General features: G+C 36.7%; 54 protein-coding genes and 1 pseudogene (2 of these 55 cut by a window edge). 19 read left to right on the forward strand and 36 right to left on the reverse strand.

The features are described 5' to 3' along the window. Positions 1–318 carry the end of a LytR/AlgR family response regulator transcription factor gene (locus tag Q360_RS0100495; RefSeq protein WP_027075338.1) on the forward strand. Its footprint begins 447 nt before the window's first position, so only the last 318 of its 765 coding nucleotides appear in the window; the start codon falls outside the window, past its left edge; the stop codon is at positions 316–318. A gap of 66 nt (positions 319–384) precedes the next feature. Here the strand turns inward: Q360_RS0100495 and Q360_RS0100500 are convergent, their stop codons facing one another. Beyond that, positions 385–1,584, reverse strand: a complete 1,200-nt coding sequence (locus tag Q360_RS0100500) for an LETM1-related biofilm-associated protein (protein ID WP_027075339.1) — start codon at positions 1,582–1,584, stop codon at positions 385–387. 193 nt (positions 1,585–1,777) lie between these two features. Between Q360_RS0100500 and Q360_RS0100505 the strand changes: the two genes are divergently transcribed. From Q360_RS0100505 to Q360_RS0100515, 3 genes are all read left to right on the forward strand, one after another. Beyond that, a complete protein-coding gene (locus tag Q360_RS0100505; RefSeq protein ID WP_027075340.1) occupies positions 1,778–2,488 on the forward strand; it encodes a DUF4331 family protein in 711 nt (236 codons plus the stop codon). A gap of 22 nt (positions 2,489–2,510) precedes the next feature. Then, positions 2,511–3,305, forward strand: a complete 795-nt coding sequence (locus Q360_RS0100510; RefSeq protein ID WP_027075341.1) for a DUF4331 family protein — start codon at positions 2,511–2,513, stop codon at positions 3,303–3,305. Between the two features lie 101 nt (positions 3,306–3,406). Next, positions 3,407–4,684, forward strand: coding sequence for a tetratricopeptide repeat protein (locus Q360_RS0100515; protein ID WP_027075342.1), 1,278 nt, complete (start codon positions 3,407–3,409; stop codon positions 4,682–4,684). Positions 4,685–5,041: 357 nt separating this feature from the next. Here Q360_RS0100515 and Q360_RS0100525 read toward each other — a convergent pair whose 3' ends face one another. Next, on the reverse strand, positions 5,042–7,282 hold the full coding sequence (locus Q360_RS0100525) for an efflux RND transporter permease subunit (protein WP_027075343.1): 2,241 nt from the start codon (positions 7,280–7,282) through the stop codon (positions 5,042–5,044). 115 nt (positions 7,283–7,397) lie between these two features. On the opposite strand from Q360_RS0100525, the gene Q360_RS0100530 reads away from it, so the two are divergent. Next, entirely contained in the window at positions 7,398–8,495 is a 1,098-nt protein-coding gene (locus tag Q360_RS0100530) for a BamA/TamA family outer membrane protein (RefSeq protein ID WP_084273325.1), read from the forward strand. Between the two features lie 7 nt (positions 8,496–8,502). On the opposite strand, the gene Q360_RS0100535 is transcribed toward Q360_RS0100530, so the two are convergent. Further along, positions 8,503–9,291 carry a DUF547 domain-containing protein gene (locus Q360_RS0100535; RefSeq protein WP_027075345.1) on the reverse strand — a complete coding sequence of 263 codons (789 nt, stop codon included), beginning with the start codon at positions 9,289–9,291 and terminating at the stop codon, positions 8,503–8,505. Positions 9,292–9,502: 211 nt separating this feature from the next. On the opposite strand from Q360_RS0100535, the gene Q360_RS0100540 reads away from it, so the two are divergent. Both Q360_RS0100540 and Q360_RS0100545 read left to right on the forward strand, forming a co-directional pair. Next, entirely contained in the window at positions 9,503–10,195 is a 693-nt protein-coding gene (locus Q360_RS0100540) for a glycosyltransferase (RefSeq protein WP_027075346.1), read from the forward strand. A 1-nt stretch (position 10,196) separates the two neighbouring features. Beyond that, positions 10,197–11,258: a VOC family protein gene (locus tag Q360_RS0100545; protein WP_027075347.1), complete on the forward strand. Its 1,062-nt coding sequence runs from the start codon at positions 10,197–10,199 to the stop codon at positions 11,256–11,258. Between the two features lie 9 nt (positions 11,259–11,267). Here Q360_RS0100545 and Q360_RS0100550 read toward each other — a convergent pair whose 3' ends face one another. The 17 genes from Q360_RS0100550 to Q360_RS0100650 all read right to left on the reverse strand — a co-directional run bounded on the left by Q360_RS0100550 (position 11,268) and on the right by Q360_RS0100650 (position 30,801). Then, on the reverse strand, positions 11,268–12,071 hold the full coding sequence (locus Q360_RS0100550; protein ID WP_316931484.1) for an anti-sigma factor: 804 nt from the start codon (positions 12,069–12,071) through the stop codon (positions 11,268–11,270). Next, positions 12,068–12,601 carry an RNA polymerase sigma factor gene (locus Q360_RS0100555; RefSeq protein ID WP_027075349.1) on the reverse strand — a complete coding sequence of 178 codons (534 nt, stop codon included), beginning with the start codon at positions 12,599–12,601 and terminating at the stop codon, positions 12,068–12,070. Before Q360_RS0100555 ends, Q360_RS0100550 begins: the two co-directional genes overlap by 4 nt. A gap of 75 nt (positions 12,602–12,676) precedes the next feature. Then, positions 12,677–13,267, reverse strand: coding sequence for a superoxide dismutase family protein (locus tag Q360_RS0100560; RefSeq protein WP_027075350.1), 591 nt, complete (start codon positions 13,265–13,267; stop codon positions 12,677–12,679). A gap of 529 nt (positions 13,268–13,796) precedes the next feature. Continuing rightward, positions 13,797–15,011: a bifunctional alpha/beta hydrolase/OsmC family protein gene (locus tag Q360_RS0100565; RefSeq protein WP_027075351.1), complete on the reverse strand. Its 1,215-nt coding sequence runs from the start codon at positions 15,009–15,011 to the stop codon at positions 13,797–13,799. 549 nt (positions 15,012–15,560) lie between these two features. After that, positions 15,561–17,015, reverse strand: a complete 1,455-nt coding sequence (gene cls, locus Q360_RS0100570; RefSeq protein WP_027075352.1) for a cardiolipin synthase — start codon at positions 17,013–17,015, stop codon at positions 15,561–15,563. A gap of 81 nt (positions 17,016–17,096) precedes the next feature. Continuing rightward, positions 17,097–19,313, reverse strand: a complete 2,217-nt coding sequence (locus Q360_RS0100575) for a S9 family peptidase (protein WP_051554499.1) — start codon at positions 19,311–19,313, stop codon at positions 17,097–17,099. 855 nt (positions 19,314–20,168) lie between these two features. Continuing rightward, positions 20,169–21,611 (reverse strand): sulfatase family protein, encoded by a 1,443-nt coding sequence (locus Q360_RS0100580; RefSeq protein ID WP_036194694.1) that lies wholly within the window; start codon positions 21,609–21,611, stop codon positions 20,169–20,171. 915 nt (positions 21,612–22,526) lie between these two features. After that, positions 22,527–23,126 carry a GNAT family N-acetyltransferase gene (locus Q360_RS0100595; protein ID WP_027075356.1) on the reverse strand — a complete coding sequence of 200 codons (600 nt, stop codon included), beginning with the start codon at positions 23,124–23,126 and terminating at the stop codon, positions 22,527–22,529. A gap of 836 nt (positions 23,127–23,962) precedes the next feature. Beyond that, entirely contained in the window at positions 23,963–24,241 is a 279-nt protein-coding gene (locus Q360_RS0100605) for a hypothetical protein (RefSeq protein WP_027075357.1), read from the reverse strand. Positions 24,242–24,432: 191 nt separating this feature from the next. Continuing rightward, positions 24,433–25,473 (reverse strand): N-acyl-D-amino-acid deacylase family protein, encoded by a 1,041-nt coding sequence (locus Q360_RS21885; RefSeq protein WP_169734613.1) that lies wholly within the window; start codon positions 25,471–25,473, stop codon positions 24,433–24,435. Between the two features lie 105 nt (positions 25,474–25,578). Then, positions 25,579–25,848, reverse strand: a complete 270-nt coding sequence (locus Q360_RS24290) for a hypothetical protein (protein WP_156949963.1) — start codon at positions 25,846–25,848, stop codon at positions 25,579–25,581. Positions 25,849–26,024: 176 nt separating this feature from the next. After that, a complete protein-coding gene (locus Q360_RS0100615) occupies positions 26,025–26,480 on the reverse strand; it encodes a GNAT family N-acetyltransferase (protein WP_027075358.1) in 456 nt (151 codons plus the stop codon). Between the two features lie 678 nt (positions 26,481–27,158). Continuing rightward, on the reverse strand, positions 27,159–27,341 hold the full coding sequence (locus tag Q360_RS27315; protein WP_027075359.1) for a DUF6090 family protein: 183 nt from the start codon (positions 27,339–27,341) through the stop codon (positions 27,159–27,161). A gap of 477 nt (positions 27,342–27,818) precedes the next feature. Next, positions 27,819–29,039 (reverse strand): M24 family metallopeptidase, encoded by a 1,221-nt coding sequence (locus Q360_RS0100630; RefSeq protein ID WP_211251555.1) that lies wholly within the window; start codon positions 29,037–29,039, stop codon positions 27,819–27,821. Between the two features lie 219 nt (positions 29,040–29,258). After that, positions 29,259–29,678: a hypothetical protein gene (locus Q360_RS0100640; protein ID WP_211251556.1), complete on the reverse strand. Its 420-nt coding sequence runs from the start codon at positions 29,676–29,678 to the stop codon at positions 29,259–29,261. A 36-nt stretch (positions 29,679–29,714) separates the two neighbouring features. Continuing rightward, positions 29,715–30,005, reverse strand: a complete 291-nt coding sequence (locus Q360_RS0100645) for a DUF6090 family protein (RefSeq protein ID WP_027075362.1) — start codon at positions 30,003–30,005, stop codon at positions 29,715–29,717. Between the two features lie 103 nt (positions 30,006–30,108). Then, positions 30,109–30,801, reverse strand: coding sequence for a hypothetical protein (locus tag Q360_RS0100650; protein ID WP_027075363.1), 693 nt, complete (start codon positions 30,799–30,801; stop codon positions 30,109–30,111). A 449-nt stretch (positions 30,802–31,250) separates the two neighbouring features. Between Q360_RS0100650 and Q360_RS26405 the strand changes: the two genes are divergently transcribed. Together Q360_RS26405 and Q360_RS21895 are read left to right on the forward strand one after the other, a co-directional pair. Further along, complete coding sequence (locus tag Q360_RS26405) at positions 31,251–31,775, forward strand: tyrosine-type recombinase/integrase (RefSeq protein ID WP_245603110.1); 525 nt, start codon at positions 31,251–31,253, stop codon at positions 31,773–31,775. Positions 31,776–32,022: 247 nt separating this feature from the next. Next, the gene (locus tag Q360_RS21895) at positions 32,023–32,484 is read left to right on the forward strand and encodes a hypothetical protein (RefSeq protein ID WP_156949965.1); all 462 of its coding nucleotides are present in this window, start codon (positions 32,023–32,025) and stop codon (positions 32,482–32,484) included. Here the strand turns inward: Q360_RS21895 and Q360_RS0100665 are convergent. The 6 genes from Q360_RS0100665 to Q360_RS0100690 form a co-directional block, all read right to left on the reverse strand. Continuing rightward, positions 32,479–33,810 (reverse strand): DUF58 domain-containing protein, encoded by a 1,332-nt coding sequence (locus Q360_RS0100665; RefSeq protein ID WP_027075364.1) that lies wholly within the window; start codon positions 33,808–33,810, stop codon positions 32,479–32,481. The genes Q360_RS21895 and Q360_RS0100665 overlap by 6 nt on opposite strands. Further along, positions 33,811–34,809, reverse strand: coding sequence for an AAA family ATPase (locus tag Q360_RS0100670; RefSeq protein ID WP_027075365.1), 999 nt, complete (start codon positions 34,807–34,809; stop codon positions 33,811–33,813). Then, on the reverse strand, positions 34,799–36,010 hold the full coding sequence (locus Q360_RS0100675; protein WP_027075366.1) for a DUF4350 domain-containing protein: 1,212 nt from the start codon (positions 36,008–36,010) through the stop codon (positions 34,799–34,801). Before Q360_RS0100675 ends, Q360_RS0100670 begins: the two co-directional genes overlap by 11 nt. Next, positions 36,003–36,668 carry a DUF4129 domain-containing protein gene (locus Q360_RS0100680; protein WP_245603117.1) on the reverse strand — a complete coding sequence of 222 codons (666 nt, stop codon included), beginning with the start codon at positions 36,666–36,668 and terminating at the stop codon, positions 36,003–36,005. The genes Q360_RS0100675 and Q360_RS0100680 overlap by 8 nt, the downstream gene beginning before the upstream one ends. A gap of 74 nt (positions 36,669–36,742) precedes the next feature. Next, positions 36,743–37,627 (reverse strand): hypothetical protein, encoded by an 885-nt coding sequence (locus Q360_RS0100685; RefSeq protein ID WP_027075368.1) that lies wholly within the window; start codon positions 37,625–37,627, stop codon positions 36,743–36,745. Continuing rightward, complete coding sequence (locus tag Q360_RS0100690; protein ID WP_027075369.1) at positions 37,624–38,586, reverse strand: stage II sporulation protein M; 963 nt, start codon at positions 38,584–38,586, stop codon at positions 37,624–37,626. The genes Q360_RS0100685 and Q360_RS0100690 overlap by 4 nt, the downstream gene beginning before the upstream one ends. Before the next feature lie 33 nt (positions 38,587–38,619). On the opposite strand from Q360_RS0100690, the gene Q360_RS0100695 reads away from it, so the two are divergent. Both Q360_RS0100695 and Q360_RS0100700 read left to right on the forward strand, forming a co-directional pair. Then, positions 38,620–39,336, forward strand: coding sequence for an RDD family protein (locus Q360_RS0100695; protein WP_027075370.1), 717 nt, complete (start codon positions 38,620–38,622; stop codon positions 39,334–39,336). Positions 39,337–39,339: 3 nt separating this feature from the next. Next, a complete protein-coding gene (locus Q360_RS0100700) occupies positions 39,340–39,945 on the forward strand; it encodes a trimeric intracellular cation channel family protein (RefSeq protein ID WP_027075371.1) in 606 nt (201 codons plus the stop codon). A 48-nt stretch (positions 39,946–39,993) separates the two neighbouring features. Here Q360_RS0100700 and Q360_RS0100705 read toward each other — a convergent pair whose 3' ends face one another. Next, a complete protein-coding gene (locus Q360_RS0100705) occupies positions 39,994–40,710 on the reverse strand; it encodes a peptidylprolyl isomerase (RefSeq protein WP_027075372.1) in 717 nt (238 codons plus the stop codon). Between Q360_RS0100705 and Q360_RS0100710 the strand changes: the two genes are divergently transcribed. Together Q360_RS0100710 and Q360_RS0100715 are read left to right on the forward strand one after the other, a co-directional pair. After that, on the forward strand, positions 40,709–41,350 hold the full coding sequence (locus Q360_RS0100710) for an NUDIX hydrolase (protein ID WP_027075373.1): 642 nt from the start codon (positions 40,709–40,711) through the stop codon (positions 41,348–41,350). The genes Q360_RS0100705 and Q360_RS0100710 overlap by 2 nt on opposite strands. Before the next feature lie 24 nt (positions 41,351–41,374). Beyond that, positions 41,375–42,190 carry a lysophospholipid acyltransferase family protein gene (locus Q360_RS0100715; RefSeq protein ID WP_027075374.1) on the forward strand — a complete coding sequence of 272 codons (816 nt, stop codon included), beginning with the start codon at positions 41,375–41,377 and terminating at the stop codon, positions 42,188–42,190. Here Q360_RS0100715 and Q360_RS0100720 read toward each other — a convergent pair. From Q360_RS0100720 to Q360_RS0100730, 3 genes are all read right to left on the reverse strand, one after another. Continuing rightward, positions 42,187–42,834: a hypothetical protein gene (locus Q360_RS0100720; RefSeq protein ID WP_027075375.1), complete on the reverse strand. Its 648-nt coding sequence runs from the start codon at positions 42,832–42,834 to the stop codon at positions 42,187–42,189. The genes Q360_RS0100715 and Q360_RS0100720 overlap by 4 nt on opposite strands. Before the next feature lie 6 nt (positions 42,835–42,840). After that, positions 42,841–43,335, reverse strand: coding sequence for an RNA polymerase sigma factor (locus Q360_RS0100725; RefSeq protein ID WP_027075376.1), 495 nt, complete (start codon positions 43,333–43,335; stop codon positions 42,841–42,843). 154 nt (positions 43,336–43,489) lie between these two features. Continuing rightward, a complete protein-coding gene (locus Q360_RS0100730; protein WP_027075377.1) occupies positions 43,490–44,917 on the reverse strand; it encodes an amidohydrolase in 1,428 nt (475 codons plus the stop codon). A gap of 100 nt (positions 44,918–45,017) precedes the next feature. Here Q360_RS0100730 and Q360_RS21900 point away from each other — a divergent pair. Next, positions 45,018–46,298, forward strand: a pseudogene (locus tag Q360_RS21900) (NAD(P)/FAD-dependent oxidoreductase). A 45-nt stretch (positions 46,299–46,343) separates the two neighbouring features. Here Q360_RS21900 and xerD read toward each other — a convergent pair. Beyond that, positions 46,344–47,240, reverse strand: coding sequence for a site-specific tyrosine recombinase XerD (gene xerD, locus Q360_RS0100740; RefSeq protein ID WP_027075378.1), 897 nt, complete (start codon positions 47,238–47,240; stop codon positions 46,344–46,346). 264 nt (positions 47,241–47,504) lie between these two features. Between xerD and Q360_RS21905 the strand changes: the two genes are divergently transcribed. Both Q360_RS21905 and aroQ read left to right on the forward strand, forming a co-directional pair. After that, the gene (locus Q360_RS21905; protein ID WP_036194700.1) at positions 47,505–48,023 is read left to right on the forward strand and encodes a hypothetical protein; all 519 of its coding nucleotides are present in this window, start codon (positions 47,505–47,507) and stop codon (positions 48,021–48,023) included. A 114-nt stretch (positions 48,024–48,137) separates the two neighbouring features. Next, on the forward strand, positions 48,138–48,551 hold the full coding sequence (gene aroQ / locus Q360_RS0100750; protein ID WP_027075379.1) for a type II 3-dehydroquinate dehydratase: 414 nt from the start codon (positions 48,138–48,140) through the stop codon (positions 48,549–48,551). Between the two features lie 27 nt (positions 48,552–48,578). On the opposite strand, the gene Q360_RS0100755 is transcribed toward aroQ, so the two are convergent. From Q360_RS0100755 to Q360_RS0100775, 5 genes are all read right to left on the reverse strand, one after another. After that, positions 48,579–48,863 (reverse strand): DUF3817 domain-containing protein, encoded by a 285-nt coding sequence (locus Q360_RS0100755; protein ID WP_027075380.1) that lies wholly within the window; start codon positions 48,861–48,863, stop codon positions 48,579–48,581. Between the two features lie 157 nt (positions 48,864–49,020). Further along, a complete protein-coding gene (lpdA, locus tag Q360_RS0100760; RefSeq protein WP_036194701.1) occupies positions 49,021–50,412 on the reverse strand; it encodes a dihydrolipoyl dehydrogenase in 1,392 nt (463 codons plus the stop codon). A 118-nt stretch (positions 50,413–50,530) separates the two neighbouring features. After that, positions 50,531–51,067 (reverse strand): DUF1572 family protein, encoded by a 537-nt coding sequence (locus Q360_RS0100765; RefSeq protein ID WP_027075382.1) that lies wholly within the window; start codon positions 51,065–51,067, stop codon positions 50,531–50,533. 17 nt (positions 51,068–51,084) lie between these two features. Further along, positions 51,085–51,582, reverse strand: a complete 498-nt coding sequence (gene msrB, locus Q360_RS0100770) for a peptide-methionine (R)-S-oxide reductase MsrB (protein ID WP_027075383.1) — start codon at positions 51,580–51,582, stop codon at positions 51,085–51,087. Between the two features lie 158 nt (positions 51,583–51,740). Continuing rightward, entirely contained in the window at positions 51,741–52,322 is a 582-nt protein-coding gene (locus Q360_RS0100775) for a hypothetical protein (RefSeq protein ID WP_036194705.1), read from the reverse strand. 180 nt (positions 52,323–52,502) lie between these two features. Here Q360_RS0100775 and glgB point away from each other — a divergent pair, with 180 nt between their 5' ends. The 3 genes from glgB to Q360_RS0100790 all read left to right on the forward strand — a co-directional run. Next, positions 52,503–54,398: a 1,4-alpha-glucan branching protein GlgB gene (gene glgB / locus Q360_RS0100780; RefSeq protein ID WP_027075385.1), complete on the forward strand. Its 1,896-nt coding sequence runs from the start codon at positions 52,503–52,505 to the stop codon at positions 54,396–54,398. A 101-nt stretch (positions 54,399–54,499) separates the two neighbouring features. Continuing rightward, positions 54,500–56,899 (forward strand): glycoside hydrolase family 31 protein, encoded by a 2,400-nt coding sequence (locus Q360_RS0100785; RefSeq protein WP_027075386.1) that lies wholly within the window; start codon positions 54,500–54,502, stop codon positions 56,897–56,899. A 36-nt stretch (positions 56,900–56,935) separates the two neighbouring features. Beyond that, positions 56,936–57,671, forward strand: partial view of a M48 family metallopeptidase gene (locus Q360_RS0100790; RefSeq protein ID WP_027075387.1) — the 5' portion only. The gene runs 74 nt beyond the window's last position; only the first 736 of its 810 coding nucleotides appear in the window; the start codon lies at positions 56,936–56,938; its stop codon lies beyond the right edge, outside the window.

Below are 57,671 nucleotides of genomic sequence, written 5' to 3' on the forward strand. Positions count from 1 at the left end.
GCTAGGGTAGGGCAGCATCTTAAAATAATAAATGCGGATGAGGTGGAGTGTTTTTATAGTGAAAACAAAGGTACCTATGCCGCAACATTAGATGGTAGGAATTACCTGCTAGATACTACCTTGGAAAATTTAGAAAATGAGTTAGAACCAAAACTTTTCTTTCGCACCAGTCGAAAATTTTATGTGAATATCAACCACATAAAAGATATCGTATCCTACACAAATTCAAGACTTCAAATTAAGCTAAATAAGTTTTCGGAGCAAGAAATAATCGTAAGTAGGGAGCGCGTAAAAGACTTTAAGTTATGGTTGGAATAAATTATTATAAAATACTGATTATTATATAATTATATATATAGATAGATTTTATCTATGACTATTAAATCATTTTTTTTCTTCGTTTTTTTCTACGCGGTTTTCATCAAAGGAAGAGGGTAATAACTTAGGTATAAGTTTAATAAAAATAGGTAGTAAGACAGCACCGCCTGGTAGAATAAAAATAGCTAAAGATGGGATGCTTTTAAAAATATCTATAAGTTGATTCTGTACTTTTTTCTTCTCTTCTTTTGTTAAATCACGTAGCGTAGATTTGGTTAAAAGAGCTACGAGTTCCGCACTCTCCGATAGTTCTTTTTGAAGCCGTTTGCTGTTTCGTAAAATAAGTTTGTTGACCACCTTACTCATGCTGTCGTAGAACTGTATTGCAAGATTATTATCTTTTAGAAAAGGAACTATCTTGGCATTTTTTTTAAAAAATTCGGCAACATCCTCTAACGACGTGGCGATTGTTTCAACGCTACAATCCATATCCTTTCCGATACCAAAAATGAATCCCGACTCTTTATAATCCAAGGAATGGTCTTCCCAAACAGTAAGGCAAGCCATGTCTAATAAATAGGCATTTTCGCAATTTGGACGTTTTTTTAATAATTGTTCCCTGTAGGAGCCATCAAAGGATTGCGTGTCTGGATTAATGAACGAAAGGCTTGAACCAAAAAGCTCAGCTAGTTTTTCGTCCTTTTTATTTTTTTCTTTTGAGTTTAACGCATGATAGGTAACATGTATAGCTAAATATTCTAGGTTGTAGGCATAGGTTTTAATACCAACGGAATCACTCAAATAACGTTTGAAAAGTAAAATATCAATAAATAAAAGAGAATTGGTAATAATGCTATTAAAAGTTTTGCTAATTACATTATCCTCCAAATACACACGAGAATCAATAAGTTTTTCCAATTTTGATGTGGTTGTTTTTCCACTCAGGAGCTTCCCTAGAAATGAGAGATGGGCTACCCGTAAATTATCGTAGAAGGTAAAAAGATTTTCCAGAAAACTTTCAAAATTATTATCTCGTTCTAATCGGTAGGTGTAATAAAGCGCTGTGAACAAATTTATCTTGGCTTTCTCATCTTCGGATAAAGTATGTTCCGAAACGATAAATGGCAGCACTTCTGTGTTTATGCCGTACACAAAACCCGTTCGTTTCAAATCGAAATACAGCAAGGGAAAGTCGGTATACCTATCCTCATGTTTTTCAATGACCGATTCAAATTTTGGTATCCAACCGCCAGCCGATGGATTCATGTTACCTATTCTTTTTAATCATAGTGCAAAATTACTCTAAAATGAGCATATACCATAGGTTGGTTTGTAAAGCTTTACGCTTATGAGCGTAGTTACGGTCTCGTGTACTTTAACTTTTGTTTAACATTAGAGATTGAACCTCATTATTTTAGTGTCGTAGGTAAGGGTGATTCTAATCTTAAAATAAAGGATAATGAAAAAATCAAAATTACTTATGGGCCTTGGGGCTATTGCAATTGTAGCTACCGTTTTGGTCGCTGCCGATCATATAGATGCGCCGGGTTCTATGGGCACTTCTGCGGACATTGCAGACTTTTATGCTTTTGAACCTACTACAGGTTCCGATAATACCGTATTTGCGGTGGACCTACAATCTAATGTTTTACCGGATTTGGCATACGGTACGTTTGATGAAAATGTACTTACCGAAATCAACATTGATGTTAACGATGATCTTGTAGAGGATTTGGTCATACAGGCCATAGCTAGAAACGGGAAAATGTATTTCTTTGGTCCAGTCGCTCCAAGTACTACTGGTACTAGCGGTTCGATTATGGTAAATGCACCATTAGGTTCCGTGGATATTTCTGGAGCTACCGCTACCGTTGAAACTACAGAAAATGGCGTTTCCCTCTTTGCAGGGCCTAGACAAGACGCTTTTTATTTTGATTTTTTCCAGTTCAATGCTGTTATTGGCGGAATGGCTCCAGAAGGATTTAAACCTGCCGGTGACCCTAACTCAACTTCAGACGACGACACAACAGCAGTAGATACTTTTGACGGAGCTAACACCATGTCTATAGTAATAGAAATTCCAAACAGTCTTTTAGGAGAAACTAGCGCAGTAAACGTATTAGGGCTTCCCGTTTATAAAACTTGGGTAACTACAAACGTAAAACAATAATAACTTTAAAAATTAAGAGAATATGAAAGTATATACAATTAAATATGTGTTTGCGCTTTGCGCACTGTTGGTTTTCGCCGCGTGTAGCGATGATGATGATCAAATGATAGTAATTATAGAACCTACTTGTACAGACGGTATAATGAACGGTGCTGAAACAGGTGTAGATTGTGGGGGTTCTTGCGGTCCATGTGAAACTACGGTAACACCGCCGGAATTGCCAGAATTCTCTGGTATATATGCACAAGCAGATTTTTTGGGAAGACCTGGTATCAATACGGTATTAAGTGCTGATGGAAGTACTAAGGACATGCATAATATGGCTATTCCCTCCGAGATGGGAGCTATGTTTCAGGCTACATTTGAAGCACGGTTAGAGCAATATCATGATGTTTACGCAGGCTTATTGGGAGCTGATCCTATGGCAGTGAATTTTGAACCGAATATTTTAGGTGATATTTTAAACGGTCCTGAGAATGACGGGTTTACAAATAATCCGGTTTCTGCAACAGTTCTAACAACTGTCCTTGCATCAGATGTGTTGGAGGTTGCACCAAATCTACCAACCACATATTTCAATGGAGGCTCTGGTGCCCCTAATTATGAAGGTGCGATAGGATTGACTGGAAGAACCCCGCAAGATGATGTTATTGATGTTTCCTTGATACTTTTTTTCGGTGGTGGCGACGGTGCCCGTTTTAGCGGTCAAGATACGGATATGGACGGTACTTCAGATTTACCAAGATTAACATCGGATGGTGTAGCTCTCACAGCTGCGATATCAACAACGTTCCCTTACTTGGGAGCTCCTGAATAAGGCTATGAAAGTCCATAATGGACATTTAATTAAAAGAACAAAGGAGTGTGGTGCTCACATTCCTTTGTTTTTAATTCAGATTTCAATAAAAAACAAAAACAATGAAAACCGTAACGCTAGTATTTTTCCTTGTACTTCTTCTTTCCTGCTCTTCAAAACCTGAGGATTATGTTGGAAATCAAGAAGATTACAACGTCTTTTTAACTGTTGAACCACCAAAACCAAGTTCAAAATATTTTGAGCTTTGGAACACAAAAATAAGACCGGATAGTATACAGCTTACCAGTTTTGCAATCGTGGGTGGAGAATATACTAGGTATTTTAAAGAAACAGGTGATATCGCCTACTTGAAAAAGGCAGAACAAAGTTTGAAGAAAGCAGTAGCTATTGCCGCTATTGGTAAAGAAACGTATTTACGTGCTTTAGCTAGGAATTATATTTCTCAGCATCGATTTAAAGAGGCATTGCTGCTTGCAAATGAAGCAAAGGCGCTAGGTGGAGGAGTAAATGACTCTAATAGCTTATTGTTTGATGTGCACATGGAGTTAGGTAATTATCAACTTGCCGAAACATATTTAGACAGTATTAAAAATCTATCGGATTTTGGGTATTTGATTCGTTTGTCAAAATGGAACGATTATAAAGGTGATTTAGATACAACTATTGTATTTATGGAGAAGGCAAAAGCAAAAGCGATTGCGTCAAAACATAAGGAATTAATACTATGGAGTTATACCAATTTGGCCGATTATTATGGTCACGCTGGACGAATTGAAGAATCTTATCAATATTTTTTAAGCGCCCTACAGCTAGACCCTAATAATGCGTACGCCAAAAAGGGCATTGCTTGGATTATTTTTTCCCATGATAAAAATCCTAAAGAGGCGCTGCGTATTTTGGATTCGGTCACAGCTACGTACAAAGCACCTGATTATTATCTTTTGAAGGCTAAAATTGCTGATTATATGGGTGATGAACGTACCAGATTGAACAATCTTGATACGTATTTTGCTTCGGTAAAAAACGCATTCTATGGTGATATGTATAATGGGTATAATGTATCCTTATTTTTAGAGGAAACCGAACAATATGAAAAAGCCATACAACTTTCGTTGAGGGAAGTTGCGAATAGACCTACACCTGAGTCTTACAGCTGGTTGGGGTATAGTTATTTTAAGAATGGTGAAAAAGAAAAAGCAAAGAACATTATGGATGCACATGTTTATGGTAAAACCTTTGAACCGGTTCTATGCTATCAGGCTGCAGCCGTCTACAGCGCTAATGGTGAATTAGAAAAAGTTCAAAAACTTAAAAGGGATTTAGTGGATGCGATCTATGAATTGGGTCCAAATATGGAGAACACCATCAAGTCTTTATAAAGGCATTAAAATTTTCATTTTCGGTATGGTTAGGTTGGTTGTCTTTTGTTCGGCACCGTAGTTTAACAGCTACGGTGCCTTTTTTTATATGCAGTTCATCGAATATTTGGTTTTTATTAAGACCTGTATAGATGAAAAGTATATATTTAACGATGAAATGCAATTGAAATTTATTTTATAAGCTTTTTAGAGCTTTTGAAATAGTAAAATGAATTTAACCGAAACCAAACTTTTAATCTACTGTTATGGAATATCTACTTTTTTTTGTTTGGGTTACCGCTATGGCTTTAATGATTGGTAAAAGTATTTTGGCATACCGCTCCTTACAGCGAACTATCAACGGAAAAAATAGAGCTTTTAAGTAAATTTCCGAAGTAATACCGGTAGTAACAGTAAGTCTAAAATAAGCGCTGCTACCAAGGTGACACTTATTATTATCCCTATCGTTATACTGGGTTGGTGTATGGAGAATAACATGACCATAAATCCAAAAAATAGAATAATCGTAGTAATGACCAAGGCCCTGCCGGTTTGGGTAAATGTTTTTTCCAATGCTTCTTCTTTTGATAATCCTTGTGTGATACCTAGTTTATATTTTCCAAGAAAATGAATGGTGTCGTCCACGGCAATACCGAATACAATAGCAAAAACGACAGATAGTCCAGCTTCTAATGGGATTCCTAAAAAGCCAAGGATACTCCCAGCAAATAACATGGGTAGTAGATTTGGAACCAAGGAAATTAGAAACATCTTAAAGTCCTTGAAGACTAGGACCATGATGATACCTATGATAATAAGTCCGTATAGTAGCCCCTCTAGGAGGCTTTTACGTATGTATTCGGAATTTTTATCCAATAGCATACTTTTTCCAGTTACTTTTACAGTCATTTTGGTAGTATCGGTTGCAGTATTGGCAAAGGTTTCTATATGCGCATAGAGCCTCTTGAGACTATCCGTACCTACATCCTGTAGTTTGGCATTTATTCTTGCTTTGTCTTTGTTGGAGTTTACGAATTTTCTCAATTGTTTTCTGGCTAACTTATTTACATCTTTCTGGTACTTTATAAAGGTAGCTTCATCATCTGGTAAGCGCAGGTAGTCCGACTTGTTTAAATTATTTGCCTTATGGATTATTTTGTAAGGCAAATTCGGCGATTGCAGGTTACCAATAGTTTTAATTTGACTTAAATGATGCGTTAATTTTTCAATTTCTAATGCCACGCTATAGTCGGTTACTTTGTAGCCATTTTTGGCTAAAATAGCTATTTCTAGCGGTCTAAATCCCGCATAGTTTTCCTGAAAAAAATTAAAATCAGCCGCTATTTTACTTTCATTGGGCAGGGTTTGTTTAAACTCGTGGTTCGTAGTAATACGGCTTACCCCATAAATGCATAACAGCGTAAATATTACGGTACCCATGATGATGGTATTTGGATTATTTTTGGTGACCGTGTTCATCCCTAATAAATAAGCTACCCATTTTTTAGAAACGCTTTTTTGTCCTAAGAGCTGTTTTTTGGGCATACTTATTAAAAGTGCACCTGTAAAACAGATAACTGTAATATAGGCAACCATAACACCCATTGCCGCATTGATTCCAAACTCTCGTATACTCACAAGCCTAGAGGATAATAGTGTTACAAACCCTATCGCCGTAGTAACAGAGGTTAATAAGGTAGTAAGCCCTACTTCTTTAAGGGATGATAGTAATGCAGCATATTTGTCTTTTCCACCCTGTATTTTACGAATAAAGCTATCGGTAAGGTGAATTACATCGGAGGTACCTACAATGAGCATTAGTACGGGATAAAATGCTGCCATAGCGTTTAATTCCTTCCCAAGTACAGCTAATAAACCTAAGAATAGAAGCAGGGAAAGTCCTATGGAAGTTACTGAAATAAGAACTACAGGAAGGCTTCGATAAACCAATAACAGAATGATAAATACAAGAATCGATGCAATAATTGTAGTTTTTAGCACCTCGCTTTTTTGCATGTCTACAATTGCTTCGTAAAAAAAAGCCCTACCTAAAATATGGTAATCGTTTAAATTATTTTCTTTAAGTGAAGCCCTTACTTCGTTTAGTAATACCTTAGACTGCGTATCATCAAGATTGTCTTTGGTGCTAAGGGCAAGTACTAAAGAGCTCGCCTTGGTATCAATTAAAACATTCACAAATAACTCGTCTTCTTGTATCTTGTTCCAGTCTTTTTGATATTGTGTAGAATCGGCTATATGAATAATAGGCAAGGCGGTGTATCCAAATGAGGTCTTTAAGGGATAGGATAGGCTAGTGAGGGAATTTTGTTCCGTAACAAAGGAAAAGGTTTTGCTTTCTTCAGAAAATGAATGGAAACGGTCTAGAAAGTCTTTTTCAAAAACACCTGTCTCATTTTCGACGGCCACAAGCAAAAAATTATCATCCGTGCCAAATTCGGCAACAAACGCGTTGTAAAATGTCAAGTCAGGATCTTCTTCCGGAAAAAACTGACTAAAATCAAAGGAAAATTTTAAATTGGGAACTACGGAGATGGATAGGATGCCTAAAACCAAAAATAGGGCAATACTTATTTTTCTTAGAAAAGATAGGGTTTTCATACTCCGATATCTGCGTTTGGTATATTAATATTTATAGTATCGCAAATTAATAAAACTAACACAGTTTTACCACTATAATGGGCAGTAAGACCTCTGAAGTTATTACATTGTACTAATGAATAAAACGTGTGGTGTACTCGGTATTTTATATTTCTTTATGGGCCTCGTAATTTTAAGTGCTCAAAAAAAAACCAAAAAAGTAAAGGATTCCACCAGGAACGCACAAATAACGGCACTTCCTGTAGTTTTTTTCCTTCCAGAAACAGGTTTTGGGTATGGTGGACTAGGGCTTTCTACATTTAGGCTCAAAGATGAGCCAGTAGCATCTAGGCCAAGTACGGTTCAGTTGGGATTAACGTTTACGAGTAAAAAACAACTCCTTTTCTTTATGCCCTATGAGATTTATTTGGATAATGAAAGATGGCGCTTTATTGGAGAACTCGGATACTATCAATATTTCTATAATTTTTATGGGAGGGGAATAAATACCGAAGAGGAAGATTTAGAAACCTTTGATGCCGATTTTGCTAGATTTCGTTTTTCGGCCTTACGAGAAATATTCCCTAGCATTTCTGTAGGTCTAGGTTATGAATTTAATGGTTATAATGTTGTTAATGTAGCTCCTGGAGGAGTACTGGATAATTCTGATGAAATAGGTAAGGAGGGTGGTACTGTGTCCAATGTAGGACTTATCGCTTTTTATGACCAGCGGGATAATATTTTTTTCCCGACAAAGGGTTTTTTTATTCAAGCTAGCGCTTTCACTTCTATGGAATTCTTAGGTAGTGATTTTTCATATCAAAAGGTAGAGGTGGACGCTAGGTACTACCAGAAACTCAAAGGAAATCATATTTTAGCAAGTAATTTATTTTTAGGGACCAGAAGTAAGAATGCCCCTTTCTTAGACTTAAGTTTGCTTGGCACCAAACGCACACGGGGTCATAACAACAGGCGCTATCAAGACAACGTGGAACTAAGTGCTGCCTTGGAATATCGTTTTCCGATTAAAGGCAGATTTGGTGGAGTGCTATTTGGTTCAACCGCAACGGTTTCATCAACACTATCAGATACATTTAGATCATCTTATAAGAATGCTGTAGGGACCGGCTTACGTTATATACTCAACAAAAAAGAAGGCACCAGAATACGAGTCGATTACGGGGTTTCGTCAGAAGGGGGTCAATTTTACTTTACGATAAACGAAGCATTTTAGAGGAGCATTATAACACGATAAAATTATCAAGGTCCAGCGTCCAATCGTAGTTTTTATAGGTAATATCGATATTCTTTGTAGTCGGTATTAAACCTTGTTCTTTTAATATGCTCTTTACGCCGCTCTTCCCATCAAAATCTCCACGAAACCAACTGAACAAGGCCGTAACGGCAACTTCCTTTTTTTCTTCCGAATATACGGTAGTGCGCTTAAGGTAGGTAGAAGTTCCTTTTTCAAATTGCTCATTCAATCTTTTCCAATCGTAAATAGCTACAGGAGGACAGTCTTTTGCACCACAGTTTAAAGCAAAATGTACGCGATAGTCTCGTTTGTCTACCCGTAATCTTCGTTCAAATTTGTTGGGAAACCATTTGCGTATCATACCTAGTCCATATTTCCATTGCGATTTTCTGATGATACCATGTTCTATTTTAGCAAAGGAAACGGTTTCCCCAGCGATAGTAATTTGTTCTTCTTTGAAAAAACTACCACGGTCATCGTATAGTTCAGGTTGCTCCTTAAGAAGTACTTGGATATAGGCATTATATATATTCACCCAAAAGGCCAACCTTTTGGCATCTGTGTCCAATGCGTTATCTAATTCTAGACTGCTAGTAGTCGCTAACAGTTTCTGAATATCCTTGGTGTTTTCATTTTCTTTTAGACGTTCTAAAAAAGTTTCGGAAATTTTATTGTAGTCAGTCTGATTTTTATTGATGGTTTGCGCTTCTATTGGGTTTTTACAAGAAAGGAAAATCAAAGTAACCATATATAAAACGGAGTAGGTATATTTCATAATGTTAGTATTCTTTGTCCATAGTTACGTAAAATATTTCCTATGGTTTTCTAAGTAGGTCGCAAAAGTGCTATTAACTTTCAGCCCCATGGTTTTATTTCTATTTTTAAAACCTTTACACTTTGTTTTGCGTAGATTTAGCAAAGGCCTGGTCTATACCAATGTAAAGAAAATCTAAAGTAGGATTAGTGCTTGATAAAATATAAGGTGTATGATTAGTATTATTATTCCTGCCCACAATGAGCGGGATAATTTAGTAGAATTACTTAATTATGTCGCATCAATTCAGGATATAGATCAGGCAGAAATTATTATCGCTTTATCACCGGAAAGTTCATTTAATAAGGGTGATGTGTTGTATCCTCAGGTACGAGTGCTAAGGTGTGCTCAAAAGGGTAGAGGGGTACAAATGAACGAGGCATCTAGACTTGCTTTGGGTACTATTTTAGTTTTTTTACATGCCGACGTTAGACCTCCTAGTACATTTATATCCGATATCAATAAGACAACAAATGCCAAATATGATGCTGGTTTTTTTTCTTATAAATTCGATAGCGAAAGTTTTTGGTTAAAAATTAATGCCTCATTTACTGACAAGGATGGTATTTTTACTGGCGGTGGAGATCAATGTCTTTTTATTCGTAAAACTATTTTTGAACGCTTGGGCGGGTTTAATGAAACTCAGCTATTGATGGAAGATTTTGAATTTTTTAAACGGATGAAGCGCGCTCGGGTTCCGTATACTATTGTTAAAAGCAATCTCATAGTATCAGCACGCAAGTATGAGTATAATTCTTATCTTAGGGTGAATTTATCTAATTTTTTGTTGGTGATTCTTTTTAATATAGGATACCCTAGTACTACATTAAAAGCGATTCATGATAAATTGATTCGGACAGTATAGTATGGATGCAATAATAAACGGAATACAACAAATAGGAATAGGCGTAGCCGATACGAAGACTGTATTTAACTGGTATCGAGAATATTTAGGGTTTGATATACTTTTGTTTAGTGACGAAGCAACCGCAACCCTTATGGCTAAATACACCAAGGGTAAAGCCCAAAGGAGGGATGCATATTTATCTTTGAATATGCGCGGTGGTGGCGGTTTGGAAATCTGGCAGTTTAAAAATCGTATTCCGATTCCACCCAAAAATGACACTTTACTAGGAGATTTGGGCATCAATGCTATGGTCCTACGAAGCAATAGCATAAGCAACACGCATACAATTCTTTTAGAGCAGGAACTGACATTCCTAACTGATATTATGATTTCCACTCCCAAAAGGGAGTTTTTTTATTTTAATGACCCTTGGGGTAATCTGGTACAAGTAGTACAGGATAACTATGCCTTTTGTAATACACCTACTGCTTCAGGAGGTGTAATGGGTGGTGTTATCGGAGTCTCAGATATGGACACGTCGCTACATTTTTACGCTACGCTATTAGGATATGACAAAATAATTATAGACGAAATAGTAGCGCTTCCATTATCTTTAGAAACTGAAACTACAGGAAAGTTTAGAAGAGTATTACTACAACATGGTAGACCTATGTTTGGCGGATTTGGGGAGCTATTGGGGCCGACGGAATTAGAACTGATACAATCTTTGGATAGGGTGCCCACTAAAATATATGAAAACAGGTTGTGGGGAGATTTAGGATACATACATATTTGTTTTGATGTTAATGGTATGGAAGTTCTACGAAAGAAAGCTGCTGAAATAGGTCATGAATTTACTGTAGATAGTGCAAATAGCTTTGATATGGGAGATGCTGCCGGACATTTTAGCTATGTGGAGGATCCGGACGGAACACTTATAGAGTTTGTAGAAACCCATAGAGTTCCTATACTTAAAGCCTTAGGCCTATTTTTAAATCTAAAAAAACGTAATCCAGAAAAAGCCTTACCGAAATGGTTGGTAAAGACCTTAAAATTACACCGGATAAAAGGAAATCTCTAAGGCGTTTATTTAGGAGGCGGCAACTACACCTAAGGTATATAGTTGTTCCAAATTAGGACCTTCACTACCACCGGAAGGTTCCAAGGTTATTCCAAAAGCTTCTGAGTCATTGACATTGTCAAGTGCAAAAACCTTGTTGTCATCTTCATAAAAAGTATCTAAAAGCCCAATACTCGTGGGTGTTAGGGTAGGGGATAGTTTTAGTGACCATACTTGGTACACAAAGCCGTCTGGTGGTTCCGGTAATCCCTTCGCATCTATAAACACTTTTTCCTGTTGTTTGTTCCAATATACTTTTGCATAAGAATCTGGCGCAACGGTTTGTCCGGCTAAAGGCACAACATCTATATTTTTGTCCCTGATGGTGTTTAAAAGGGTTTTGGCTTTTTCAAGCGAAGTGTCGGAAGTTGCAATTTGTTCCTCTAAAAACATATTTTCCTTGCTGACCACCTCTAATTCTGATTTCAGTTCTTGGTTTTGATTGTAGGTCAAAAACAGCCCTATCGCAAGGAGAACCGATGCAGCCCAGCCAAAATACATAGGCCAAACAGATTTTTCTTTTTCTAAAGTAAGTACTTTTGGCTCTTTTGGAATATTGATTTTGTCCTTCACTTCAGAAAAAGGATAAGGTTGTATGTTTGAACTTCTTTTTGAAAGTTCTAGAATTGAAGCCTCAATAGCGATAATTTCATCATTTATTTTTGGATACTGCTTCGCGTAGGCGCTTACTTCCAGATTTTCTTTTTCCGAAAGTACACCTGCAACGTAAATTTCCAGTATGCCTGATGCTATGTATTTCTTTATATCTATCACTTTTGTTCCATATTTACCCTTAATTGAGAAATACAACTTCTATTTCTGGTTTTTACTGTTCCTACAGGTATATCCAGTTCTTCCGCAGCTTCTTTTTGTGTATAGCCCCTAAAATAAAGTAGTTCTATAATTTGTACACATTTCTCCTTTAGATTTTTTACCAATTTCTTTAATCCTATGGCATCCGCAGTAGTTTGCTCCTCATCAGGTCTTTCCAGAATACCTACGAAGTAATCTGCAGAAAAGTTCTTTCTTTCATTTTTATACGATTTACTACGAATTTCATCGATGGCTGCATTTCTTGCAATATTCAGTATCCATGTGAAAAACCGTCCCTTTGAAGAATTATAACTATCGGAATTATGCCAAATTTTAATAAAAACATCCTGGCAAATCTCTTGTGACCTACCCTCATTCTTGACAATAGTATGGATTACTCCACATATGTTTTTGGAATACATACTGTAGAGCTGCTCAAAAGCCAAAGTGTCCTTTTTTTTAAACTGCTCCACTAAACTATCAAGCGTCATAAAAATTTTTATTAGAAGTCAAAAGTAGAAAAAGCCGCTTCAAGAAGCGGCTTTTTTAGATTATATTTTATGGAATTACTGTATTATTCCAGTACAGCTTACTCGTGCACCGGCAGCACCACTGGGCTGAGAGGTAAAATCATCCACGCCTTGGTGAACGATTACTGCTTTACCAACGATATTTTTATTTTCATCATCACACCCTATACACCATTGGTCTGTTGAAAATGGTACCGTGGCGTTTCCTTTAGCATCAGCTGTAAAATTACCTATATCGCCTTTATGATAGCCTTCTGCGGCTTCCCATTTACCATGTGGCTCATTGGTAGGGTTCCAATGCCCACCAGTAGACTTTCCGTCGTCGGAGGAACAATCTGCCGTTTGATGTATATGTATGGCGTGCTCCCCAGGCGTAAGGCCGGTTAACATAGCGCTCATTGTTACCGTGCCGTCGTCATCCGTAAAAGTTACTTCTCCTTTAACGTAGCTATCACTTTTAGGTTCCATCATAAACGTAATACGCTCTGCCATCACTTCTTCTATTACCTCTTCCGTAACTGCTTCTACTTCCGAAGCGGCATCTGTTGCTTCTTTCTTTGCTTCTTTACAACTGAACATTACCACTAACGCAATGGCTGCCAGTTCAAATTTGATTATCTTTTTCATTTTTCTTGTTTTAGGTTTTCGTGTTAAAATTAAGAAAATATACGGGCGTATCGGTACTCATATCAAAATGATTTTAACAATACCCTGTTGTCCCGTATGTCTCTTTTATGATTTTCCGTAAAGTATAAGCGATTTGTCAATTTTGATTTGCGTGTTCTTACAGCGGGCAATAGCGTAAATAATACCGCTCTTTTTTCCAACCGTAAGAGACTCAAAAATTTTGTGCATCAGAATCACATAGCAGTACAGCTTTTAGATTTTCTAGTATCTCTATTCCCTATTTAGATGTATCCTCAAAAAAATGAAGCTTGAAATAGGCGTTCGGGAAAACATACAGCTCCTTTTGGCAGCGTTTTCTGAACATTATAGAATGATGGTCTTTACGTTTTTGAATAGCATCATAAAATGAAATTTCTTTTGTGCCATAAGAAGCGATTGATTTTTATTATGAAACAGTCGTATGATTTCTTCGGTATCAAAAGGGAATAATAACGTCCTATAATTACAATTTAAAAAACTGGACTTTCCATTATCCTAGTAGTTTTGTAATGATTTGAACGTTATTACGCAAGGTTTTGTGCACCGGGCATTTATCCGCTATTTGTAATAGTCGTGCTTTTTGGTTTTTGTCCAAATTTCCTGAGAGCGTAATTTCTCTATGAAATGTATCTAGTTTAGCGCTATCTGTTTCGCAATTTTCACAGTCCTGTGCATGGGATTTGCTGTAAGAAGTATGCACCTCCACGTTTTCCACGTTCCAATCTTTCCGTTTGGCATACATTTGAAGCGTCATTGCGGTACAAGCAGATAATCCAGCAGAGACAAGCTCATAGGGCGAAGGGCCATAATCGTTTCCTCCAAAAGCTATAGGTTCGTCCGCAGTTAAAAAATGACTTCCTACTTTCATGGCCGTTGTAAATCCATCGGACGCATCTAAACTTGCCACAACTTGATGTTTTGTCTTTAAATCTTCGTTCTCACTACTGCTGACATAACGTTGCGACCAGGCTGCAATTAGTTGCCCAGCGTACAGGGAATCTTGCTTTTTCATTAAAAGATGGTCAGCACCATCCAAGGATACGAAGCTTTTGGGGTGATGTGCTGCTACATATAGTTCCTCGGCATTCTTAATACCAACGGTATCGTCTTGTGGTGAATGCAGAATCAACACAGGTTTGCGCAGATTTTTAACAACGGTTACTAAGGATTTAGTTTCTAGATCGTCCAGAAACTGTTTTTTGATAGTAAAATCTCTACCGCTTAGATTAACTACTGCCTTACCGCTAGTATTAATTTCTACAATGGTGCTTTTGAACAAATGCTGCACATGTACCGGATTTGAAGGTGCTCCAATAGTAGCCACCGCTTTTATAGTTGCTATTTCCGCTGCTGCAAAAAGTGCTGCTGCGCCACCAAGGGAATGGCCCACAAGCAGGGTAGGCGCTTTGTACGTTTCTTCTAGGAAACTGGCAGCTGCAATAAGGTCCGAAACATTACCGGAAAAATTGGTGTCCTCAAAATCACCTTCGCTTTCACCAAGCCCTGTGAAATCGAAACGTAATACCGCGAAACCATTAGCGGTTAAGGCTCTCGATATATTTTTTACCGCCAACAAATTCTTGTTACAGGTAAAGCAATGGGCAAAAACAGCAAAGTTATGTGGATGCCTATCTGCAGGCATTTCTAAGCGACCTGCCAATGTTTCGCCTTCCTTGTTCCGAAATGTAATTTTTTGGAGATTCATTTATTTTTTGTTTGGTGTCTTAATTTTGTCGCTAAAGGTTGAAATTCCTTTCCTTAACCTTGGTGTGATTGGAGGTAAATTTTGTGTTTTTCAACACAACAGCAACGTATCTAGCGAAGTCTATCTTCAAATGATGCATAAATCGGTAGTTCTTTGATACCTTGTGCCTTTTGAAATTCGACCAGATTTTAGTCCACACGATAAACATACTGATACCACGCAGTTTTCACAACACTACATAAAGGATTTTATTTAATTTTTGGAAATGTATTCTGTACATATCCGGAACATTTTCAGTACCGACTTCTGAAGACTGGTTTATGCGGTATGGAGACCTGTTACGTTTTGTATCGTTGGCTGCTCAGTTTATTTTATAACGTCTAAAAAAATCAGAATTTGAGCGTTTGTGCAATAGTGACATTGGGGTAAAAGAGAAATTTACTACGGTTGATGAATATGGTATAGTTCACGATTCTATTTCATGGCCATCTCTCGTAACAAGATGAATAGGCAGGATTAGTTAAAGCTATACTGATTTGGTTTTTTACCCTATAAAAAAGGCGATAGCAAGCGCACTGCTTTTTCCCAAAGATGTATGTACCTTGGTCTGGATAGCCAATCGTTAGCATCAATTTTTGTAGATTCTTGTAAATCGTTTAGAAAAGCTGTTTCCAATTGCCTAGTAATTTCTTTTCCGTAGATCAGGGCATTGATTTCAAAATTAAACTCAAAACTACGGTAATCCATATTTGCAGAACCGATGATGGCCAAGTCATCATCTACCACCATGGTTTTAGCGTGAATAAAGCCTTTGTTGTATAAAAATATCTCTACGCCATATTTTAAAAGTTCAGTGTAATACGAGTGGGCTGCTGCATTTACCAATTTAGAATCCGAAACACAGGGAACTAACAGTTGCACTTTCAATCCGCCTTGTGCGGCAATTATTAAAACGTCTATTAGGCTTTCCCTAGGGATAAAATAGGGAGTGGTAATTAATATCTTTTTTTTGGCGGTACCGATGGCTTCCAACAGGGAGTAAAAAATAACGGGTAAATCGGAATCGGGACCAGAAGGTGCCAATTGTACGATTTCTCTACCAATTTCAGTGCCGATGATAGGTTCAGGAAAATAGTCTGTATGGTATGCCACTGTATTTAGGCTACAAAAATTCCAATCGCATAAAAAGAGGTGTTGTAAATAGGACGTAGCCGGACCGTTTAACATCAAATGGGTATCGCGCCAGAAGAGGTCGTCCTTTGCTAGACTATCGTTACGGTAGCGGTCGCTGATATTTATGCCACCTACAAAACTTATTTTCCCGTCTACTACTATAATTTTTCTGTGGTTTCTATAATTTAGTCTACTCGCAAGGGCAAGTACTTTTATTTTATAAAAAGGCGCCGTTTGCACGCCTGCGGCTTCTAGATTTTTTATAAAACTCTCGCTTAACGCATTACTACCGAAATCATCGTACATAAAACGGACCTCAACACCATGTTTCGCTTTTTGTATTAAAATATCAGTTATAGATTTTCCGGTAGTATCATCTTCGTAAATATAATATTCAAGATGAATGTGATGCTCCGCTGCTTCTAAGGCCTCTAGGACTTTTGGGAATTTTTCTTCCCCGTTCAATAGCAGTTTTACAGCATTATTCGCCGTTAAAGGACTGCTGGCAGATTTTCGTATAAACGCCGCCAAATTATGGTTGACCTCAGGAATCAATCCAGCGTTTAGAACGGTATCAGAGTAAGCGAACGTGCGGTTTCTTAACTCCTTTCGCACGTGGTCATCTTGAATCAATTTTTTACTGTAGAGCTTACGTTTTCGGTAATTGGTTCCGAATGAAAAGTAAAATAACATCCCAAGAAAGGGAACAAATATTATGAACAGAATATAGGCCAAGGCCTTGATACCACTACGCGTATCGTACAATACCCTAAGGATAAGCAAAAGCAATGCAACGAGGTACAAAATTTCAAAAAGTAGTATCCAGTTCATTCGTAGCCTTTCGCTATGTTTATTATTCTAGGGTCTCTTTGTTCATTTCTTAATTAAGGACACTATGTTCCGTGCCAAACATTATCTTCCTCCAGGAGGACAGTGTAGTTTTAAGAAGTTTGTATATAAGGTGGTCAAATGTTCTGTAGTTCCTTCTCCTTCTCTTATGCCATGTGTTCGGTTTGGATAAGGCATAAATTGAAATTGCTTGTTGTGTTTTATTAATTCATTTAACAATAGTTCTGCATTTTGATAATGCACATTGTCATCTCCAGTACCATGGATATAAAGTAAATTTCCTTCTAAATTTTTGGCATAGGTAATCGGAGAGCCTTCAATAAAATCTTCCCTATTTTCTTGGGGTAGGCCCATATAGCGTTCTTGATAAATGTTATCATAGGTTAATTGATTGGCAACTGCAGCGAGTGAAATTCCCGTTTTGTAAATCTCAGGATATCTAAACATCAAATTCAATGTGGCAGATCCTCCTCCGCTATGGCCCCAAACTGCTACTCGCGCTGCATCTACAAAATCCCATTTCAAAATTTCTTTAGCAGCCATAGCCTGATCATTTATATTGATGACTCCAATTTTTCTGTAAATAGACTTTCGCCATGCGCGCCCTTTTGGAGCAGGCGTACCTCTATTATCTAGAGAAATATAGAGATAGCCATCTTTGGCCATATTCCCTTTATAATTCCGATTTCTACTTACATTATAGATGTCTTTTACCGTGGTGCCAGCGGGTTCAGAATACACATAAAACACCACAGGATATTTTTTATTTGGGTCGAAATTTGTTGGTTTTACCATCCATCCGTCCATTTCAATATTATCTTCGGTGGTTATGGTAAAAAATTCGGTAGTTGGTTTTTCCTCTATTTTTTTTAAGTTAGCAACAATGCTTTCTTCTTCGGTTAACGCTTTGTGATTGGCAACGCTAATAAACTCTTTTGTTCTTGGTGTATAATGGTTTGAAAAGGTATGTTCTGCATAGCTACCATTAGAAGAAAAAGAATAATCGTGGCTTCCTTTTAAGCTCTCGGGACTTAATAATTCGGTTTTTCCTTTTCCATTTAATTTCGTTCTATACAAATACTTTTGCGTGGCATTATTTGGGGAAGCTAAATAATACACATATCCTTTTTTAGAATCGATGTGTTTTAAATCGATAACATCGTATTCGCCTTTAGTGATAAGTACCTCTGGTTTTCCTTCCAAAGAAACTTGGTATACGTGCCTCCAACCATCTTTTTCTGATGCCCAAAGAATGCTATTATTTTTTTTTAAAAAGCTAAAATTATTGGTGTAGTCAATGGCACGAGAATTGCCTACAGTAAATAAATCAACCCAAGCTTCGTCCGATTCGCTATAAATGCTATTTGTGGTACCTTTTAAAGCATCTGCGATGTATAAGGTACTCTTGTTTTGTTTTCTATTTAATTGCTGGATCAAGAGCTTGTTAGTGCTTGGAATAAATTCCATTCTTACTAAGTAATTTTGAGAGGCATCACCAGGAACATTCATCCATGTAGTTTTGTTGTCAGAAAGGCTTACGACACCCACCCTGCACGCTGAAGGTTTCTCGCCAACTTTTGGATATTCTAAGGGTACTAATTGAGAATATATTGAGTCTGTATTATTAATCATATAAAACTTTTTAATTTCGCTAGCATCTATCTGCCAATAGGCAATAGATGTACTGTCTGGACTCCAACGAAACCCATCTCTACAAGAAAATTCTTCCTCATATGCCCAATCAAAAGTTGCATTTATTAAGGAACCCGTACCTTTGGTAGTTAAAGCTTGGATCTCACCACTTTCATAGGATTCACTATATAAATTGTTTTTAGAAACATAAGCTATTTTAGTTCCATCGGGAGAGAATTTTGCAAACATTAAAGAGGAAGGTGGTAGGCTTTTACCAAGTTGGGTGAGCGTATTCGTTTTAAAGTTAAAAACCCAATAATCACCTCTGGTATTAAGTCTCCAAACTTTTTTAGTATTGGTAAACAATAGCACTTTTTGTTGGTCTATTGAAAATACAAAATGTGCGACTGCTATAGGTTCAATTTTCCCTGCTGGGGTAAGTTGTTTTTTTGAAATGACTGTTTTTACATCGTGGTTGGGTAGGATATAGGTAACCAATTGGTTTTTTTCTAATTTAAAATAAGAATTTCCATCGTTTGTCCAGTTTACCTGTGCTTTTCCATTAAAACTAAAAGAAAAAAAACAGATAAATACGAGAATTTTAAAGCTGTTTAAATTAATAGATAGAGACTTTTTTACGTTTTTCATCTGTTGGTACTTATGGTTTATTATTGTTTTTTAAAATCTATTTCAACTACAAATTAATCCCTCCATCTTTCGCGTTTTATGAAGGCTAACGACCCCTGTATAAAACGAGTGTGGCGTTTTGGCTTGTTATTGCTTATTTCATGTTAAAATTTGTTCTATAAATATAGGCTGAATTTTAGGATTAGGCAGCCACGTATGTAGCTTTTAGCCAGCCTACGTTGTGGGAGGTGAGACCGATAAGAAGGCAAAGGATTAAATATCGTGTTCCCACAGGCTTCGGATTGAAACCCCTTTTTTGAGGATTGTTCTTTCGTATTACAACCGCTCCTTGGAAATTTATACGTGGTGTTTCGGGTGGTTCTATTTAAAAGTGGAACCAAATGTCTTCTGGTAACTGACCCAAAAATGTTTATGTATAGTTATGTGTTTTATAAACGTAACTAAGCAATTTAGAACTAGCAATAAATCACATATGGTGTTATCAACTCAAATTCTTGCTGCTGAATATTCGGTAACATTGTAACACAAACAATTTTAAAGTTGTTCAATGCCTATAAACATAATATTTAGTGCAACGGGGTATACGCGTGAATTCTGAAAAAGGGAAAGAGTAAAAAAGGTAGCTTTGATAGCAGTCGCGCACAAGTTGCTCAAATAAAGTTTTGCTGTAGCCAAATCCAGCAGGCCATATGATGAGACTTACGTTTCGGTAATGCGAGTGAAGTAATTGAAAATCATAAATAAAAAAGCAAAAAAAATCTAATTTTAGAATCTATGAGCCTAGCATAATTAGGTCTCAGATTAAGGAAGAATTTATTTGTTGTTTACCTCAGTTCTTCGTTAGCACTTTATTGCTTAATGACTATAATCCATTCCTTTCTTACTGTTTTCAACTGAATTTAACCATGTAATTAAATCCGTCTTTAACGCCTTTGTTACTTCAGGAAATTGCTCAATAATATTTTTTTCTTCTGATTTGTCATTTAGTAAATCGTAAAGTTCAAACGCTGTCAAGTTTTTATCCCCAATTAATTTGTATTGATGGGTAACCCATGATACTTTTGATTCATATATAAACCCAATAGGTTTTATTCTTTCCTTTTCATCACCTTTTAAGGCACCCAAAATACTTGTACCATCAATAGGCCTATCAGCAGGGTATTCTTTATCTAGAATGTCAAGTATTGTTGGCAGATAGTCTGAAGTGACAGCAGGAAAATCAATTCTTCTACCCCCTTCTAAATGATTCTTCCAAATAACAAAAGCAGGTACTCTAACGCCTCCTTCATATAGACTCCTTTTGCGTTCTCTAAAAATGCCAGCACTACCAGGCGTTGCTCTCTCCGGACCATTATCACTACAAAAGAAAATTATAGTTTCTTCTTGAATATCTAACGCTTCTAGTTTTTTCCACAATCTACCAATTTGTTCATCCATTGCAGTAATAGTGCCGTAATACAATTGCTTTTCGAGGTCCAAATCTTTATAAAAACTACGATGAATACCATCACTAACCACAGGTAAATGTGGCGTATGAAACCATATTGTTGAAAAGAATGGTTTCTCTTCTTTTAGCGAATTTTCAATGAATGGAATAACCCTATCCGTTATGATACGAGAATCGTCACCTTCTAAATTAGTTATTTCTTTTTGATTTTCCCCCACCCAATATGCTGTTTTATATGCCTTGGTTGAGTCACTATCTTTAATACCCCTCCATCCAAATCTTTTACTTTCTCCTTTAATAAAATGAGTAGGATATACCATGGGGTCGTACGTAGGTACTTTTGATTCGGTGCTAAAAAAATGGTCATAACCATGTTCAGTTGGAATTGTATATTCTTTATCGTATTCTCGCCTTCCGCCTCTATTAGCATCTAGTTCTGATTTTGTAAGGGTTCCTAAGTGCCATTTGCCAAAATGACTAGTCATATACCCTTCTTTTTTCAAGAGTTCAGGAATTGTGATTTCTTCATCTTTCATATGCCCCTTATTAGCATTCGGAATATTCATTCTAAGAGGGTTTCTTCCCGTAATTAAACTAGCTCTTGTTGGAGAGCAAACAGCGGAAGCCGAATAAAATCTATCGAAAATGACCCCATTTGATGCTAGTAAATCTAAATTAGGCGTTTTTATTTCATCATTCCCGTTAAAACCAACATCATACCAACCTTGGTCATCAGTCATAATTAATATGATATTTGGTTTTTGAATGAGGTTGTCTTGCACAGGATCGTTGCAGGAAGATAATCCCAGTGTAGCAATAAAGAATAGTTTTGATATTTTTTTTATATTCATAATGTTTTTTTTTACTAAATGCTAACGACTTAAAACAGTATAGGAATAAACTAGCATTTGCTGTTCGCTTTGCACATAGCGAATTCATTTTATTTTGATTTATTTTTGTCCAAAGTACAATCTCAAAGATTGTGCAGCTACATAAATAAACATAGCCCTTGTTCTATAAACACAAGTCTGCGTTAAATATAGCTTTTGGTAACAGCCTTTTCTAAGTAATGTTTAGGTTATCAATTCGATTTCCGATGCTAAAGTCCTTCATTTCTTTTTCGAGTTTAGCAAAGTCCTCTTTTTGTACACCTTTCATTATTTTTTAATCCAGTAATGAAGCTTGCTTTTACTTAATCCGTGGGCGGTGGAAAACGCCTTTTGAATTTGATTGGATGTTTCATACTTGTCTATCCACTTGACCCTTGTACTTCTTCTTGTCATTGTTCTGTATATTTGAACAACAAAGCGAATGGCTTAAGGTATCAAAGTAAAGATGTACTTGCTCGGAGGGATACGTTTTGTGAGCAGTCTAAATGCAACTAAAATATAAACGTATTCCGAAACTTCAGATTTAGAAAACATATAAACTGAAAGACCTACAAAGCACAGTGGGACTGCTATATATGCCATAAAAGGAGGTAGCCCAAATTTCGTCAGCTTTCTGTTCGTCATTTTAAATTGAAGTTTGAAATATTCTTTCATTGGCATTCTTTTTAAATTTTTTATAAGGTTCAGCTGCTTATTAAGCAGCGCAGAAATCTGACATATTTCTAGCTACACAAAGCAAAAAATATCACTTTTATTGCGTTGCAAAACTTCAAAAATTTTCCAATTCAATGATTAATATAGACCGTGTCGTAAACCACAAAGCCCGTATTAATTATTGGCTTTGTTGGTACTTCGGTTTTACGTTCTGCTTGGTTATCAGTAGACTAAAAATTCTGAAAAACGTTCAGTTTTGAGCGAATTCCATTCTTCTTTTATGATGCTATAGTAAACATCAGTTCTGCTTTCTCCATTTGGAGCGACGTAGTTATTTCTAAAAACACCTTCTTTCTGAGCACCTAAATTTTCTATTGCTTTTTGTGAACTTAGGTTTTCTTTATCGGTCCTAAATTGGATTCTTCTAAATCCAATATTTTCAAAACCAAACTGTAATAATTCGTACTTGCAAGCTTTGTTTAATCCTGTGCCTTGAAAATCTGTTCCCAACCATGTCCAGCCAATTTCACATTTTTTGTTTGCGGTATGCACATTTCCGTATCTCGTACAACCTGCAACTTTATTATTTTGCTTGTCGATAATTAAAAAAGGATAACAAAGACGGTTGTTTTTGTCTTTAATCGTTTTTGCTATATAGTTTTTAAAACCCTGTTCGTTATTCACGTTCATTCCCATAAACTTCCAAATTTTTTTATCGAAGATTATTTCTTTGAGTTCTTCATTTCTTTCATTCTCAAAGGGGAGCAGTAAAACCCTATCGTTTTCAAGTTGAATATTTGATTTTAGAATTTTTATTTTCATTTTTTAGGTTTGTTGCAAACGGGTTGTTTGCGGTTTTGCTTTGTAAATTAAGTTTTTATAATTTAATGAATTTTATCATTGGTCAGCTGTCGGTTATAACAAAGCAGCACGCTTAGACTTTAGTCAATTGCATGTTTAAGCAATAAATTATATGCTTTGTACTTTGGCTAGTTGTTATTATTCAATTCAGGTTTTTCTAATGCTATCATTTTTTCGAGTTCGTTTTGCAAAGTGGTATGCGCTCGCAGTTGCCAGTTTGATTAAAAAAAATGGTTGTCTACTATACTTTCAAATTGCTCGTTTTCAAGTAGTGCCTTATTTTCTGGAGATTTAAATTTTGATAGTCCCGTCTCATATCCAGAATATAGATTGTCCATTCTGTGAGAGTTAAAATTCTGAAGTAAAAATAGCGTAACGTTATCAACACCAACGTGTTTGAATAATAATATTTTACGTGTTAAAGTTATTCATTTAGTACATGCAAAACCAATTAGAAAATCTTTTAGGATTTTCGTACGCAGGCAAGAACTAGCAATTAATTTTGTGCGGTTTTGGGCGCTAGCCACTGTCTCTCCTAAATAGGTACAGTCAGTTCATATTATTCTCCCTTAATTCCTTCTTGTTAAATAGTCTAAATCAGACATGCATAATTTTCATAAATCATTATCATTTAACTGATTTCATCTCATGGAGAAGTGTTTTAACAGCTGTTTTGCCAATATTTTCAACATAATGATTTGTTGTTTTGTCCACCCAAAAAACCGTTCCGGTTACTTCATTATAATCAACGGGTGGGCATTCTCTGGATAGACTCTTATATCTCCACCTGAAACTACTTATTCTGTTTTGGCAGTATGGTTATGCAAATTATCTTTTTCTCCTGGCTTAAGAGTATACTCTACAATTCTTACGTATTCATTTTCCAACAGTATTTTATAATTATCTGGGGAGACTTTGACAACGTCTATATCTGTAGTATCAGCAGTCAATGACACTTTATTGTTCACTGTATCAATGGATGTATTTAGATTAATATCCTTTGCCTTTGCCTTTGTGTTTTCATTGCAGCCTATTGCAATATAGCCGATAGCGATTAGAGAAATTAATTTGGTCATATCCCTAATTTAGTCATTTAGTTTTAGTCAAGTTTCGTAATACAATCCAATAACGGTCTATTGAAGTCCCACTGCTGTTCGTAGTTAGAAATCTTCAAACGCAACGAGAATTTAAATCGTATTCTTGGCTTGTACCGCAGGTTTAGTGGAAAATGCGCTGGAATACATTCTTACATAGTACTAAAGACAATTTAATTAATTCTCTTAATGATTCTACCAGAATACACCTTTGTAAGCATTTGATTAGCGTATGCTATTTCACCAGAAACAAAAACAAAATTAATCCCTTCAGATTTTAAAGTACTGTTTTCGAATGTGGCTTTGTCTTTAATAGAATCGAGATTGAATAACACGAGGTCAGCATAATAACCCTCTTTAATTTGTCCAATTTTGTTTAAATTCAAGTTCTGTGCTGCTTTCAAAGTCATTTTGTTGATTTTAGCTTCAAGAGATTGTCCTGTATCCATATTTAAATACTTTGGATAAGAACCCCATCCCCTTGGATGTCCATCTGGAGATCCATCTGAACATAAATTTGTGAAAGGCCAATTCAGTATGGATTTAATATCTTCCAAATCCATTGATTTTGCTATAATTCTTTCTCCTGGTTGTTTTTGAGAAATTTTTATGAGTTCAATATAAGTAGTTACTGGGTCTTCATTGCGGAGTTTGGCTATTTCGGCCAACGTTAAATTCTCATATTCAGGCTTTGCATCAAAAGTGCTAATGATCATGCCCTCAGGAGTTGTTAATTCTGTCAGTGCAAATTCGGCAGTTTCTCGACTTTCGAAATTCCTTTCAGGGAACAATACCGTCATAGAAGATTGCCAATATTGATATGGATAGATGTCGGCAGAAACAGCAATACCTGTTGTTCTAGCACTATCAAGTTTTCTCAATATTTCAGGCGATTTTCCCCAAAGGCCTTTTCTAGCAAGTTTAAAATGTGAAATTTGAACAGGAATATCAGCCTCTCTACCTATAGTTAAAATCTCATCAATACTTTGATTTAAATAAATGTCTTCGCTTCTCATGTGACTAATGTAACGCCCGCCATATGTTGAAGTAATTTTTGCAAGTTCAAGAACCTCGCTGGTGCTCGAGTAAATTCCTGGGTCATATTCTAAACCTGTGCCTAGGCCTAGCGAACCATTTTTTAAATCCGTTTCCAACAACGCTTTCATTTGTTCAATTTCAGCTTGGGTAGCCTCACGTTTAAAGTCGTTACCCATAACAGTATTTCTTAGGGTATTATGACCTGTATAGGACCCCATATTTACGGACCAAGGCGTTTTGATAATTGAATCAAAAAATTCTATTAGAGGTAGTTCAGAGCTTCAGTCTTGACCAATAATAACTGTTGTAATACCTTGACTAATTGCCGATTCTTTTGTTCTTAGACTATCCCAATCATGATGACTGTGTGTGTCTATGAAGCCAGGGCTCAAAATTAATCCTTCAGCATTAATTACAGAATCTGTTTTTAATGTTTTTAATTCCCCAATATCAATAATGATATTACTTTCTATACGAACCGATCCCATTATTCTATTTGAGCCTGTTCCATTAATTATAGTCGCATTTTTAATAAGAAGGGTTCTTGGCAACTCAGTTTTGCAATGAATACATAATAACCCTAGAATTGGGATGAATAGCAACCTTATAAGTATTGTAATTTTCATAGATTATTAATTAGACGAAAATTATCTCTAACGTTTTGTGTATGGTTAGTTACGTTGTTTATGTCACTAATCTAGTAAATACATGATACATTATGTTTTGCCTAGTTATGTATTCTCTTTTCAAATTTTATTTTTCTAATTCCATGGTCAGTATCCCATTGTTTAACTTCTATAAAACCAAATTTCTTATATAATTTAGTAGCTGGGCCATTCGCAAGTCCAGTTTCAACCACAAATAGATTCGAATCAAATGTGTTGAAAACAAATTCAATTAATTTTCTAGCAATTCCACGTCTAAATTTTTTTGGATGCACTACCAAGCTATTGATGTTTGTACATTTATCGTTAAATGTAATTTCAATAATGCCTGCTAATTCAGTATTTTCTAGATATCCGAAGAACATATTATCACTTGTTAAATAACTTTCAAGGGGTCTTTTAAGCGGTGGGAAATCAGTTGCATCTAATAATTTAGCTTCAACTGCATACGATAATTGAAAAACAGCATGTATTTGAATTGATATGTTTAACTCGCTATTTTGTAGCTTTTCAATCATTTTTTAGTATTTTATTATAAATATGCTGTGAATGCTTAGTTGCATTGGCTAGCAACTAAATTAGTAAACGAAAATGAACCAGAGGAAAATCTGTAGGATTTTCCGAGTAGACACAGAACTAGTAATTGCCTATACATGTTATTAGCGTTTCGTTATTTCTCCTTCTAATTCTTTAATAAGTTTACGAATACCCAGAATCGCTTGCATATACAAATCTATAGACCAGTCTACTAAATCAGTGTAATATGAATTGGTATTAATATATTTATGGTTATTAAAAAGAGCTTCATAATCATCTGGAATAAGGATTGTTTGCTGTCCAATACCATTCGATTGAATTGTATTGCTATAAAATAGTTCTGTTATTAAATGAACAAGGGCATCGCCATATATGCTTTTCTAATTTCCATTTATATTGAATTTGAGTAGCTCAAAATTTACCTCGTAAAGATTAATTAATTGAGTTCTTAATAAGTCTGAAGTAATTAAATTAAAACTTACCGCCTTTAGAGTGGAATAGCCAGAAGATTCCAATTGCACGGGATATATGTAGCTTAAATTTTGAAAATGGTAGTATAATAAATCGCAAACAGGTAATTTATCTTTTAATTGTTTTTATAACAATATGTCCAGATTTCAAGGCTCTATTATTTTGTTCAATTGCTGATTCAAAAAATACTATGTTGTTCTCAAGATTAGATTAGATTTCAATTCAATTAGAATCTTGTTTTCTTCGAATCTTGCTTTTCTTTTGTCATTCCAAATATTAATTGCTAAAACAATTAATATTCCAATAACAACGAGTACAATCTCACCAATGGCATAAAGAAAATAATTACTCACTTTATTTTCTCTTATCATATCTTATCTAATTTTTAAAGAATTTTATCATTTGTTTAATGGTTGGTCATAATGAAGGCTAAAACGGTCAGTATAAGAAGCGTTATCAACCAGTAGGATAGCAATGATTTTTATATTTTGTTCTCTGCTGGCTTTCATATTTTGTTTTCTTACCCGTAGTGTTTATCCACCGACCATAGCATTTAACCCATAGTATTTGAATATTTTCATCTTGTCTAGCTAAATCAGGTTCATCCATGGTTCCTTTTTCATAAAATTGATTCAGTTTTTCGTATTATTTTTTCTATAATAGTGTGAAAAGGTAAAATGTTTACAATGGTTTTTTGCCTTTTAGAGCAGCGATAACTTTGACAGATTCATGAATATTATTTGACATTTACTACTTTTATTAAGGAATACGAATATTCATATTCATAACTATTGCAGTAAGAAGTTTAATATTTTTTCATTTTAATTTATATTTATTAGATATACTTTTTAATGATTGTTACTAATTCCAAAAGGATTTTCAATTGAATGCATAGGTTTTGTAAACCATTTAGGACCTTCCTCTGTCATGTAGATATGATCTTCTAACCGAATTCCAAATTTATCTGGAACACAAATCATGGGTTCATTACTAAAAGTCATTCCTGATGTTAAAACTGTTTTGTCGTTTCTAACAATATATGGCCATTCATGAATCCCTAATCCAATTCCATGACCTGTTCTGTGTGGTAAGCCGGGTAATTTATAATCAGGTCCTAAATCATGAGACTCTAATATAACTCTTGATGCATCATCAACATCAGCACATGTATTACCTAGCTGTGCTGCAACAAAAGCTGCTTGTTGTGTTTCTTTTTCGATGTTCCAAATATAAGTTTGTTCTTCGTTTGCTTTTCCGAAAACATAGGTTCTTGTAATGTCAGAAATATAATCATGTATCATACAACCTGTATCAACTAAAACTACTTCGTTTTCTTCCAAATCTTTGGGTGATTTTACACCGTGCGGAAAAGATGAATCTACTCCGAATAATACAATACAGAAATACGATCCAGATTGAATCCCATATTTCACATGAGCATCATGAATAAAATTAGTAACTTCTTTTGCAGAAATTCCTGCATGTAAAATTCTTGCCGTTGCTTTCTGAACTTCTAATGTAATGTTCATTGCATGTTGTATGATAGTAATTTCTGCATCAGACTTAATCATTCTACAACCTGCCGTAATAGGTTTCGCATTGACGAATTGATATGAATTTTGACAATTTCTAATTCCGTCAAAAACAAAAAATGGCGTTGCTTCATCAATGGAAATAACTCCAGATTCAATTCCATTTTCTTTCAAAAGCGTTACCAATAGTTCATATGGAGATTCATGTTCTTCCCAACCATGAACAACTCCTTCCAATTGCATATAGTCGAAAATAGTTCCTTTTTCAAACGCAGGAGCAATATAAATTAGTTTTCCATTTGGAAATAATAAAGCACCAACCATTCTCTCACTTGCATTCCACTTCATTCCTGTAAAGTAGAATAAATTTGTACCAGAATGTAAATATAACCCTGGTACATTTTGATCTTTCATCAATTGACAAGCCTTATCAATTCTTTGTTGAAATTCTTGTTTTTGTATTGGCTTAACTAAATGTGCTATGGGTTCAATAGCCTCCAATTCTGCTTTTATGGTTGATCCTCCTATTCCTATCATTATTATTGTTATTTAATTATTTATTAATTTCTTTAGGCATCACTGCTGTTAAGCAGATATTACATCTTTGGTGGTTAAAAAACAAACCTTAAGCCTATAGTCAATTCCTTGTTCAGGGATATATATATATATATTAGGTTCACAAGTTAAAACCATTCCAGCGCTAAAAGGATAAGCATAGACCAACAGCATGTAGGTCTAATCCAAGGTAATGAGCTATCAAATTATTTGCCTTTTGTTATTTCTTCCTTTTAATTCGACTTCTAAAAATTGTATTAAATCATCTATTTCATCTCCAAATTCTTGTCGAGGTTTAATCGTTGAATAAGTGAGACTTAACTTAAGAGCTAGCAAGTTTCTTGTTTTTTGATTATTTAAAATTAAGCTATAGTTGTTTTGTGATTCATTATCAATATTGATACTAGGGTCAATTGATTTTAACATTCTAACAAAATTTAAATCATTAACAATAATATCATCGATTCGCATTTGTTGTAGTATTAAGCGATCAGTTACTAAACTAGGTAAATTGGTAAGCGTTCGTTCTAAATTGGTAAAACTCTCACGTATACTGCGACTTTTTACAATTGCTATTTTACCAGTATTTTTTATATCTGAATACGAATTTATTACTGGCAATATTGGATTAGAATTCCACATTATGTCGTAAAACAATTAGTCAGAAATAGTATTTACATTAAGCTTACCCTTGTTAGAACTTTTTCCTAATGCAAATAGAAGTGCGTCCCTCTTTTGCTTTTCTTTAAAAATCTCAATATCAGATTGCTCCTTGGCAGAATTTAGACTTTCTAAAAGGTTACATACTATGCCTATTTCTTCTTTATCAATTTTTTGTTTTGCATTCCAATTGTTGATTTGCAATGCAATCAAAACACCAATAACCACGAGCACTATTTTACCAATTGCGTAAAGTAAATACTTGCTTATCTTATTTTCAGTTAGCATTTTTTTCGAATTTTTCTTTTAATCTTTATCATTCTAAAAGCCAAATTTAAAAATTTTGAGGTCTTTGAAAATACATAGATACCTCTAGAAAATCCTATAATAGTTATGTTTTATATACAGTGTTAGTAATAGTACTTTTCAGCTTGTTGTTCAATTCTATTATATATGTTTTTCGTTCAATCAATTGATTTAAATCAGCCTCAAAAGTTCTGGTTTTCTTTAAGTTTGGAAATGAAATCTTATTTTTTGCAATAGAATTTGAAATCAAAAGATTAAAATAATTATAAGTTAAAATCATCTTTTGTAGGAAATCTGTTTTTTTTATTTTGAAACCTAATTTTTCTGCTGTCCTTACATTTATTATATAGCTTGTCCCACAAATTTTTAAGTTAGTTTTTTTCGTGTCCTCGTACTTTTCGATTAGACATAAAACTCCTTGTAAATACTTTTGGATTATAAAATTGGTTCTTTGCTTTCCATTCATTTTTCTATCAATAACGAAAAAATAGTCCAACAAAGTTCCTCCGTGTATAGTAATAATTTCATTTTTAGGTTGTTCAGCAATGAAAAGAGATGAGTAATAAAATAATTTTCCGTTTTTTTTTAAAGCTGGTGTATCAAAGAATGGCGCGATTATAGACAAAACAATCGGAAAAGTTAGCATTCCAATTATATAAGTTCCAGTTTTCCACGACAAAAATAAGGATGTGAGTATTATTGTTAATGCAGATAACGCAATGATTATTTGGATTTGATTCCGCTCGTTCTTATTCTTATTATAAAATCTATGTTTCAATACTTCGTTGTTTTTGGGTAGTATTGCTAATTAATGGATATAAGCAATTTACCAAAAAAGAAGGTATAACCTACCCGATATTAATGTGTATAAGTAATTATTTGATATCTTGGTGATAACAATGAACCAAGCTGCATATCACAGATTTTGAAAATATAAGAACGCTATTAAAAATAATAAGATATAGCGAAAACACGAGTATTTCCTATACAGGACTGCTGGTTACTTTTGCTAAATACATAGGGTTTGAGCATGAAATACATCGGTTAGATGCTAAATTCTTATTACAGAAAATAAGGGAACTTATAGTCGATAAAAAGTACGCATATACAAGTCAAAAACAAGTACTTAGTGCAGTTTTGCTCTGCATGAACTAAAGGGATAATACACAATTAGATTTAGACACGCTAAGACCCAGAAAACCGTAACGCGTGCTGCCGCAAATACTTTTGCTGCAAGAAGTAAAACGTATACTTTCCGTTACCGAGAATATAAAGCATAGGGCTATGTTGACCACCGTGTATGCTCTAGGTTTAAGAAGTGTCGAACTACGTGTACTAAAGATTACCCATTTAGATGAGGACCGTAACGGAGTATTTATACAAAATGCAAAGGGCAAACGTTATAGGGTACTGCCTTTTTCAGAATCATTAAAAAATGTATTACGGGGCTATTATAAGAGGAATAGGCCCAAAACCTATCTTTTTGAAGGTAGGAACGGCCAATATGCTTCCGAAAGTCTTAGAGCCGTATTCAAATCGGCCCTTAAAAGGGTAGTTATAAAGAAGAGGGTAACCTTGCACAGCCGTAGGCATGCGCACGCGACACACCTATCGGAATCGGGTACAGATTTCGGTAGTATTCAAGAACTATTGGGCCATAATATCATCAAGACTACAATGCGCTACACGCATGTGTCTAACAAGCACCTTCTTAATGCTAAGAGTCCACTCGATTTTTTAGGCGATTTTTAAACAAATACAATAGGCTATTGTAAACGTCTGATGTTGTCTTCTTTACACAAATACTATTTTTTACTATGGTATTTAAGGATTAAACCATTCGTTGTACCGCCTTTTTACAGGGTTAAATTGCCATTTTAAAAATTAAAGTAGGGTCAGCGCAAACAAGATTGTTTTAAGATATTAAGAATAGACAGTTGTTCTATAATTAATCAAACGATACCACATTATGTATGCGAGTATGAAATTTAGATGAAAGATGAAAAATAGTTCCCTACTACTTTTTTTAATGATTACATGTGCTTTTGGATATACCCAAAAAACTACCAATGCAGGTAAGCACCTAGGTGCTGGTTTAGCGATAGGCGCGGTAGGAGGTTATGCCGCTCATAAAGTATTTAAGAGTAGGGGTTGGACATGGGTCGGAGCAGCAGGTAGCAGTCTTGCCGCTAGCTTAGCAAAGGAAGCGTACAATCAATCTAGAGGCGCAGTATGGGAAAACGATGACATCATCTATACCGCTATAGGTGGTATTATTTCTGGTTTGGTACTAGATATGATTTTAGATAGTAGACGGGGTAGTGGCAAACGTTGTGGGTGCTCTCCTTTAGCAATAAACATAAATACGGTTGATACCGATTTTACCGCTGATTTTGAAAACGGTTCTGGTGACATTGTAGCAGCCATACAGGCCGGTTATTTTATTAAGGACGGTTTATAACAAGCCTCTTGCTTTAATTTCTAAATATTTATTTATCGTATTTATGGTCAGTTCTTCTGGTTTGGTGAGGATCGTCTGTATCCCATACCGTTGTAGTTCTTTTTGCATTAGTTTTTTATCAAAGGAAAACTTTTCGGCAATGGTTTTATGGTAAATGGCCTGCAGGTCTTCGGCATCGGTGGCAATTAGTTTTTCCAGTTCAGAATTTTCAAAAAATATGACCACTAATACGTGTTTTTTTGCCAATCCTAAAAAATACGGTACTTGTCTTTTTAAGGCAGATATATGCTCAAAATTGGTATATAACAAAAGCAAACTCCTTTGATTTATCTTTCGCTTTACATGCCCGTATAAAGCACCAAAATCGGAGTCTGTGAACTCGGTGTCTGTATGGTAAAGCGTTTCTAGAATATTATTGAGATAGGTAGGTTTTTGAACCGCAGGCAAGTAGGTTTCAATTTGTTTTGAGAACGTGACCAAACCTGTCTTATCGTGCCGTTTTAAAGCCACATTACTAAAGGCTAAGGCGCTATTAATAGCGTAATCCAGTAATTTAAGTCCATTAAAGGGCATTTTCATGACCCTGCCCGTGTCTATAATAGAATAAACAGGCTGCGATTTTTCATCTTGGTATTGGTTTACCATCAACAGGTGCTGCTTTGCCGTAGCTTTCCAGTTTAGTGTACGGATATCGTCTCCGGGTATATATTCTTTGATTTGTTCAAATTCTTGGGTATGGCCTAGTTTCCGTATTTTTTTAAGGCCGATGTTAGACAAGCGATTATTCATAGCCAAAAAATCGTACTGCTGCATTTGAATGACTGACGGGTACACGGGTACCATCTGATCTTTTTGGAATACAAAGCGACGTTTTATAATGCGCAGGGGAGAGGAGGCATATACGTTTAGGTTTCCAAAAATATATTCGCCTCTATCAACAGGCCGTACCGTATATTCAAAAACTTGTTTCTCGCCTTTAATCCCCTTGGTGTTGTATTCAAAATCCCTTTTCTGGAATTGCTGAGGTAGCTCATCTATAAAGCTGATGTTTGTTTTAAAAGGATAATTGGTATGGAATTGTATACTAATGGGATTTAAATCGCTGTTGGATAATTTTTTGGGTAATACTCTTTTAGCCTCCATTCCTTTGCTGGTTCCGTAAAGCAGAAAAACATCAAACAAAAAAGCGGCTACCAGCACCAAGATCAATACCCAAGCGATAGGATATAACCACTTTAACCAGAACGCTAGTATAAAGCAGGCACTGAGCAGCGCCAAGTACCTAAAAAAGGTGTTATGTATGTAGAACGATTTTAAAAACTGCATCTATCTAGGTATTTCTACACTTTCGGTAATCACCTGCACTACGCTTTCGGTCGTCATACCCTCCATTTCGCGTTCCGGAGTTAAAATCACCCTATGGTTAAGAACGGGAACCAACACCTTCTTAACATCTTCTGGAGTCACAAAATCCCTACCGTTAATGGCAGCTAATGCCTTGGCACTGTTCAATGCAGCAATGGAAGCCCTGGGGGATCCCCCAAGATATAAATGCGGATGATTTCTGGTTTTTGTAATGATATCTGCAATGTACTGGAATATTTTTTCCGCTACCACAATTTCCTGAATCTGACTTTTGAAACCTAAAAGTGCTTTAGGAGTAAGCACATTCTTTATCTCTTTTAGTGGCAGATTCCCTTTGCGTTTGTGGTGCGTTTTTAATATCAATACTTCTTCTGCTACGCTAGGGTACTCTACTTTTACCTTAAATAGAAAACGGTCTAATTGTGCTTCAGGTAGGGCATAGGTGCCTTCTTGTTCAATAGGGTTTTGCGTGGCTAAGACCATAAAAGGTACTGCCATTGGGTAGGTAGTACCATCCATGGTAACTTGACGCTCTTCCATGGTCTCAAACATAGCAGCCTGCGTTTTTGCTGGTGCCCGATTTATTTCATCAATCAATATAATGTTAGAGAAAATAGGACCTTTTTTAAACGCGAACTCAGAAGATTTTACATTAAAAATACTGGTGCCAAGAATATCGCTCGGCATTAAATCTGGTGTAAACTGTATGCGGCTAAAATTGGTTTTTAAGGTCTTAGCGAATAGTTTTGCAGTGATGGTCTTTGCAACACCGGGCACTCCTTCTATGAGCACATGGCCATCTACCAGAAGGGAAACAATTAAAAGCTCTATAAAGTTCTCTTGGCCTATAATAACCTTTGCCAGTTCTACTTTTATATCGCCTACTGCTTTTTGAAGCCCTTCTAAAGGAATCCTATTGTTGAAATCAAGGTCGTTGGATTGTGGTTCGTTATTTTCCATCAGCTTTAGCTTTAAATTTTTGAATTAAGGTATTTAGTTTTAGTAGGTCGGCATCCGATAGTTGTTCGCTGTTTCTAATGTGTTCCATAAAAGAGAAAACACGGCTTACAAATTTTAAGGAATGACCACTACGTTGGGCCAGATGGCTATAGAAATCATCTTCTTTAGTAATGCTTCCCAAATAATAGCGTGTACGTATCCAATCTAAAAAGTAATTTATTTTATGCTCGGCAATGGTCTTTTGGTCGCTTTGTACATAATACATATCTGAGATGGTACGCGTAAAATCTAACGTTCTATTGGTAAGCGGTGCTATCACAGGAATTGCACGTTGTTTCCGTTTTCCTTCAAAAATCACATAAATTAGTGCACCGATTAAAGCAATATAGTACGCCCATTTAAGCTCCTTGGTATTTAGGAAAATGTACATGGGCGAGCTGTAGAACGATTTTCCGTTTTTGTAATGATTATCTACATAAATAGGTCTAGTACCATCTAGATAGGATAGGAGACCGGCGGTATAGTCCTTGTTTTTTCCAGTAAGCATAAAATAGTTGGTAAATGCTTCTGGAAATGTGGATAGAATGATTTTGCCATCCCCAAATGGTTGTGCTATTAGAGTTATTTGCAGCTGGAGCGCTTCTTCGTTCAAGATAGCTACTTGACCTAGGACCGTACTTTTTACCGTATCTATTTCGCTAAAATATGGAGTAGCGGTATCCCTATCAAAGGTAACGGAATCACTTATTTGAAACCTTGGGTTTACAAGGGCATATGTTTGTTTCTGACTTGTTTCAAATCCGCTATAAAAAGTATCCGTATCAAGGCCCAGTGTATCCTTTAATTTTTCTTCAAAGTTTTTAGATGCTATAAATAACGTGTTGCCTTTGTGCGTCCAATCCAACAGGGTATTAAGTTCTTCTTGATTAAATTGTATATCATTGTTAACAAAGAAGTAGGTGCCAGACAAGGTATTGTTTGCACCTATAAATTCAAAAGGAGGTGCATAGACCTGTGTCAGCTGATCAGGAAAAACAGCTTCTATTACAGTGTTGAAGATATACGTCCCGTAGGGAATTTTATGGGTAGCCACATAGGACGGAAACCAATTAATTTCCTTGGGTTTATTATACTCCAAGAGCATAAATGCGGATAGTGTTAGTACCGCAATAATCATATATATGGTACTCTTTTTACCCATTCATCAATAATTTTTTTAACGAAAGGAAGTTGGCTTCCGCTTTCTTATATTTTGTCTTGTCTATTGGAAATTCTCCATACCAAAAGTAGTTATATAGTCGGGTGCTTGTAGCGAATGGTTCCACGAGCTCTTGCTTTTGTAACTCCAGTTTATAATCTTCGTTTGTTTTTTGCAATTCCCAAACAATCAATTCTTTTTCGCTCATGAGTTGTAGTATGTAGAGGTAATAATACCGCACGGCCAAACGATAGTCTTTATGTCCAATAGCATTTTCAATCAGCTGTTGTATATCTTCGTTTTTAATGATATGCTCCTCTTCGGATAGCGCAACGATAGCCTGATTTTTTTTCGCATGCATGACTGCCCTAGTATTTACACCAATGAAAAATTTGATAAGAATAAATAAAAAAACGGCCAAAAGCACATAAGGGATTAGGTGTAAAAAAGTACCAAAGGCACCGGCTGCTTTTTCTACCCCAAAGAGCCACTCAAAAAATTTAATAAAAATAGTGGCTATCCAGTTTTTGAAAGCAATCCACCAGTCTGGTGCTACAGATATTGCTTCTTCGTAATCAAAATCTGGATTATTCCTAAAGTGTTCTAGTTGGCTTTCTTCAATTTGTATCGGTCTAAGCTCAGTAGTGTCCTTTTTAATCATAGCAATGCTGTCCTGGGCCCAAAGGGGAGCCCAGCAGGTACATAGCAAACCAATTATTAACGGGTTTCGCATCGTTAGTTTTCGCGTATTTGACCTAGGTTATCTATACGCTCGTAGGTACCTGTAAAATTCTTTTTTTCGTTGAGGTTAAAGTAAATAAAGACGCCTGCGATAATACTTATAAGGTTCAATAAAAATTGAGCTAGTGTGCTAATGACGTTCAATAGAATGTAAATTGGGTCTTTGAACATATCCATCATCCCTTCTGCATCTATTTCTCCAGAAAATATACCCATTCTTAACCATTGGTATATGACTGTTGGTATTGCAAAAACATAGGTAGCTATCCCTACAATAATACCAATTACAAATATAGTAGCAAAGGTCATCCACCACTCCTCTTTTACTAAGGCAAAACTATAGCTGTACGCATCTGATGCCCCCATTCTATTATATGCCAAAACGGAGAATGAGAGAGATAGGGGAACATATAGATAGATTCCTGGAATGATACAAAAAATAAAGCCCAACCCTACAGAAAGACCAACCATGATGCCTAACCCAATAAAACTCCAAAAACTGTCATACACCTCTTTTTGTATGGTTTCTATATCAATAGTTCCTTTACCATTGGCATAGGATTTTATATAATGTAGCACGGTAGATTGAGACATGGTGTATACGGCAACCAAGGATAGTATATAAACAAAGCTTACTACAGCAGTTGTGGCCAGATTTGTAGCGTTCATATCAGAATTGAACACCATTACATTAAGGGAGTCACCTGCAACGTATAAATACAGCACCAATGAAACTACCATTGCCGCCAAAAACGGACCTACAATTTTAAAGAAGATAGTAAAGAATGGTTTGAACTCGTTACGAAAAAAGGCAAAGGTATCTGATAGTATTTCCCCTAGTTCCCGTTGTTTTTTAAATTCAATATAATTGCTTTTCATATTGCTTTTTGATTTTTATGTAGTTGGTATGGATACATAACATAGTAGAATATAATTAGAGCAAGGGAACCTGTAATAATTACTATCGCAAGCCAGTCGGGCATTTCTGTATGTCTAGTGACAAAACCTTCTAGAAAACCAGCTATGATAAAGAAAGGTACAGTACTCAATATGATTTTAAGTCCGTTTTTAACACCTCTTTTAAACGATTCTAATCGGGTATAGGTGCCTGGAAATAACATACCGTTGGCCAATACAAGTCCCGCACTTCCTGCAATAATAATAACCGATATTTCAATAGTACCATGAATCCAAATGGTGCGCATGGATTCCCATAACAGCCCTTTCTCATAAAAGAAATATTGAAAACTACCTAACATAATTCCGTTCTGTAGCATAATCATTAGCGTGCCAATACCAAGCAAAAAACCGTACACAAAAGCCATAAGTGCCACACGTATATTGTTAATGGTAATGCCAAGGAACATATTAAATTCCCCTATTTTTTTATACACCGCCATGGGGTCGCCCTTTTCTATATTCTCCAAGGTCATATTCACATAGCCGTCTCCAAGAATAGAGCGTACAAAATCACCTTCATTGGCAGCGGAAAAAGCACCCACAAATGTAAAGAAAGTGAAGACCAAAAAAGCGATGAGCAGTTCCCTATGGTGTTGTTTGAACATCATTGGAAATTCTGTTTTCCAGAAACTTATAATTCTGTTTTTGGATTCGCGTTTGGTCCTGTAAATCTTTTGATGCGCTTGGGAAGCTAAGGCATTTAAATAACGTTCCGTGTTGCTTGTAGGATAAAAGGTCTTTGCGTAGCTTAAATGATCTGTAATTTCAATGTATAAATCAGACAATACATTTGGAGCTATATCCGTTTTGTTAACCAATACGCTTTCAAAAGTTGACCATTTGTCCTTATTTTGTTTTACAAAAGCGGCCTCGCGCATTAACTTTATAGTTTATATCAAAGAAACAAAAGAATGGAACAATTTCAAATAGAAACAGCCCAAAATATAAGCATAGATCAAAATACAGCACACTTGGGTGATCGTATATTGGCTTTCATTATAGATACGCTAATCATTGTTATCTATTATGTGCTTATGATATGGCTTCTTTTGGCGTTACACGTTAACGCTGGTGATCAGTGGGCTATTTTTATGGTTGCAGGGGTACCAGCTTTTCTATACTATTTAGTGCTGGAGACCTTAATGGAAGGAAAAACTATAGGAAAGTATTTAATGCAACTGAGGGTAGTAAAGCTAGATGGCTCCAAGCCTGATTTTTTTAGTTATTTTATACGATGGATTCTGAGGATTGTAGATATTTCCGTAAGTTCGGGAGGTGTGGCAATATTTACTATTTTAATGCGAGGCAAAGGACAACGTGTGGGAGATATAGCAGCAGGTACGACCATAATAAGCGAAAAAAGGCGTGTTTTTTTAAAAGACATCCTGCTTAGAGAGCTGCCACAGGATTATGTGCCACAATTTTCTCAGGTTACCGTATTTACGGATACCGAAATGGGTACTATAAAAGATCTTTATGATAAGGCAAAACGCAACGGTAATTACAACGTAATCTTATCTTTGAGCACAAGAATCAAAAAAGTCACACAGATAACGAGTGATAAGCAACCGACTGACTTTGTGGATATCGTTATAAAAGATTACTGTTATTATACTCAACAACGTTAGCTTATGTTTTATTTGGTCATTGATATTTTAGGAACCATTGCCTTTGCGATATCAGGCGTTTTGGTAGCGATGGAAAAAAAATTAGACCTCTTTGGGGTGTTGATTATTGCTTTCGTAACTGCGATTGGTGGAGGAACGCTTCGAGATTTACTTATAGGAAATACGCCTGTAAATTGGATGACTACCCCGGTGTATCTCATTACTATTTCTGCGACTTTTTTTGTTGCTATTATCTTTGTAAACCAGCTAAGGTATTTTAGAAAATCCTTATTTCTTTTTGATACGATTGGTATTGGACTGTACACCATGGTAGGAGTAGAGAAGGGCTTAAATGCCGGACTATCTCCTGTAATATGTATTATTTTAGGAACTATCACGGCCAGTTTTGGTGGTGTTATCCGAGATATTCTTTGTAACGAGATTCCTGTAATTTTCAGGAAAGAAGTATATGCTACCATTTGTATCTTAGGCGGGATTATTTATTTTGTCCTCATTCAGTTTCCTTTCGATACTACGTATGCTTATGTGGCCGCTATACTTTCGATTATTGTAATGCGTTTGTTGGCCGTTCGTTTTAAAATTTCCTTACCCAATATTTATAAGGATTAAGGTTATGGTTTCTTGTGAAGTGAAAAGTAGCGCACTTCAACCCAACATTTATTCAACCACCACCGCATCTTGTATATAGGTGTTCTGTTGCGGCCAGTCTCCCTTGCCAACAGGTTGCGTGTTTATTTTGTCAACTACATCCATTCCTTCCACAACCTTGCCAAAAGGGGTAAAGTCACCATCCAAATGATAAGAGCCAGGGTTTGTGGTGACAATAAAAAATTCGAACGGAGATGCCAACATATGCGGATTGTTGATTTCGCTGCTTGGCATAGAAATGGTTCCTCTATCGTGTTTGTGGCCTTTGCGCGTATCTGGCGGTAATAGATATCGGCCAATGGCACTACGTTTTTTTGCGGTCTTCGTGTCATCCGAGTTTCCACCTTGAATAATAAAATTTTTGACCACCCTATAGAATTGTGTGTCCTTAAAATAACCGTTCTTGGTCAGGTAGATGAAATTGGCTTTGTGGTAGGGAACATTATCGTACAGTTCCACCACAAACGAACCAAATCTCGTAGTAATCTTAACTTTATCGTCCTTTAGGTTTTGCTGATATTCAAAAAAGAAATCGATGGCGTTTTCTTCTGTAAGTTTAAACGCTTCTTCCTTTTCTTCCTCATTTTCGGTGATTTCCGTTTTTGTAGTATCTATTGCAGTTGAGACAGTTGTTTTCGCAGCTTTTATATTCTTAGGACTATCTTTGCATCCTATCAATAGTACTACTACCGCAGCAAGGGGTAGCCAAATTTTTTTTAAACACATGAATTTCAACATTTTTGAACAACGGATATCAAAAATAGAGAATCTGCCACTACCGGGGGAGGCTTCGCATCATAAAATGGTTCCAGAGTTCAGGATTAATGAACTCCTAGAAGCCAAATTGAATAAAGAAACGCCCAGAAAGGCAGCTGTCATGGCCTTGTTTTATCCAAATGAACAGGAAGAAACACACCTGTTGTTCATTTTAAGAAAAACCTATAAAGGCGTGCATAGCAATCAAGTTGCTTTTCCTGGTGGTAAAGCAGAAAAGGAGGATGCAAATTCAATGGTGACCGCATTAAGGGAAACGCATGAGGAAGTAGGGGTGCATCCTGATGACATTCAGGTACTAAAAGAATTAACTGAAGTTTTTATTCCTCCTAGTAATTTTGATGTACAACCTTTTATTGGTCTCTATAAAAAACCCAAACCTTTTGTAATTCAGGAATCGGAGGTCGCCGACCTTTTAGAGGTTTCGCTTGCTCATTTTTTATTGGATGAGAGCGTAACCACAAAAAAAATAACAACGTCCTATGCTACAAATGTTGATGTACCTGCCTTTAAATTAAACGGTTACATTGTATGGGGAGCAACGGCCATGATGTTAAACGAGATTAAGGTGCTTTTAAAACAAGTGTTATAAACCATATTTCTTATTTTAGCAGTTATGGGATTTTTCAGTAAGAACCCTTTTGGGCATAATTTGTTTATTAAAAAGTGGTTGATTAGAATTTTAGCGGTTCTAAGTCATCAGCGCTACAAACGTTTTAATAAATTGGAGATAGAAGGTTCCGATATAATTCGCAACCTACCTGCGCACAATGTGCTTTTTGTAAGTAACCATCAAACGTATTTTGCAGATGTTGTGGCGATGTTTCATGTGTTCAATGCCAGTTTAAGTGGGCGCGAAAACTCCATTAAGAACCTTGGCTATATTTGGCAACCAAAATTAAATATGTATTACGTAGCCGCTGCTGAAACAATGGGTAAAAGTTTGTTGACAAAGGTTATGGCATACGCAGGTTCTGTTAGTGTAGAGCGAACTTGGCGTGCACAAGGTAAGGATGTTAACAGACAGGTAAAGATGAGTGATATTTCCAATATTGGAAAGGCTTTGGACGATGGGTGGGTAATTACCTTTCCGCAAGGGACTACCACACCTTGGAAACCAATAAGAAAAGGAACTGTGCACATCATAAAAAAATACAAACCTATAGTGGTGCCTGTAGTAATCGATGGGTTTAGGCGTTCTTTTGATAAGCAGGGATTGCGGGTAAAAAAGAAAGGAATTCTGCAGTCTATGGTAATCAAAGAACCGTTGGATATCGATTATGAAAATGAAACTACAGCATCTATTATTGAAAAATTAGAGTACGCTATAGAGCAACACCCATCTTTCCTAAAAGTAATTTCTAAAAAAGAGCTCTTAGCCTACGAGGAGGAAAACAAAGAACGTAAGTGGCGTAAGACAAATAATTCTTAAAAATCCAACTGTTTTAATTCGGCATAGTTTTTATTCAGTTTCCTTAAAAGGAGGCCGTAGAGTAAAAAGTAAACAAAACCCATTAGTACGGTCAACAAAACACCTGTAATACCTATGGTTAGTATCAGGGTGATTTTTAGCTTATCTGGCGATATGTTTTGAAGACTATCCTTGAGTTCTGGGACTATATGGGTTATGTCATCGTTTAAATAAACTCCGATAATCATAATGATAATAGTAACCATTATCATAGAGAGTGAAAACAGTACATAGTACTTTACTGTTTTTCTTGTCTTTAGGATTTTCTTCATTAAGTTTTTTGAATCATCTAAAACAGATATCTCCTTATATCTTCTGTAAAACTGAAAAATAAAGTAGATGGCGACGGTATAAATCACCAAGGAGAGGGCAAAAATATAGTTGGTAACTCCTATGTCGTCATAAATCTGCAGTGCCTCTTCCATAGGAGGTACAAATAATAAAAGTTGCGGTAGCGTAAACTCTAAAATACTGATGATTACAATCCATTTTACGATAGAGGAAGATTTTTTCCAAATCATTTTATGGATATCTTCGTAGCTCAATTTAGGCAACTCCGCATCCTTTTTCTGCCAGTCTCTTTTTAATAATTCCAGTTCATCCATCATAACTCAAGGATTCAAAATGGTTCTTAATTTTGTTTTGATACGGTTCATCTTAACCCGGGCGTTTACTTCTGTTATCCCTAGCGTTTCCGATATTTCCGTGTAATTTTTTTCTTCTAAGTATAGGAATACCAGTGCCTTGTCTACATCTCCCAATTGGCGTACTGCTTTGTACATTAATTTTAATTGCTGTTCTTCGGTTTCATCATATTCATCAGCTTTAATCTTAAAAATTACCGATTCATAATCTTGAGTGTCAATGCGTTTTTTAGATTTTCTATATAAGGTGATAGCCGTATTTAGAGCCACGCGGTACATCCAAGTACTAAATTTCGCTTCTCCCCTAAATTTAGGATAAGCTTTCCATAGTTGAATCGTTATTTCTTGAAACAAATCGTTGTGAGAGTCGCGGTCATCTGTATAAAGCGTACAAACTTTATGGACAATATTTTGGTTGTCCTGCAGCTCGGTCACAAATTTATGTTCCAGTTCCTTGTTCAATATGGGTTGTTGGTTATTGTTTCATTAGTGTGTAGTGGGTTTACTTTGTTACACCTATTTCTAGTTTTTTATATAAAAAAATCAAGCTCAAACACTTCACTAAATTTGGTATTGCCCTTGAATTTACTTTTAAAGGTACTATAGAAATTACTATTTAATTCCTGTAATCTAATGCTGGTGCTCGATCTCCTAATAGTGGTATGTATTTGAAATCAGCTCCTCTTTTTTCTTGGAACTCTTTTTTTGCTTCGGAAACTAAGGTATTATTACCAAATAGCTCAATAGCGGTTAATGTCAATGTTTTGGCGGCTACCATCATTCCTTTGTTGCCTATGCTTGTTCCTCCGGCTGCAACTGCTTGCCAACTATGAGCAGGTGTTCCTGGTACCCAAGTGGCAGCACCCATACCAACTGTGGGGACAGTAAAGCTAACATCACCAACATCGGTAGAGCCGTAAGCTCTTGCTTCGGTCCTATAAGGTTGCACATTTTTTGCCATAGCTAAATCTGCTTTTTCTTGACCTAAGCTTTGAGCAATTTTATCTGCGAATATTTTTTCCTCAGCGGAATATTCAATACCCCCAATTTTGGACAAGTTATCGTGCATTAATTTTTGAAGTGTGAGGTTTGGTAGTAATTCGTGCGTACCACCAATCATTTCATAGTCCATTGTTGTGCCGGTTCCTAACGCTGCGCCTTCTGCTGCTTTTACCATACGGTCAAAAATATCTATTACAACATCCCTTGTGTTATGACGTGCATAATAGTAGACTTCAGCAAAATCAGGAACCACGTTAGGCGCTTTTCCACCATCGGTAATTACATAATGTATACGTGCTTCCTGTGGGATGTGTTCTCGCATCATATTTACCATTGTATTCATGGCTTCTACACCGTCTAGCGCAGAACGTCCTTTTTCTGGAGAACCGGCAGCATGAGCAGAAACTCCATAAAATCTAAATTTTGCCGATTTATTAGCTAGCGCAGCTCCCGCACTAGCTGTATTTTGAGAACTAGGATGCCAGTGTAATGCGATATCCACATCATTAAAAAGTCCTTCTCTAACCATAAACACTTTTCCTGACCCACCCTCTTCTGCAGGGGTACCATAAAATCGAATAGTACCTTGTTCCTTATTTGTGGCCAACCAATCTTTGGAAGCGATGGCCGCGGCCGCGGATGCAGTACCGAATAAATGATGTCCGCAAGCATGGCCTGATGCTTTTCCTGCAGATTTTTTTTCACTAACCGCCTCTTGAGAAAGTCCTGGAAGTGCATCGTACTCTCCCATAATGGCAATAATCGGTGTTCCACTTCCGTATTCTGCAATAAATGCCGTAGGTATTCCTGCAACCCCTTTGGTTATCTTAAATCCCGCATCGGACAGTGTTTTTTGTAATAGTGCCGAGCTTTTTTCCTCTTGATAACCCATTTCTGCCAAATTCCATATTTCTTGGGCAATGTTTCCATACTGTTCACTTTTTGACTCTAATTGTTTTAAAATAGGGGCAGAGCTGTCCTGCCCTTTAATTGTTGAAAAGAAAATAGAAAGCACTAAGGTTAGAAGATAAGATTTTCGCATCGTTATATTGATTTTTAGTAATTCTTTAAAAGTACTAAAAAGTATGTATTCTGGTCTAAAAGAAATGGGATTGTTTAAGTATGCTAGCTAGATTTAAATTATGAATATACCATGTTCTACTTTTCCGAGAATTGTAATAATTGGTGGGTGCTTTGATGGCGTTCCGCTCGCCCAAGAATTAAGTAAAAAGGACGTGCAGGTAGTGTTGTTGGACAAGAATAATTATCATTGCTTTCAGCCGCTACTTTATTAAGTTTCTACGGGCGGGCTAGAACCAGACTCCATTGCCTATCCGCTACGGAAAGTATTGATTGGCTATGATAATTTCTTTTTTAGATTGGCCGAGGTGCAGGAAATAGCTGCAGAAAAGAAGTGATTAAATACTGCTATAGGTTCATTATCCTATGATTATTTAATACTGGCAACGGGTTCTTAGACCAATTTTTATGGGAATACCCAGTTAGAGAAAAATGCCATGGCTATGAAGACTATCCCACAATCTTTAAACTTGCGTAGTTTAATTGAGGAGAATTTTGAACAGGCCTTGCTTACAGATGATTACCATGCACGGGATGCGTTAATGAACTTCGTTATCGTTGGCGGTGGATCAACCGGGGTAGAATTGGTGGGTGCCTTGGCAGACATTAAAAAGGGAATATTACCAAAGGACTATCCAGATTTGGACACCCGAAGGGCCACTATTAATCTCATTCCAAGTGGTGATCGAATTTTAGATGCCATGAGCGAAGTGGCCTCCAGAAAAGCAGAGAATTTCTTAGAAAAGTTAAGTGTGCAAGTTTGGAAGAATGTGCAAGTTACTAGTTATGACGGTAAAACGGTGACCACAAATTCCGATTTAAGTTTTACGTCGGTTACCGTAGTATGGGCTGCTGTGGTTATGGGTGCAACCATAAAAGGACTAGATGCCAAAGACTTATTGGCTTGTGGTAATCGCTTGCAAGTAAATGAATACAATCAGGTGCTAGATCATCCAGAAATCTTGGCCATAGGCGATATCGCCTGCATGTAGAGCGATAAACACCCAAATGGTCATCCTATGATGGCGCAACCGGCCATACAGCAAGGCAGGTAATTAGGGGAGCATCTGGTTCGTTTGATAGCACAAAAACCGCTGCGCCCTTTTGCATATAAAGACAGAGGTAGTATGGTAACTGCAGGCAGAAATAAGGCAGTCTGTGATTTGGAATATCTAAAATTCCAAGGGGTATTCGCATGGTTTGTTTGGGTGTTTGTGCATTTGTTTTGTCTTATTGGTTTTAGGAAGAGGGTAGTGGTTTTTGTGAACTGGGTATATAACTATATGAAGTTTGATCGGGAGGCGCGATTGATTATTCGTTCGTATAATAGAGATTATTCATAGTTTAAAGATTAACTGTATTACAAAATACAAGATAACTTAGCTGTCTTATTTTCGTGGATGAAATTTATTCATAACAGAAGCCAAATGACTACGGTCTACATGCATATATATCTCTGTTGTTGTAATACTTTCATGGCCAAGCATTTGTTGTATCGCCCTAAGATCCGCTCCGTTTTCCAATAAGTGTGTAGCGAAGGAATGTCTAAACGTGTGTGGGCTTATATTCTTTTTCAAACCTATTTTTTCTGCTAGATTCTTAACAATGGTAAAAATCATGGCGCGGGTGAGTTGTTTGCCACGTCTATTTAGGAATAGCGTGTCCTGAAAATCGTCTTTTATGTTCAGGTGAACGCGTATCTCTTTCCTATAAATATCTATATATTTTTTATTGATTCGGCTTATTGGAACAAAACGCTGTTTATCTCCTTTACCGGTTACTTTTATAAAGTCCTCCTCAAAATAAAGGTCGGATAGTTTTATTCCAGTTAGTTCGGACACCCTAAGGCCACAGCCATAAAGGGTTTCTAATATGGCTCTGTTGCGCTCGCCCTCCGCCTTACTCAGGTCAATAGCGGCAATAAGCTGGTTTATTTCGTTTTCGGAAAGTGTATCGGGTAGTTTTCTTCCAATTTTTGGGGATTCTATTAAATCCATTGGATTATCAGCCCTGTAATCTTCAAAGACTAAATAATTAAAAAAACTCTTTAGACCAGAAATGATTCGGGCTTGCGATCTTGGGTTTACCACTTTTGCTGCTTCATAAATAAATTGCTGAATAGTGCTTTGTGCTATGGTAATGGGCAAGTAGTCGATTTTATGTTCGTTTAGAAAACGAACTAATTTTTCAATATCTAAAACGTAGTTTTGAATGGAATTGTCAGACAAGCCCCTTTCTAATTTTAGGTAATGGATGTAATCTTTTTTGGCCTGTTCCCAGTTCATGACATAAAGATACGCCTTAGGAATATAACGCTTATTTTATGCTTACCACGTATGCTTTGAAGGGTCTGATTAAAATTCATTGGTTTTTAGAATATGAGGTAGAAGAATATCTTTCACTTTATTTACGTCCTACAGTGAAAATCACCATAAACAATTAGGAAATGAATAGTCATAGCACAAATATATCGGATGCTTTTACAACAAAAAGCCCTTTAAGTGCGTTTTAAACCAATAGCATTTTAACGATACTAGAATTGCGATACTATGAGATTTATTCTACTTACTTTATTTAGCACCCTTTTTGGATTCAGCGCTCAAGCGCAAAATGTCGACCGAACTAATTTTAGGGCCGGTTTAAATGCAGGTATGGTAACTGGTGATTTTTCAGAAGCCTATAGCTTAGTGCTTGGAGTAGACCTGTATCAGCACTGGGGCGTTTCTAAAGAATTAGATGTAGGGGTAACCACTGGGTTTTCAAATGCTTTTGGTGAAAAGCAAGAAATATCTGCTGGCGGCGTAGTCATAGAAACCGAATTTGACAACCTACAGTTTATCCCGGTTGCAGGGTCAGTTAGGATATACCCCACTACAGGTTTCAAAATTGGGGGCGACGTGGGCTATGCTATTGGCATAAATGAAGGAAACGAAGGAGGTTTTTATTATCGGCCTAGTATGGGAATAGATCTCAATGGAGGAACTACAGAACTGAATATATCCTATTTGGCTGTCAACGGAGATGTTACCTACAGCAGTGTGTTATTTGGCCTATTGTTTTTGTTTTAAATAAATAAGGCGATTTTTAAACCATTTAAGAGTTTTATATCACAAAATTTTTGAAAAGCGAAAGCTACGGTTTTTGCTTTTTTTATACCCCCGTTTTATCCTTACTTTTACCATATGAAGCTAATTATTATTAACGGACCTAATTTAAATCTTTTAGGAAAGCGAGAGCCAGAAATGTATGGTAAACAAACTTTTGAAGATTATTTTTCAACGCTTCAGTTTAAGTTTAAGGACGTGCAACTAGAGTATTTTCAGTCTAATATAGAAGGAGATTTAATAACTAAGTTACAAGAAGTGGGTTTTAGCTACGATGGCATTATTCTAAATGCGGCTGCGTATACCCATACCTCTGTAGGTATAGGTGACGCTGTTAAGGCAATCAAGACTCTAGTAGTAGAAGTACATATTTCCAATACACACAAGCGAGAGGAATTTAGACATATTTCCTATATATCTTCAGGTGCTAAAGGAGTAATATTGGGTTTTGGTCTACAAAGTTATGATTTAGCTATTCAAAGTTTTCTGTAGTATGTATGTATGTAAAGTGGATGGAATCTAACTTTCTGCTGGCTTCAAATATTTCTGTTCCACATAAAATGTAGCAAACGGCAACAAGGAAGCGATGCCAAAAATAATAAACCGTTTGATTCCCCACTTTTTATTGATGCAAATGAGCAATGCTAAGGCCATAAAGGTAATAAAAAGTACACCATGGGCATAACCAACAATTTTATTTGGGCCTGGGATTTCCGCCCAATATTTTAAGGGCATGGTAATTCCAAACAAAGCTAAATACGAGATTCCCTCTAAAATTGCAGTCACTCTAAATAATTTCAACATATTCCTTTATTTAAAATTGTAAACTACTGGTATCGTGTCGGTTTTATCTTCTAATAAAGTTGGTAGTAAAGCGCTTTCCAAAAACGTGTAGTACTTAAAAGTCTTTGGAAAGTACTTTAATATAGTATGCCCTCAAAGAAAGGATTTATACTGTTTGTTACAGATGAATTACTTCATCATATGCATCTGCCACGGCTTCCATTACTGCTTCACTCATGGTTGGGTGTGGATGCACAGTCTTTAATACTTCATGGCCGGTAGTTTCCAATTTACGGGCTAGAACTGCTTCAGCTATCATATCTGTAACTCCTGCACCTATCATATGACATCCTAGCCACTCACCATATTTTGCATCGAAGATGACCTTTACAAAGCCATCAGATGTTCCTGAGGCTTGTGCTTTTCCACTCGCAGAAAACGGAAATTTACCCACTTTGATATCCAAACCTTGTTCTCTAGCCTGTTTTTCTGTAAGTCCTACGGATGCAATTTCAGGACTACAATACGTACATCCCGGTATGTTTCCGTAATCCAAGGCTTCCGTATGCATTCCTGCTATTTTTTCAACACATAAAATACCTTCGGCAGAGGCTACGTGCGCCAATGCTTGCCCTGGCGTGACATCTCCAATGGCATAATACCCTGGAATATTGGTCTGATAAAAGTCATTGACCAAAACCTTGTCCCTGTCAATGGCAATACCAACATCTTCTAGTCCTATATTTTCAATATTTGTTTTAATTCCTACTGCCGAAAGCACAATATCTGCTTCCAATACTTCCTCTCCTTTGGCAGTTTTCACGGTAACTTTAACACCATCTCCTGAAGTGTCTACTCCTGTAACTTCGGCAGAGGTCATTATTTTTACACCTGCTTTTTTAAAGCTACGCTCCAATTGTTTCGAGATGTCCTCGTCTTCAACAGGTACGATGTTTGGTTGGTATTCTACTACGGTAACGTCCGTACCCATAGCATTATAAAAATAGGCGAATTCAATACCGATGGCACCGCTTCCTACAACAATTAATTTTTTAGGTTGTTCTTTAAGCGTCATTGCCGCTCTGTATCCAATAATTTTTTCACCGTCTTGTGGTAAGCTAGGAAGTTCTCTGCTTCGAGCTCCAGTAGCGATAATGATATGGTTCCCACTATATTCGGTTTCGGTACCGTCTTCAGCCTTTACAGATACTTTCTTTCCGGGTTTTAATGTGCCGAATCCGTTAAGAACTTCAATCTTGTTTTTCTTCATTAAGAACTGTACACCCTTACTCATTCCTCCGGCAACGTTACGGCTCCTTTTTACTACAGCATCAAAATCTTTATCTACGCCTTCGGCTTTTAGTCCATAATCTGCCGCATGCTTCAGGTATTCAAACACTTGCGCAGATTTTATTAAAGCTTTGGTAGGGATACACCCCCAGTTCAAACAAACGCCGCCAAGGCTTTCCTTTTCTATGATTGCGGTTTTTAGTCCTAGTTGCGATGCTCTAATGGCAGTAACATAACCACCTGGCCCACTACCCAAAACAATAACGTCGAAAGTGCTCATATTTTTAATTTTTTAATGTTAAAGCCCAAGTCCTTTTGGGAGCGCTGCAAAAATACAAAACCAAGTTTGAAGGACAACAATCTGGGTTAAATTTAAAAGCAAAGTAATGTGATTTTTATTATGGACTACTAGGCTTGAATTTTCTTCGATTAAACCCTTTGGTATCGCCTTTAGGGATAGAAAGTGAAACCCACTCCGTTCCCTTGCGCATTTTACCTATCAGCACTAGTTGCCCCACGTGACTTGCATAGTGCGCCAACTGGCGGTTCACTGCTTCAATAATCGTATGTTCTTCGTTTCGTATTTTGATTATAGTATCGAAATTAGAACTGTTTATTTGATGTAAAGCAGCAAATAAACAGTTCCATCCCGTGTTCCAAGAGGCTATTAGTTCTGCTTTATTCTTATGCGGCTGTGTAAACTCGTTTTCTCGCTTGCGCCACTCTTTTTCGCCATCTTCAGTTAAAAAGTTAGTCCACCTGCTGTGCATATTACCAGCCAAATGTTTTACGATAAGCGCAATAGAATTATCAGATTCATTTAAGGACCATTGAATATCTTCTTCGGATAACTGACTTAGGGTCTTGTCGCCCATGGCTTTGTACCGTTCAAATTCAAAACGCGCACTTTCTATGAAACTTCCCCATGGATACATACCATCCTAAATTTAATTTATTTGCTAGGAATAAACTTTAAGGCTACTCCATTAATACAATGTCGCTCTCCTGTAGTTTCTGAGGGACCGTCTTCAAATACATGGCCTAGGTGACCGCCGCAAGTCGCACAATGTTCCTCGGTTCTTTTATAGCCTATTTTATAATCTACGTCATAGGTCACATTACCTTCAATTTCTTTATCAAAACTAGGCCAACCCGTACCAGAATCAAACTTATGTTCACTTTTGAAAACAGGGGTGTCACAACCTGCACATACATAAGTGCCTTCTTTTTTGATAGCTAACAATGCGCTAGTAAAAGGATTTTCAGTAGCTGCCTTTCTAAGCACGTAGAATTCCGCATCTGTGAGTTGCTTTTTCCATTCAGCCTCCGTTTTTGTAATTGGAAACTCCTTTTTTACTTCGGTTTGTGTGTTAGATGTTTCTTTTTCTTGGGAGATTCCTTTACAGCTCGTAGCTAAAATAATTAGGGTAATTAAAAGAGAATATTTCATAGCTTTTTAATGTTAGTCTTTTTTTTTTAGTGCTTTCAAAGATACAGCACTTAGCATAAAAATCCTGTTACTGTTTTCTTAAAGATTAAGAGCGCTATCAAGAAAAACACCCCGTCAAAAACTGATGGGGTGTTGTGTTTTGTGTCTTTAAGTGTAAACTAATTTGCTTTAAATCTTTGAATGTTTTCTTCCACAATATTTAGACTCCCCATAACTGACTGAATACTGCTTTTATCCAGCTTACCTTCTGTAAGGTCTGCAGGTAGTACAGCTATTCTAAAAACTTGATTGTCCGTATCACCGGGTTGTAAGGTGGTCAAGTCAAAGTTTGATTCCAAAAATAAATTTACATCCAAGAAGGTATAATCAAAGTTGTACTGCAATAATCCTTGATCTAATATTCTTGTTTGTGGCATTAATCTCCAGATGTCCACTGCTTCACCATTCCCGTCTTCTGTTTGATCCCATAATAAGTATACCAGTACAATATCGGATTCGAAAACTTCAACCGTTTGTGGGAACTCATATAAAATGGCAAAATCATTTTCAAAGGTAAAAGAACCTTCGATGTCAAGTACTTGTCCTAGAGTATTTACACCGTTAACGCCATCAACACCATCACGGCCATCAAAACCATCTAGGCCATCAAAGCCGTCAAAACCTGAAGGTCCTTGTGTGCCTGTGCAAGACAGAAAAAATAATGTTATTAAACTACCCAGTACTACATTGAATTTTCTCATAATATGTTGATTTTTTTGGTTTCTTACTATTACTTAATTTTTAATCTTTCCAAAAAGCGTTCCACTTTTTAATTTTCGCCAAATTAATTGGGGTTGGTTTGCTACACCCCAAGTAAAACAGCTATATTCCCTAAGTTATTGCAAAGTTGATTAGATTTACTTTAAAAATATAAGATACCTATGTCTAAAGTTATCGTGCATTCCTTGTTTACAGATTTTGATATCGACCTCTTCAAGGGCGGAAAACACTACCGTTTATATGACAAATTAGGATCGCATCCTATAGAGTTAAATGGCGTAAAAGGAACCTATTTTGCCGTTTGGGCTCCGTCAGCAAAAGTGATTTCTGTTATTGGGGATTTTAACGCATGGAATCAAGAAACGCATGCACTGAATGTACGCTGGGATTCTAGTGGTATCTGGGAAGGATTCATCCCTAATATAGGACATGGAGAAAAGTATAAGTATAAAATAAAGTCCCACAATCAGGATATTTGGACAGAGAAGGCGGACCCTTTTGCTAAACTTTGCGAGCATCCACCAAAAACAGCATCGCTAGTCTGGTCTAAGGAGTATGATTGGAAGGATATAGATTGGATGGGCTATAGAAAGGAAAAGAATTGTTTGGATAGGCCTTATTCCGTGTATGAGGTGCATTTAGGTTCTTGGAAGCGAAATGCCGAAGGAAATTTTTTAACCTATAAAGAATTAGCTGTAGATTTGGTTGATTACATAAAGGAAATGGGCTATACCCATGTAGAATTTATGCCCATAATGGAATATCCATATGATCCATCATGGGGCTACCAGCTTACAGGATATTTTGCACCAACATCAAGATTTGGTACCCCAGAAGATTTTAAATCTTTAGTAGATGCCTTTCATCAAAATGATATTGGAGTGATTTTAGACTGGGTACCGTCCCATTTTCCTGAAGACGCTCATGGACTTGGGTTTTTCGATGGCTCCAACTTATACGAGCACCCGGATAGGAGAAAAGGATATCATCAAGACTGGAAAAGCCTAATTTTCAACTACGGCAGAAATGAAGTTCGGGCCTTTTTAATAAGTAACGCTTTGTTCTGGTTAGAACAGTTTCATGTAGATGGTTTGCGTGTTGATGCCGTGGCGTCTATGTTGTATTTGGATTATTCTCGCGAAGATGGCGAGTGGGAACCTAATGAACACGGCAACAATGAAAACCTTGACGCTATTTCTTTTATTCGAGAGCTTAACCAAGAAGTCTATTCCAGTTTTGACGGTGTACAGACCATTGCAGAAGAATCTACTGCTTTTTCAGGAGTCTCCAAATCGGTTGACCATGGTGGTTTAGGATTTGGGATGAAATGGATGATGGGTTGGATGCACGATACTTTGGAGTATTTTCAAAAAGAACCAATTTATCGTAAGCACCATCAAAATGATTTGACGTTTAGCATGACCTATGCATTTACAGAGAATTTTATGCTCCCTTTTTCCCATGATGAGGTAGTTTATGGTAAACAATCCTTGGTATACAGAATGCCAGGAGATGAGTGGCAACGTTTTGCAAATTTGAGATTGTTGTTCGGCTATATGTTTACCCATCCCGGAACTAAATTAATGTTTATGGGTGGTGAGTTTGGACAAACGGCGGAATGGAACTTCCAACAAGGTTTGGATTGGCACTTGCTTGACTATGAAGGGCATGCGGGGGTACAACAATTCGTGAAGGATTTAAACCATACTTATAAGAACTATCCTGCCCTGTATGAGAAACAGTTTAGTCAGGAAGGTTTTGAATGGATAGATTATGGAGATCATGAAAACTCTGTACTTACCTACGTTAGAAGAGGCCATGATGAAAAAAACGACCTGATTATTGCTTGTAATTTTACACCTATTCTCAGGAAAAACTATAGGATTGGAAATCCTAAAAAAGGAGAATTAAATGAAATATTGAACAGCGATGCTACCAAGTATGGGGGTTCAGGAAATGAAAACCTTAACATTAAGTCTTCTACAAAGGAGTGGCATGGTTATAAAAAATCGGTAGAAATAACGATTCCTCCGTTAGGAATGGTCATTTTAAAGTAACTTTAGGTACCCAAAACGTTATAGTTTGCGATTGCTCGGTTTATATTTTGTAATTCCGAGTGAAAGCATTTTTTTGATTTTTATTTAAATTTTTTAGATTAATGATTACAAATACAGAATTAGAATATAAGGGTAACCTGTACCCCAACCATATAGTCGATTTTAAACAGGATACAAATAAAATATACCTTACTACGAAGAACGGGGTAGTGTTAGAAATTACTGTATTAAGAGGCAGTCTTATTCGCTTTAGGTATGCCACAAATCATGTTTTTGAACCCGATTTTTCCTATGCTATCGACCCTGAGGCAAATATGGGTTACAGCAAATTAGAAGTGGTGGAGAATGATACAGAGTATATCATTGAAACCGCCCGTGTACATGTCTTGGTTGATAAGAAATCATTACGTACCCAAATCTCAGATTTGGAAGGGAATATAATTAATGAGGATGAGATTGGTTTTCACTGGGAAGAGAACTATGAATACGGTGGTAATACTGTAAAAATGAGCAAAATCACCCAAACTGGTGAGAGTTTCTACGGAATGGGAGATAAAGCCAGTCATAGTAATCTCAAAGGTAAGCGGATTGAAAATTGGGTAACGGACCAATATGCGTATGGAAAGGACCAAGACCCATTGTATAAAGCTATTCCGTTTTATACAGGTTTACACAAGGGGAAGGCGTACGGTCTCTTTTTTGATAACAGTTTTAAGACCCATTTCGATTTTGCTCATGAGCGTAGAAATACGACCAGTTTTTGGGCAGATGGAGGAGATATGAATTATTATTTCTTTTATGGGCCAGAGATGTCAAAAGTAGTTTCTGCATATTCTAATTTAACTGGAACGCCAGAACTACCGCCCATGTGGGCGTTGGGATACCATCAGTCTAAGTGGAGCTACTACCCTGAGAGTAACGTGAAAGAAATTGCCAAAGGATTCAGAGATCAACAAATTCCTTGTGACGCCATTTATTTGGATATTGATTATATGGATGGATTTCGATGCTTTACCTGGGATAAAAAACTTTTTCCTGATCCAAAGCGAATGATCAAGGAATTGGAGGCTGATGGCTTTAAGACTGTAGTCATGATAGATCCAGGAATTAAGATAGATAGGGAATACTGGATTTATAAGGAAGCATTAGAGAAAGGATATTTCTGTAGAAGGGGAGACGGTCCTTTAATGACAGGAAAAGTATGGCCTGGGGAATGTCATTTTCCTGATTTTACAAATCCTGAAGTTCGGGAATGGTGGGCTGATTTGTACAAGGAATTTATGTCCGATTTGGGGGTTCATGCCGTGTGGAACGATATGAACGAACCGGCCGTAATGGAAGTGCCCGGCAAAACAGCCCCTTTAGACACCAGACATAATTATGACGGTCACCCTTGTACGCATAGGAAAGCACATAATGTTTATGGGATGCAAATGGTGCGTGCAACCTATGAAGGCGTTAAGAAATATGTATATCCTAAAAGGCCTTTCGTTATCACTAGGGCAGCGTATGCTGGAACACAGCGGTATTCCTCTACGTGGACAGGAGATAATGTAGCTACTTGGGAGCATTTATGGGTTGCGAACGTGCAGGTGCAACGCATGTGTATGAGTGGTTATTCCTTTGTAGGCTCCGATATTGGCGGCTTTGCAGAACAGCCAAACGGCGAACTTTTTGCACGATGGGTGCAATTGGGTATTTTTCATCCTTTCTGTAGGGTGCATTCCAGTGGCGACCATGGGGATCAAGAACCTTGGTCCTTTGGTACTGAGATTACAGATATCGTACGTAAGTTTATCGAGATTCGGTATCAGTTGCTACCTTATCTGTATACTATGTTCTATAAGTACAGCAAAGAACAACGACCCATGTTGCAGTCTTTAGTACTTTTTGATCAAGAAGACGCACAGACCCATTTTAGAACGGACGAGTTTATATTCGGGGAACAAATATTGGTCTGCCCCATACAGGAACCAAATGCACAGGGAAGAAGAATGTACATCCCTAGGGGGAGATGGTATGATTATTGGACTGATGAGGTAAGTGAGGGAGGAAAAGAACGTTGGATTAAAGCAGATTTGGATACAGTTCCACTATTTATAAAAGAGGGGGCCATAATACCTAAATATCCCATTCAACAGTACGTGGGAGAACTAGAAATTACGGAATTGATTTTAGATACCTACTATAAAATAGGAACGGAATCTTCCGAGGTTTATGAGGACGCTCAGGATGGTTACGATTATAAAAAAGGGAGATACTCCCTCCGTAACTTTAAGTTGACTGGAAAGGAAAACTCCATCACGGTTCAACAGTTTAAGGATGGTAGCTTTATTACCGAATATGAAACACTAAAGTTTAATCTTCACGGACTTCCCTTCAAGATTCATAAAATTGAAGTAGATAATGAGGAGATTGATATAAACTCGGTAAAGCCAAATGGAAACCTCAGTCTTTATATAGAAAAGAATTTTACGGTTTTACACATTACGGGAAAATAATATTTTTATATTTTTCCAATACTAAATAGTATAGCTATGAAAAAAATAGTATTAATTACGGCCCTTTTTATAGGCGTTTCGGCATGTAAAGTAAATCCTTTTACAGGGCAAAAAACACTTAATTTTTATCCTAACAGCCAAATTTTCCCAACAGCATTTGCGCAGTACGACCAATTTCTTGGGAAAAATAAAGTGCTGACTGGAACAGCCGAAGCACGCATGATTACTAGGACAGGACAGCGTATATCTGCAGCTGCGGAGCGTTGGCTAACGGCAAATGGGTATCCTGGCTATTTGAGCGATTACAAATGGGAGTATAATTTGGTGGATAATGAAGCAGTAAACGCTTGGTGTATGCCCGGAGGTAAGATTGTTTTTTATACAGGAATTCTTCCTATCACTCAGACTGAAACTGGTGTAGCCGTTGTAATGGGACATGAAGTAGCCCACGCTTTGGCAGATCATGGAGCGCAACGTATGAGTGCAGGTGCTTTGCAACAGGTTGGAGCTGTTGCCGGTAATGTGGCTATAAAAAATTCTCAGAAAAGAGAAATGTTTAACCAAGCCTACGGCATTGGTTCGCAAGTTGGACTTATGCTACCTTTTAGTCGTGGTCATGAAACAGAGGCAGATCGTATTGGATTACAGATTATGGCCATTGCTGGTTATGATCCGTACCAAGCGTCTGAATTATGGAAACGAATGAAAGCCAACAGTGGGGGAGAGGCGCCACCAGAATTTATGAGTACGCACCCTTCAAATGATACAAGAA

It is taken from the genome of Maribacter antarcticus DSM 21422 (genome assembly GCF_000621125.1).
Classification (GTDB): domain Bacteria; phylum Bacteroidota; class Bacteroidia; order Flavobacteriales; family Flavobacteriaceae; genus Maribacter; species Maribacter antarcticus.

What these genes read in the sequence shown, in the direction of transcription:
- Q360_RS0100555 (WP_027075349.1), bottom strand. Translation starts at nt 12,601, where the DNA reads ATGACGCTTGATAGTTTAGTGGAGCAGTTTAAAAAAAAGGACACTTTG.
- Q360_RS0100565 (WP_027075351.1), bottom strand. Translation starts at nt 15,011, where the DNA reads ATGAATCTCCAAAAAATTACATTTCGGAACAAGGAAGGCGAAACATTG.
- xerD (WP_027075378.1), bottom strand. Translation starts at nt 47,240, where the DNA reads ATGAACTGGGAACAGGCCAAAAAAGATTACATCCATTACCTAAAATTA.
- Q360_RS21905 (WP_036194700.1), top strand. Translation starts at nt 47,505, where the DNA reads ATGAGATTTATTCTACTTACTTTATTTAGCACCCTTTTTGGATTCAGC.
- Q360_RS0100515 (WP_027075342.1), top strand. Translation starts at nt 3,407, where the DNA reads ATGAAAACCGTAACGCTAGTATTTTTCCTTGTACTTCTTCTTTCCTGC.
- Q360_RS0100535 (WP_027075345.1), bottom strand. Translation starts at nt 9,291, where the DNA reads ATGAAATATACCTACTCCGTTTTATATATGGTTACTTTGATTTTCCTT.
- Q360_RS0100505 (WP_027075340.1), top strand. Translation starts at nt 1,778, where the DNA reads ATGAAAAAATCAAAATTACTTATGGGCCTTGGGGCTATTGCAATTGTA.
- Q360_RS0100540 (WP_027075346.1), top strand. Translation starts at nt 9,503, where the DNA reads ATGATTAGTATTATTATTCCTGCCCACAATGAGCGGGATAATTTAGTA.
- Q360_RS27315 (WP_027075359.1), bottom strand. Translation starts at nt 27,341, where the DNA reads ATGATAAGAGAAAATAAAGTGAGTAATTATTTTCTTTATGCCATTGGT.
- Q360_RS0100530 (WP_084273325.1), top strand. Translation starts at nt 7,398, where the DNA reads ATGAATAAAACGTGTGGTGTACTCGGTATTTTATATTTCTTTATGGGC.
- Q360_RS0100765 (WP_027075382.1), bottom strand. Translation starts at nt 51,067, where the DNA reads ATGTATCCATGGGGAAGTTTCATAGAAAGTGCGCGTTTTGAATTTGAA.
- Q360_RS0100670 (WP_027075365.1), bottom strand. Translation starts at nt 34,809, where the DNA reads ATGGAAAATAACGAACCACAATCCAACGACCTTGATTTCAACAATAGG.
- Q360_RS21895 (WP_156949965.1), top strand. Translation starts at nt 32,023, where the DNA reads ATGAAAAATAGTTCCCTACTACTTTTTTTAATGATTACATGTGCTTTT.
- Q360_RS0100615 (WP_027075358.1), bottom strand. Translation starts at nt 26,480, where the DNA reads ATGATTGAAAAGCTACAAAATAGCGAGTTAAACATATCAATTCAAATA.
- msrB (WP_027075383.1), bottom strand. Translation starts at nt 51,582, where the DNA reads ATGAAATATTCTCTTTTAATTACCCTAATTATTTTAGCTACGAGCTGT.
- lpdA (WP_036194701.1), bottom strand. Translation starts at nt 50,412, where the DNA reads ATGAGCACTTTCGACGTTATTGTTTTGGGTAGTGGGCCAGGTGGTTAT.
- Q360_RS0100545 (WP_027075347.1), top strand. Translation starts at nt 10,197, where the DNA reads ATGGATGCAATAATAAACGGAATACAACAAATAGGAATAGGCGTAGCC.
- Q360_RS0100630 (WP_211251555.1), bottom strand. Translation starts at nt 29,039, where the DNA reads ATGATAGGAATAGGAGGATCAACCATAAAAGCAGAATTGGAGGCTATT.
- Q360_RS0100705 (WP_027075372.1), bottom strand. Translation starts at nt 40,710, where the DNA reads ATGTGTTTAAAAAAAATTTGGCTACCCCTTGCTGCGGTAGTAGTACTA.
- aroQ (WP_027075379.1), top strand. Translation starts at nt 48,138, where the DNA reads ATGAAGCTAATTATTATTAACGGACCTAATTTAAATCTTTTAGGAAAG.
- Q360_RS0100695 (WP_027075370.1), top strand. Translation starts at nt 38,620, where the DNA reads ATGGAACAATTTCAAATAGAAACAGCCCAAAATATAAGCATAGATCAA.
- Q360_RS0100665 (WP_027075364.1), bottom strand. Translation starts at nt 33,810, where the DNA reads ATGCAGTTTTTAAAATCGTTCTACATACATAACACCTTTTTTAGGTAC.
- Q360_RS0100685 (WP_027075368.1), bottom strand. Translation starts at nt 37,627, where the DNA reads ATGAAAAGCAATTATATTGAATTTAAAAAACAACGGGAACTAGGGGAA.
- Q360_RS0100675 (WP_027075366.1), bottom strand. Translation starts at nt 36,010, where the DNA reads ATGGGTAAAAAGAGTACCATATATATGATTATTGCGGTACTAACACTA.
- Q360_RS0100560 (WP_027075350.1), bottom strand. Translation starts at nt 13,267, where the DNA reads ATGAAAAAGATAATCAAATTTGAACTGGCAGCCATTGCGTTAGTGGTA.
- Q360_RS0100595 (WP_027075356.1), bottom strand. Translation starts at nt 23,126, where the DNA reads ATGAAAATAAAAATTCTAAAATCAAATATTCAACTTGAAAACGATAGG.
- Q360_RS0100575 (WP_051554499.1), bottom strand. Translation starts at nt 19,313, where the DNA reads ATGAAAAACGTAAAAAAGTCTCTATCTATTAATTTAAACAGCTTTAAA.
- Q360_RS0100525 (WP_027075343.1), bottom strand. Translation starts at nt 7,282, where the DNA reads ATGAAAACCCTATCTTTTCTAAGAAAAATAAGTATTGCCCTATTTTTG.
- Q360_RS0100700 (WP_027075371.1), top strand. Translation starts at nt 39,340, where the DNA reads ATGTTTTATTTGGTCATTGATATTTTAGGAACCATTGCCTTTGCGATA.
- Q360_RS0100690 (WP_027075369.1), bottom strand. Translation starts at nt 38,586, where the DNA reads ATGCGCGAGGCCGCTTTTGTAAAACAAAATAAGGACAAATGGTCAACT.
- Q360_RS0100645 (WP_027075362.1), bottom strand. Translation starts at nt 30,005, where the DNA reads ATGCTAACTGAAAATAAGATAAGCAAGTATTTACTTTACGCAATTGGT.
- Q360_RS0100720 (WP_027075375.1), bottom strand. Translation starts at nt 42,834, where the DNA reads ATGGATGAACTGGAATTATTAAAAAGAGACTGGCAGAAAAAGGATGCG.
- Q360_RS0100680 (WP_245603117.1), bottom strand. Translation starts at nt 36,668, where the DNA reads ATGATTAAAAAGGACACTACTGAGCTTAGACCGATACAAATTGAAGAA.
- Q360_RS0100730 (WP_027075377.1), bottom strand. Translation starts at nt 44,917, where the DNA reads ATGCGAAAATCTTATCTTCTAACCTTAGTGCTTTCTATTTTCTTTTCA.
- Q360_RS0100710 (WP_027075373.1), top strand. Translation starts at nt 40,709, where the DNA reads ATGAATTTCAACATTTTTGAACAACGGATATCAAAAATAGAGAATCTG.
- Q360_RS0100715 (WP_027075374.1), top strand. Translation starts at nt 41,375, where the DNA reads ATGGGATTTTTCAGTAAGAACCCTTTTGGGCATAATTTGTTTATTAAA.
- cls (WP_027075352.1), bottom strand. Translation starts at nt 17,015, where the DNA reads ATGAACTGGATACTACTTTTTGAAATTTTGTACCTCGTTGCATTGCTT.
- Q360_RS0100580 (WP_036194694.1), bottom strand. Translation starts at nt 21,611, where the DNA reads ATGAATATAAAAAAAATATCAAAACTATTCTTTATTGCTACACTGGGA.
- Q360_RS0100605 (WP_027075357.1), bottom strand. Translation starts at nt 24,241, where the DNA reads ATGACCAAATTAATTTCTCTAATCGCTATCGGCTATATTGCAATAGGC.
- glgB (WP_027075385.1), top strand. Translation starts at nt 52,503, where the DNA reads ATGTCTAAAGTTATCGTGCATTCCTTGTTTACAGATTTTGATATCGAC.
- Q360_RS0100510 (WP_027075341.1), top strand. Translation starts at nt 2,511, where the DNA reads ATGAAAGTATATACAATTAAATATGTGTTTGCGCTTTGCGCACTGTTG.
- Q360_RS0100785 (WP_027075386.1), top strand. Translation starts at nt 54,500, where the DNA reads ATGATTACAAATACAGAATTAGAATATAAGGGTAACCTGTACCCCAAC.
- Q360_RS0100755 (WP_027075380.1), bottom strand. Translation starts at nt 48,863, where the DNA reads ATGTTGAAATTATTTAGAGTGACTGCAATTTTAGAGGGAATCTCGTAT.
- Q360_RS0100775 (WP_036194705.1), bottom strand. Translation starts at nt 52,322, where the DNA reads ATGAGAAAATTCAATGTAGTACTGGGTAGTTTAATAACATTATTTTTT.
- Q360_RS21885 (WP_169734613.1), bottom strand. Translation starts at nt 25,473, where the DNA reads ATGGGTAACGACTTTAAACGTGAGGCTACCCAAGCTGAAATTGAACAA.
- Q360_RS0100500 (WP_027075339.1), bottom strand. Translation starts at nt 1,584, where the DNA reads ATGAATCCATCGGCTGGCGGTTGGATACCAAAATTTGAATCGGTCATT.